Below are 55,978 nucleotides of genomic sequence, written 5' to 3' on the forward strand. Positions count from 1 at the left end.
AGACGCTCTTCATGCGCCGCGACGAAGTCGAGGCCGCATGGCGCTGGGTGGACCCGATCCTGAAGGCCTGGGAAGCGACCGGCCAGCAGGTGCAGGGCTACACGGCCGGCACCTGGGGCCCGAGCCAGGCCATCGCCCTCATCGAGCGCGACGGCCGCACCTGGCATGAATCGTAAGGAAGCCTGATGAGCGCGACAGTGCATGAATTTTCCGACGGCACCGCCTTGGCGGAAGGGCTTGCGGACCGGGTTTCCGGTGCGCTGGCCGAGGCTGTCACTTCCCGGGGCCGCGCCAGCATCGCGGTCTCCGGCGGCTCGACGCCGAAAGCCTTCTTCAAGGCCCTGTCGAGCCGCGACATCGACTGGGCAAAGGTGACGATCACGCTCGTCGACGAGCGCTTCGTGCGCGCCGACAACCCGCGCTCGAACCACCTGCTCGTCGCCGACAACCTGCTTCAGGGCAAGGCGAAGGCGGCGCAGTTCCTGCCGCTCTACCGGGACGCCGGCAGCGCGGAAGCGGCGGCGGAGATCGTCACGGCGGATGCCGCGGCGCTCGGCCATCCCTTCGACGTCGTCATCCTCGGCATGGGCGCGGACGGCCACACGGCCTCGTTCTTCCCGGGCGGCAGCCGCCTTGCCGAGGCGATCTCGCCGGAGACCCCGCGCGGCATCATCACCATGGAGGCAGAAGGTGCCGGCGAACCCCGCCTCACCTTCACCTTCGCCAGCCTTCAGGATGCTCGCCTTCTGGTGCTGCATATCGAGGGCCAGGGCAAGAAGGACGTTCTGGCCGCTGCCGAAGGCGACGGCCCGGAAACCGACATGCCGATCCGCGCCGTGCTCCGGCGTGCAGCGACCCCGGTCGACATCTACTGGGCGCCTTGAGGCACCCTGCCGGCTAACCCCGGCTCCACCCGGCGCAAGACGCCGATGATTAGCGGACTGCGCAGCGCCCCCGCTCGCTTTGCCGCGCGAAAATGCAATCGAGAACAGTCAGGATAGCTCCCATGTCCGCCGACAAACGCATTGAAGCCATCACCGCCCGCATCGTCGAACGCTCGAAGCCGTACCGCCAGCCCTATCTCGACCGCGTGCGCGCCGCCGCCTCGCAGGGCGTGCACCGCGCCGTGCTGTCCTGCGGCAACCTCGCGCATGGCTTTGCCGTCTGTTCCCCCGCCGAGAAGGACGCGCTCGCCGGCGACCGCGTCCCGAACCTCGGCATCATTACCTCCTACAACGACATGCTCTCGGCCCACCAGCCGTTCGAGACCTATCCGGCGCTGATCCGCGAGGCCGCGCGCGAAGCCGGCGGCGTGGCGCAGGTTGCCGGCGGCGTGCCCGCCATGTGCGACGGCGTCACCCAGGGCCAGCCGGGCATGGAGCTCTCGCTGTTCTCGCGCGACCTCATCGCCATGTCGGCCGGCATCGGGCTGTCGCACAACATGTTCGATTCCGTTGTCTATCTCGGCGTCTGCGACAAGATCGTGCCCGGCCTGACGATCGCGGCCCTGACCTTCGGCCACCTGCCCGCCATCTTCATTCCGGCCGGCCCAATGACCACGGGCCTGCCGAACGACGAGAAGGCCCGCGTGCGCCAGCTCTATGCCGAGGGCAAGGCCGGCCGGGCGGAGCTGTTGGAAGCCGAGTCCAAGTCCTATCACGGCCCCGGCACCTGTACCTTCTACGGCACCGCCAATTCCAACCAGATGCTGATGGAGATCATGGGCTTCCACATGCCCGGCGCCTCCTTCATCAATCCCGGCACGCCGCTGCGCGACGCGCTGACCAAGGAAGCCACCAAACGTGCGCTTGCCATCACCGCGCAGGGCAACGAGTTCACCCCGGCCGGCGAGATGATCGACGAACGCTCGATCGTCAACGGCGTGGTCGGCCTGCATGCCACCGGCGGCTCGACCAACCACACGTTGCATCTGCTCGCCATGGCGCGCGCCGCGGGCATCCTGCTCACCTGGAAGGATATTTCCGAGCTGTCCGACACGGTGCCGCTGCTTGCCCGCGTCTATCCGAATGGCCTTTCGGACGTGAACCATTTCCACGCGGCCGGCGGCATGGGCTTCCTCATCCAGGAGCTCCTGAAGCACGGCATGCTGCACGATGACGTGCGCACGGTCTTCGGCCAGGGCCTGCAAGCCTATACGATCGATCCGAAGCTCAGCGAGACCGGCACGGTGCTGCGCGAACCGGCGCCGAAGGTCAGCCACGACCCGAAGATCCTCGCGAATATCGAGACGCCGTTCCAGGCGACGGGCGGCCTGAAAATGCTGACCGGGAATATCGGCAGCGCGGTCATCAAGATTTCGGCGGTGAAGCCGGAGCGCCATGTCATCGAGGCGCCGGCAAAAGTGTTCCACGACCAGCAGGAACTCAACGTCGCCTTCAAGGCCGGCGAACTGACGGGCGACTTCATCGCCGTCGTGCGCTTCCAGGGACCGAAGGCCAACGGCATGCCGGAACTGCACAAGCTGACCACCGTGCTCGGCATTCTTCAGGACCGCGGCCAGCGCGTCGCCCTCCTCACCGACGGCCGCATGTCCGGCGCCTCCGGCAAGGTGCCGGCCGCCATCCATGTGACGCCGGAAGCGGTCGACAACGGCCCGATCGGCCGCATCCGCACCGGCGATATCATCCGGCTGGATGCCGCTCACGGCACGATCGAGGTTCTGGTGGATGCCGCCGAGTTCGCCGCCCGCCCGCAGGCGACGGCCGATCTCTCCGGCAACGAATTCGGCATGGGCCGCGAACTTTTCGCGCCCTTCCGCGCGATCGCGGGACCGGCGGACCACGGGGCGAGCGTGTTGTTCGCTTGAGATCGGAGGCGTTCCCGATTTGCTCCAGAACGTCGTGAATGCAACTTTTATTGATGGTTGATCGTTTCCCTGCGGAACGAAAAGCGATTGGTGAAAGGAGCATTTCATGAAGAAGATGATAATCGCCGCTGTGGCCATTGTTATGGCATCGACAGTGCCCGGCCTTGCGCAGACCTATCGCAGTGAAGCCCGCGAACATCGCCAGGACCACCGCATTTTACGCGGTGTCACACAGGGTGAAATTACCGCGCGTGAGTATCGCAACATCCAGCGGCAGCAGAATCGGATCGACCGAGCACAACGCCGCGCCACGCGGGACGGCTATGTAACCCAGTCGGAGCGCCGACGGATCGAGCGCATGCAGGATCGTGCTTCGCGCAACATCTATCGCAAATCCAACAACGGCCGTTACGTTTACTAGAAAAACTGCTTAACGTAAGCGCATCAAGCCCGCCTGTGAGACACGCAGGCGGGTTTTTGTTGCTTACCTGGAACCGCTACACAGATATCAGCTATAGATATCCAGCGTGCGGCCCTGGTGGTTGCGGTGCGTCGAATAGACGAAGATGCGTTGCAGGTCCTTGTCGGAGAGCATGCGCAGGAAGCGGGCTTCGACGACGTCGTTCGTGTAGACGCGCTGCGTGAGGCAGCCGATCATCGGCAGGCGGGCGCTGACGATGTCGAGGTAGAAATTGCGCGGCAGCTGGAACTTCGTCGTCATGGTGACGATGGCGCCGCTGCGCGACAATTTGGTGATCAGGCACCGGCGCGAGACGAGATTGACGAGGCCGCCATTCTCGGTGAACTCGATGCGCGCCTCGTTGCAGGTGTCCTCCATCGGGAAACTTTTTTCCCGGTCGTACATGAAGGACTCTTCCTTGCTGAGATAGTTGTTACGCGGTTCGGATCCCCGGATACTCATCTGCCTGTTGCCCCTGGCACTGTCTGCTTTCGAGAAAAGTTAGGGGAGCAACGCTTAACATCGGGTTGAGCGGCAGGGCTAAATCCTGCCGCCCCGCCGGTTTCGTGTCAGGTTTCAGGGCGCGCGATAGCTTTTGCCGGCTGTATCGAAAAGATGCAGCTTCGCCCTGTCCGCCGTGAAGCGGATCCGGTCGCCGCGCTTGACGGCGAGGATGCCCGGAATCTTGGCGATGATCGGCTCGCCCTGCACGAGACCCTCGATGTAGAGCAGCGTCACCTCGCCGAGCGCCTCGACGATCGCCACCGTGCCTTCGAAGAGGAAATCATCGCCTGTGGAAATCTGGAGATCTTCCGGACGCACGCCGAAGCTTGCCGCCTTGCCGACTTCGGATGAAGCCGTCGCGATATCGACGGCGGAGGTGCGTCCGCCGGTCAGTTCCAGCACGGTCGCGGCGCCGGTAGACGTGATCTTCGCCGGGATGATGTTCATGGCCGGCGAGCCGATGAAGCGGGCGACGAAGAGGTTTGCCGGGCGCTCGTAGAGTTCCAGCGGAGGACCGACCTGCTCGATATGGCCGGCCGACAGCACGACGATGCGGTCGGCGAGCGTCATCGCCTCGACCTGGTCATGCGTCACGTAGATCATCGTCGTGTCGGCCATCTGCTCGGAAAGCTTGGCGATCTCGATGCGGGTGGCGACGCGCAGCGCGGCGTCGAGGTTCGACAGCGGCTCGTCAAACAGGAAGACCTTCGGGTCGCGGCAGATGGCGCGGCCGATGGCGACGCGCTGGCGCTGGCCGCCGGAGAGCGCCTTCGGCAGGCGGTCGAGATATTTGGTGAGCTGGAGGATATCGGCGGCCGCGCGCACGCGCCGGTCGATCTCCTCCTTGCTTTCGCCGGCAATGCGCATGCCGAAGGCCATGTTGTCGAACACGGTCATGTGGGGGTAGAGCGCGTAGGACTGGAACACCATGGCGATGCCGCGCTTGGAGGGCGGCACGTCGTTGACGCGCTCGCCGTCGATCATCATCTCGCCGCCGCTGATCTCCTCCAGACCCGCGATCATGCGCAGCAACGTCGACTTGCCGCAACCGGACGGGCCGACGAAGACGATGAACTCGCCCTGCTTGATATCGAGATCGATGCCGTGGATCACGTCCACCGCGCCGTAGGACTTGCGGATATCCTTGAGAACCAGCCCTGTCATGTTCCTACCTCCCCTTTGGTCCGTTACGCGAAGCGGGCGAAAAACCCGCTCCAGGCCGGAAGTTCGATGTTTTCGTCATGCATCATGCTGTCGAAGCCGTGGCCTTCCAGAACGTCCAGCGTGCCGGAAGGCAGGTCGGCGAGGCGTGCGACCGGGCTCATGTTGAAGGCGCAGAAGACCTTCTCGTTGCCGTGCGTGCGCACAAAGGAGAGGATCGCGCCTTCGGCCGAATGGAACTCGATCTCGCCCTTTACGAGCGCGACGTGCTCCTTGCGGAAGGCGAGGAAGCGGCGGTAATGCGCGAGCACCGAGGCCTCGTCGCCCTCCTGCACATTAACCGCGCGCTCCAGATGCACCTCCGGAACCGGAAGCCAGGGCTTGCCCTGGCTGAAGCCGCCGGATTGCTCGCGGCTGTCCCAGACCATCGGCGTGCGGCAACCGTCTCGGCCCTTGAAATCCGGCCAGAACTGGATGCCGTAGGGGTCCTGCAAGTCCTCATAGGCGAGATCGGCTTCCGGCAAGGCAAGCTCCTCGCCCTGATAGATGCAGACCGAGCCGCGCAGCGACATCAGCAAGCTCGCCAAAAGCTTGGCATGGGCGTCGTGATCGGTGACGGCGCTGCCCCAGCGGCTGATATGGCGCATCACGTCATGGTTCGAGAAGGCCCAGCAGACCCAGCCCTCGGGGGCCGCCTTTTCCAGCGCGCGCTGCGTTTCGGCGACGAAGGCCGGCGTCAGCGGCTCGGGTGCCAGGAATTCGAAGGCGTAGCACATGTGCATCTTGTCGCCGCCGGACGTATATTCGCCTGCGATTTCGAGGCCGCGCTGGCTGTCGCCCACCTCGCCGACGGCGGCGATGGCAGGGAACTCCTCCATGACCGCGCGGAAGCGCTTCAGGAACTCCAGGTTCTCCGGCTGGTTCTTGTCGTAGAGATGTTCCTGGTAATTGTAGGGGTTCACGGCCGGCGCCGTCTGGGCGTTGCGGCGCTCGGGGGCGAGCGACGGGTTGTCGCGCAGTTCCTTGTCGTGGAAGTAGAAGTTGATCGTGTCGAGCCGGAAGCCATCGACGCCGCGCTCCAGCCAGAAGCGGGCGACCGAGAGCAGCGCGTCCTGCACTTCCGGGCTGTGCAGGTTGAGATCCGGCTGCGAGGTCAGGAAGTTGTGCATGTAATATTGCAGGCGCGTCGGATCCCACTGCCAGGCGGAGCCGCCGAAGATCGACAGCCAATTGTTGGGCGGCGTGCCGTCCGGCTTGGAATCCGCCCAGACATACCAGTCCGCCCGCGGATTGGTGCGCCGGGAACGGCTTTCGACGAACCAGGGATGCTTGTCAGAGGTGTGCGAAAGCACGAGGTCGATCATCACACGGATGTTGAGGCGATGGGCCTCGGCGATCAGCGCGTCGAAATCGGCGAGCACGCCGAAGATCGGGTCGACGTCGAGATAATCCGAAACGTCATAGCCGAAATCCCGCATCGGCGAGGTGAAGAAGGGCGAGACCCAGATCGCGTCTGCCCCGAGGGAGGCGACATGGGCGAGGCGCTCGGTGATGCCCCTGATATCGCCGATCCCGTCGCCAGTGGTGTCCTGATAGGAGCGCGGATAGATCTGGTAGATCACCGCGCCACGCCACCAGTCCTTGTCCGGGGTCAGAAGCGTTGAACTCGACGTCGTCATTCTGGTCAGTCCTGTACTTTTCTTGTTTCTCACGCAATTGCGGACGCAAAACCGCTTAACACTTTTGCTGGAATTGCTTTTGTCAGCCGCCCTTGACCGAGCCCGCCAGCAGGCCGCGCACGAGATAACGCTGCAGGCTGAAGAACACGACGAGTGGCACGATGATGGTGATGAAGGCCGAGGCCGTGAGGATTTCCCAGTTGCCGCCACGCGAGCCGAGCAGGTTCACGAGACGTCCCGTCAGCACCAGTTCCTCATTGCCCGCACCCAGGAAGACCATGGCGACGAGCAGGTCGTTCCAGGTCCACAGGAACTGGAAGATGGCGAAGGAGGCAAGTGCCGGGAAGGATAGCGGCAGGATGATCTTCACGAAGATGTCGAAGTCGGACGCGCCGTCGACGCGGGCGGATTCCAGGATCTCGCGCGGCAGGCCGGCCATGTAGTTGCGCAGCAGATAGACCGCGAGCGGCAGGCCGAAGCCCATATGGGCGAGCCAGATGCCGACATAGGTTTTTGCCGGCACGCCGAAGAAGGCGCCCACGCCGTTATAGAGCCGCAGCAGCGGGATCAGCGACATCTGGAGCGGCACGACGAGCAGGCCGACGATGACGGCGATCAGGATTGCCCGGCCCGGAAAGGGCATCCAGGCGAGCGCATAGGCGCAGAAGGCGGCGACGAGGATGGGGATGATGGTGGCGGGGATCGCCACCGTCAGCGAGTTGATGAAAGAGGCGCCGATGCCTTCGGCATTCAGCACTTCGCGGTAGTTGTCGAGCGTGAAGCGCGAGGGCACTGCTGCCGTGTAGAAGATGCGCTGGCCGCGCGTGCCTTCCATGCGGGTCGGCGAGACGATCTCGTAGCTGCCGTCCTCCTTGACGGTCAGCGTCTGGCCGTCGCCGATATCGGCCGCAGTGCCGGCCTCGAAGGCGGTCGGCTGCAAGGGGCGGAAGCCGAAGGCGGAGACCTTTGCGTCGTCGCCTTCCAGCAGGTTGCCGGAAATGACGAACTTGCCGTCACGCTCGACCTGCGCTTCCGGGGCTGCGGCACGGCCGGTCAGGTTCTGCGAGGAGGTGGAGAGCGCCGTCCACCAGCCGGAGACGGCGAGCTGGTCCTTGTCACGCAGCGACGAGATCAACAGGCCCGCGGTCGGCAGCGTCCAGAGTGCGACGAGCAGCAGGACGGAGAGATGGACGACGAAAATGAGCGGCGAACGGGACGTGGCGATCATCTCAGTGGCCCTCCATTTCCTTGGTGGCGTTGCGGATGTTCCAGATCATGATCGGGATGACGAGGATCATGATGACGACGGCGATGGCCGCGCCGCGCCCGAAATCCCCGCCGCCGCGGAACATCCAGTCGAACATCAGGTTCGCCAGAACCTGCGTCTGCCATTGCCCGTTCGTCATGGCGAGCACGATGTCGAAGACCTTCAGCACCAGGATGGTGATCGTCGTCCAGACGACCGCGATCGTGCCCCAGATCTGCGGCACCATGATCTTGAAGAAGATCTGGAAGCCGTTCGCGCCGTCGATGACCGCCGCCTCGATGGTTTCCTCGGGAATGCCGCGTAGCGCGGCGGAGAGGATGACCATGGCGAAACCGGTCTGGATCCAGATCAGGATGACCATGAGGAAGAAGTTGTTCCAGAAGGGAATGGTCATCCAGGCTTCCGGCGAGCCGCCCATGGCGACGACGATCGCATTGAGGATGCCGATCTGTTCGGAGCCTTCCGCGCGGTAGTCGTAGACGAATTTCCAGATGACGGCGGCGCCGACGAAGGAGATCGCCATCGGCATGAAGATCAGCGTTTTCGCGATGTTGCCCCACCAGATGCGGTCGGTCAGCGCGGCGACGATCAGGCCGAAGAAGGTGGCGAGCGCCGGCACCACGAGCAGCCAGAGGAAATTGTTGAAGATCGACTGGCGGAATTCGCCGTCGTTGATCATCCAGGCGAAATTGCTGAAGCCGACGAACTGCTGGCCGGTGCGGTCATGGAAGGCGAGCCGGACGGATTCGAAGACGGGATAGACGAGGTAGACCGACAGCGCGATGAGCGCCGGCGCCATGAACAGCCAGGGCCGGATCGCATTGGTGATGCGCAGGTTCTTCGAGGCCTGCGCCCCCGTCAGCCCCTTGGAGGGGAAGATCCTGTCGAGCAGGAAGTTCGTTCCGAAGAAATAGACGACGCAGGCGAGAACGCCCCCGACCATCGTGAAGATGGCGAATAACAATTGCTGCATGGCGATCCCTCCCCTGGAAACTTCCCCGCAATGTATTTTTACGGTCACGTCGAGCGCTCACGCGGAGCGCCCGCATGGTCCGGCTGCACTTCGGCATGCTTTGGGAAAACCGGCGGGCGGCCGCCCGCCGGTTCACCGGGATGTTATTTGATGGCGTCCCAGGCCTTCTGGGCACCGTCGGCGACATCGGCCGCGGACTTGCCGCCGACGAAATCGACCATGCCGGTCCAGAACGCGCCCGCGCCGATCTTGCCGGGCATCAGGTCTGAACCGTCGAAGCGGAAGGTCGTCGAGTTGAGCAGGATTTCGCCCTGCTTCTTCATCGGCGCGTTGGCATAGGCTTCCTTGTTGGCGCTCTTGTAGGGCGTCAGGAAGCTCGTCTGCGCCATCCACAGCTCATGCGCGATCGGCGTCTTCAGGAATTCGATGAAGGCGCGGGCGGGCGGCGTGTCCTTGGTGATCATGGCGAGCGTGCCCGCACCGAGGACCGGGTTGCCGAGCTCCGGCTTGCTGGCATAGGGCGGCATGTAGAAGAAGTCCGCATCCTCGCCGACGACCGTGCCCTCCGGGAAGAAGGACGGGATGAACGACGCCTGGTGGTGCAGGTAGCACTTCGGCGGCGAGGCGAAGAGGCCCTTCGGGCTGTCGCGGAAGTCGGTGGAGGCAACCGCCGCCGCACCGCCATCGACGAACTTGTCGTTCTTGGCGAACCAGCCGAATTCGTCGATCGCGCCGACCACGGCGGCATCGGTGAACGGGATCTGATTGGTGACCCACTTGTCGTAGGTTTCCGGCGAGGCGGTGCGCAGCATCAGGTCTTCGACCCAGTCGGTCGCCGGCCAGCCGGTGGCGCCGCCGGAACCGAGGCCAATGCACCAGGGCGTGCCGCCGTCGGCGACGATCTGCTCGGTCAGAGCCTTCAGGTCTTCCATGGTCTTCGGCACTTCATAGCCGGCGTCTTCAAAATTTTCCGGCACGTACCAGACGAGCGACTTCACGTCGATCTTATAGGGGAAGGCGAAGAGTGCGGCATTGCCGTCCTTGCCCTTGTAGGTCGAAAGATCGACCCAGGACTGGCCGGCGGCGTAATTGTCGAGCAGCCATTGCTTGGTCTCGTCGCCGAGCGGGCTCAGGTAGCCCTTGGACGCGAGGTCGGCAATGAGGCCCGGCTGCGGCAGGATGGCGACATCTGGCGGGCTGCCGGCCTGGGTGTCGATGACGATCTGCTGCTCGTAGTTTTCGGAAGAGGAATATTTGATCTCGACGCCCGTCGCCTCGGTGAAATAGGCGTAGACGATCTTGAAGAGCGCCTCGTCCTCACCGCGCCAGGGGCCGAAGATGGTCAGCGTCTGGCCCTTGAGGTCGTGACCCTTCTTGAAATCCTCAAAACTCTGCCAGTTGAACTTGGAATCTTCGCCGGGCTTGAATTTCAGCTCGGCCGCGGCGCTGCCCGCCATAAAAAGCGCGAGCGCAGCCGTCATCAGCAACGTCTTTTTCACGAGATTTGCCTCCCATAGCAATCCCGCCCTCTCCCGGGGCAGGCATCTTCTAAAATACCCCAAAATTCAAAGCGCTTTGGATTTCCTTTCATCCCATTTCCCCCCAAGCTTCGTCAAGTACCCCTCAACAATTTGAACGTGAAATCGCCGTATCTAACGCAGTGCAGCGTAGTTTTGCGGCGCAAAATAGCCAAAACAGCTTTTCCTGTTTGATTTGCTGATGTTAGATGCCAAAACGCTTTGAGATAAATTCAGGGACAGAAAAGTCAAATATTCAAAGCGCTTCGATTATTTCAAGAAAGCTAAGCATGTGAATCTCAAGCAGTTATCGCAATTGCTGGGCCTCTCTCAGACAACCGTGAGCAGAGCGCTGAACGGCTATCCGGAGGTCAATGCCGAGACGCGCCAGCGTGTTCTCGATGCCGTACGGGAGACGGGATATCGCCCGAACCGGGCCGCCCAGCGCCTCGCAACCGGCCGCGCGGGCTCGATCGGCCTCGTCATGCCGACCGCCGATGGCATCGAGTCCGACGTGCATTTCGGCGAATTCCTCGCCGGTCTCGGCGACGAGGCGGTCAAGCACGACTTTCATTTCGTCATCAATCCCAGCCACCCCGACGAAGAGGTCGCAACCTGCCGGCGGCTGGTGGCGAGCGGCAATGTCGATGCGCTGTTCCTCGCCTATATGCGCGTGAAGGACCCGCGCATCGCCATGATGAAGACGCTGAAGACGCCCTTCGTCGTGCATGGCCGCTCGATCGGCGTGCCGAACGACTACCCCTTCCTCGACATCGACAATACCGGCGCCTTCTACGATGCCGCGCGCCTGCTCGCGCAGCTCGGCCACCGGCATTTCGCGCTGCTCAACGGTCCCGACTATCTCGCCTATTCGATCCGCCGCAAGAAGGGCACGGTCCGCGCGCTCGCCGAATACGGCCTGGTGTTGCGCGACGACTGCGTGGAACATTCGCAGATGACGGACGAACACGGTTTTCGCGCCATGGAGCGTTTCCTCCGCCTCGAAACACCGCCGACCGCCGTGCTCTGCTCCAGCACCGTGCTGGCGCTCGGCGCCGTGCGGGCGATCAGCCAGGCGGGGCTGAAGCTCGGCGTCGACATCTCCCTCATCGCCCATGACGACGTGCTGCCGATGCTGAAGCCGGAGAATTTCATGGTGCCGCTGACGACGACGCGCTCGTCGCTGCGCGCCGCCGGCCAGCGCATCGCCCGCCGCCTGATCGCCAGCATCCTCGATCTCGAAACCCTGCCGCAGCAGGAGCTCTGGAAAACGGATTTGATCGTGCGCGCCTCGACGGGACCGGCGCCGGCGGGGAAATGAAAAGGCGCCCCGCGGGGCGCCTTACATCGTTGGACAAATCAGAACTTCGGCGGCGTCCTGCCGGCCTTGCGGTAGGCGGCGATGACGGTGTTGGCCATCAGCATGGCGATGGTCATCGGGCCGACGCCGCCGGGGACCGGCGTAATGGCGCCGGCGACCTTGGCGCATTCCTCGAAGGCGACGTCGCCGACCATGCGCGACTTGCCCTCGCCCTTCTCCGGTGCGGCAATGCGGTTGATGCCGACGTCGATGACGGTGGCGCCCGGTTTCACCCAGTCGGCCTTCACCATTTCCGGACGGCCGACGGCAGCCACCAGGATATCGGCATTGCGGCAGACCGCAGCGAGGTCCTTGGTGCGCGAATGGGCGGTGGTCACCGTCGCGTTGGCGGCGAGCAGCAGGGCGGACATCGGCTTGCCGAACAGGTTGGAACGGCCGATCACCACGGCGTTGAGGCCGGAGAGGTCGTTGCCGTGCGTGCGACGCACGAAGACCATGGCGCCGGCCGGCGTGCAGGAAACGAGACCGCCATCGAGATCGCCGGTCGCGAGCTTGCCGGCATTGACGACATGCAGGCCGTCGACGTCCTTCTCCGGCCTGATCGACTGGATGATCGGCTCGGAATTCAGGTGCTTGGGCAAGGGAAGCTGCACGAGGATGCCGTGAACGCTTTCGTCGGCGTTCAGCGTCTCGACGAGGCGGGCGAGTTCTTCCTGCGTCGTCTCCTCCGGCAGCGTGTGCTGGATGGAGGTGAAGCCGCATTCCTTGGCCATGCGGCTCTTGGAGGAGACATAGGCGTGGCTGGCCGGGTCGTTGCCGACGATGACGACGGCGAGGCCGGGTTTTACGCCCGCATCCGTCTCCAGCGCAGCGGTCGCGGATTTTACGGCGTCAATCACGGAAGCGGCAACCTGCTTCCCATCGATAATGGTGGTCACATTTCTCTCCCTGAATGATGTGCCCCACTCTAGTGGGGCGGCCGCGCGGCGGGATGGCCTCTTAACGCCCTATGCTGTCCAAAACACATAATTTCAAGCGCGCGTTGCGGGAAACCGTCGGTGCGGTGGATTTTCCTGTCAGCGATGCGAGAGCCATGCCTGCCGCATGACGGAGCCCGCATAGCAGGCGAAAAGTCCTTTTTTGACGCAACCGCAAGGTTTCTTCCGATGGAAAGCCGCGGAGGTTCGCGAAAAATATCTCTTCATTTCAGCAGCTTATACCGACGGTCGACGACATGGTTAGGAAAGCGTGAACGCCACCCATAGGCTTTTCCCGAAAACCTTAAATGGCCCTTCAGGCGAAGTTGTTAAACCCGACGTAGAACAGAACGCGCATTGCGGGATCGGCCAAGACCGTCCCGGAAGGAAGCTTGTCATGAACCTTATGTCGGGCAATATCGTCGCCTCGCAACGGGATATTCTCGGCCTGCCGGTCTGCGATCTCGGCTGGGCGGAGGCCTTCGCCTTTGCCGAAGAGGTGGCGACTATGCCCTTCGGGCAGAGCGTCATCGCCTTCATCAATGCCGGCAATGCCAACCTGATGATCCGTGACCCGGAATACCGCGCCGTGCTGGAACGCCAGATCGTGCTACCGGACGGCCACGGCGTCGACATCGCCTCCATGCTGTTCCACGGCCGCAAGTTCCCGGCAAATCTGACGGGCACGGATTTCGTCCCGGCCTTGCTCACCTATCTTGCCCGGCCGATGCGCGTGGCGATGATCGGCGCGCAGCAGACGACGCTGATGCAGGCGGCGGAGAATTTTCGCCGGCATGCGCCCTGGCACGATTTCCTGCCGATTTCCGACGGTTTCTTCGACCGGGCGGCCTCCGACGCGGTCATGGAGCGGGTGCGCGAGGCGAATGCCGATATCCTGCTCGTCGCCATGGGCAGCCCGGCGCAGGAAAAATGGATCGACCGCCATGTCGGCCCCGGCCATGCCCGGCTCGTACTCAGCGTCGGCAACCTGTTCGATGTGGTCGCCGATGCGCCGCACGCGGCGCCGGGCGGCATCCGCCGGCTGCGGCTCGAATGGCTCTACCGCCTGGTGAAGGCGCCATCGCGCCTCAGCCGCGCCGACTTTTCCTTCCTCTACCATGTGCTGCGCTACAAGTTTTCCGGCACGGGCGAGGCGCATGACAGGAACGATACGGCAAAAGCCGGCTCGCTCTGAGGCGGCCGGCTCTTATCGATCGATAAAGATGTGTTCAGGCGGTGGGTCTCAATGCCCGCCGCTTTTTTCCGCGGGCTTGCCGGCCGGAACCTCGCCCTTGACGAGCGTCTGGCCCTTCTTCGGCGCCGGGTCCTGTACGGAGGCGGTGGTAATATAGTCGATCTGCTCGACATAGACCTCCGCGATCACCTCCGCACCAAAACGGCGGTTCAGCCCCTCCTTGACGATGCCGCGAAAGGCATCGACGTCGAAGCTGCCGACCGTCGCCACGTCGATCATCTTCTTGCCGACGAGCAGCGTATAGAGCTCGTCGGTGATCATCTGCGGCAGGGGCACGGTCTGTTTGGCGGCAAGCTCCTTGTTCGCCTTGTAGGCGAGCTTGGTGAGGAGGTAGCCGCTGACGCCGCCCTCCCCGATCACCGGCACGGTCGTCGTATAGCCGCTGACGAACTCCATGGCCGCCTCGCGTTCCGCGGCCGTCGTATCGACCTTGGGGGCCGAGGCCATCTTCAGCGAAAAATAGACCGAGGCGAGCGTGATCGCGAGGATCCAGACGCCGGTGCCGATGAGCTTGATCATGTGCCGTAACTCACGCGGAACTGTTCCTGCGAATAGGTGCCGTCGGCTTCGAGGTCCTGCACGGCATTCTTCAGGATGCTGACGACCTCACGCACCGCATCGAGATGGGCGGAGACGCGCTGGGCGTTGGTCGCGAGCTTTTCACGAACGCGGCCGAGCTGCGTCGAAAACGTCCGCGGCACCTCGTCCGGGCGCACATCGCGCGTCAGCATTGCCAGCTCGTAGAGGCAGCGGCTCTTGTGGGCGTTCGAGGTCGGCAGGTCGAATTCGGGATCGCTGCCGATATTGTCGTTCTCGTTGTCGATGATGGTCTCAAGCCGGCCGAGGACGGTGCGGATCCGGAGTTCGTTGGTCGCCTGTTCCATTTTGTTATGCTCCGCTTACGCTTTTCTTGTCATGTTCCTTGATGCCCGGCGTCAGGTCGGCAAAGGCCTCCCGCTGCAGGGCCTGCACCATGCCGGATGCGACACGGTCGGTATTCTTGTCTTTTTCCGGGGACGCGGCGCCGATGCCGCTGCTCTTGGCCAGGCTTTCGGCAATGCCGATGCCGCCGCCCTTGGCGATCGCCGTGCCGAGCTGGTCGGCCATCATGCCGCGCCACATCTCGCCGGCCGTGCCCTTGCCGTACATTTCTTCGCTGTCTGCCGGCAGCATGGATTTCACGAAATTCTGCAACACCATGGCTTCGAACTTGCGCAGGTGCTCCGGCACGGACTTGCCGCCGACGGCGGAAACACCCTGACTCGACGCATGCGCACCAGCCGAATCCCTGTTGAGGATGCTGCCGACGGTGGCCTGGAAACCGGCGCCCGCTTCCGCGAGGCTCGTCGCCTCGAAGGCGGCGCGGTTCGATTTCAGCTTGGCTTGCGCTTCCTGAACCTGGGCCGGGTCGGCGGCGCGCACGACATCAAGCACCAGATCGCTGGGGGGAGAAATTGCCACGTCCTAAAGCCTTTCAGGTGTTTCCTGCAAGCCGGACCCGTCCTCATGGCGGTCCGCCGGCCTTTGACTGTTTGGGACATCGGGATCGTCCGCGCCGCATCTGCGGCTGCTTCGACAAACCTCGTCATCGTCCTGATGCGACTATCGCTGCTCAACCTTACGGGAGGCTGGTGGCGGATGACGAAGTCGTGACGGCATCGACTGCCGAATCCACTCTGACGCAAGCTTCCATGAGACGGCGTTAAATCGCGTTTCATTACAAAAGCTTGGCGGAAGAGTGCCTAGTCGTCGCTCTTCTTGTAGGCGATGTGCTGGTCGATGAGGTCGTAGATGGAATTGTCGGCGGCCTCGCGGTCCTCGGCGCTGCGCGCTTCCTTGCGGTGCTCTTCCATGCGGTCGCCCTTGGTGCGCTCGCGCACCACGCGCATCTCGTGCATCTGCTGAACGTTCGCCAGCATGTGGTCCTGCTGCTGGAGCTTGCTGTACTGGCCGGAATAGTGCCGCGAAAAGCTGCGATGCACCGGATCGAGCGAGTTGATCGCGCCGATGACGGCATCCATCGTCTCCGCCACTTCCTGGCGCTGCTGCGTGGTGTTGGCGAGGTCGATCTCGGCCATCTTTTCCAGGTGACGCTGCACGGAGACCAGGCGTTTCAGCTTGTCCGAACGGTTCTGCGCCATCGTCATCGCCCCTGGAAGACGGGAATGAAGCCGGCCGCGAAAATTTCAAGCAGCGAGGAAATGCCGAAATACATTAGCACCAGGCCGCCCAGGATGATGAAGGGCAGCGAGACGAAGTAGATCGGGATCTGCGGCGCCAGCTTGTTGACGAGGCCGATGGAGACGTTGAACACCAGGCCGTAGAGGATGAAGGGGCTCGCGAGCCGCAGCATGATCATGAAGGTCTGGCTCAGCGTATCGGTGAGCGAGATGAGCGCGCTCTGCGGATTGAAGCCTTCGCCGAGCGGCATGACATTGTAGGATTCGATCAGCGCCCGCATGACGACATGGTGGAAATCCAGCATGAAAAGCACGAGCAGGCCGGCAAACGAGAGCAGGTTCGTCAGCTGGTTTTCGGCGGTGTCTTCGAGCACGTCCGGCGTCGGCGGCGCGTTGAAGCCCATCATCATGGTGAGCACCGTGCCCGCGAATTGCAGGCCGAGCACGTAATAGCGCGCGATCAGGCCGATGACGGCGCCGGTCAGCGTTTCGAAGACGATGAGCTTGAGATAGCCGTCGAGCGAGCCGGAGGTGCGCGGGTAGATGACATCCCACATGATGGGCAGCACCGCCATGGAGATCGCCACCGCCAGGAACAGGCGGATCTGCATGGAGAGGCGCGCGGAGGAAAAACCCGGCAGCAGCATGAAACACCCGCCGACACGGCAAAAGGCGGCGAACAGCGCCAGCACCGTGCCCTGCGGGTCCGTTATCATGAAATGGAGCCGAGAATCTTGATCTCGATGCCCTTGGCGAGCTCGACATGCGAGAGAACCGGCAATGTGGCGAACAGGCGCTCGATGATCATGCGCACATAAGTGCGCGATTCGGGCGACGTGACCAGTACGAAAGGCGTGCCGCGGTCCAAAAACTCGCGGATAACCCGGGTTGCCTGCTCGGAAAACTCTTCGAGCTGGCGCGGATCGATGTCGAACTCGACGATTTCGCCCTTGGTGTCGCGCTTCAAGGCCTGGTGGAAGACCATGTCCCACTTGTTGCCGAGGCGCAGCACCGGTAGCACGCCGTTTTCGGCGAGATCGCCGCAGATCTGCTGAGACATGCGGATGCGGACATGCTCGACGATTTGCTCGGTCTTGCGGACATGCGGCGCGAGTTCGGCGACCGCTTCGAGGATGAGGTGCAGGTTGCGGATCGAGACGCGCTCGGCAAGCAACAGCTTCAGGACGGCCTGGAGGCCGGAATAGGACATGTGCGACGAGCAGATTTCGTCGGCGAGCTTGCGGTATTCCGGGTCGAGGCGCTCGATCAGCACCTTGACGTCCTTGTAGGACAGGAGCTGCGGCAGGTTGTTGCGGATGACTTCGGAGAGGTGCGTGAGAACCACCGAGACGTTATCGATCGGGTGGAAGCCTTCGCGGCGCAGGTCGTCTGCGAAGGTTTCGAGGATCGAGACCGCCGGCATGCCGAAGGCGGGTTCGCGGATATCGTCGCCCGGCACGCTCGGCTTGCGCCCGCCGCCGGTGACGACCAGCACTTCGCCGACGCGCACGATGTTGGACGCGATCGTCGTGCCGTGGATGCGGATTTGGTAGGATTTGTCGGGGATCGAGATGTCGTCGGAAACCTTGATTTCCGGCACGACGAAGCCGTATTGCCCGGCGAATTTCTTGCGCATCTTGCCGACGCGGAAGGCCAGTTCCTGGTGCGCGCCGAGCAGACGCGTGGAGACCTGCTTGCCGAGCAGAAGCTCGATTTCGGCGGTCTTCAGCACCGACTTAACCGAATCCTTCTCCTGGTCGCGCGTCTGTTGGACCTGTTTGGCCTCGTCGTCCCGGCGCGCCTTGTTCTCCGCTTCAATGCGGCGCGGGATCATCCACGCCCCGAAGGCCATGAGACCACCGAGCATCATGAACGGGAAGAACGGCAGGCCCGGAATAACCGCGAGCATCATCATCAGGCCGGACGCGACGAAGAGCGCACGTGGATAGCCGGAGAGCTGGTTGACGACCGCCTGATCCGTCGAGCCTGCCGTGCCGCCGCGCGATACGATGAGACCCGCGGCGAGCGACACGATAAGGGCCGGGATTTGCGAGACCAGGCCGTCGCCGACCGAAAGCTTGACGAAGACATCGGCCGCTTCCGACAGTTCCATACCGTGGCGGAAATACCCGATGATGATGCCACCGAAGACGTTGATGGCGGTGATGAGCAGGCCGGCGATCGCGTCGCCGCGCACGAATTTCGACGCACCGTCCATCGAGCCGAAGAAGGAGCTTTCCTCTTCCAGTTCGCGGCGACGCAGCTGCGCCTGTTTCTCGTCGATCAGGCCCGCCGAAAGGTCGGCGTCGATCGACATCTGCTTGCCGGGGATGGCGTCGAGGGTGAAACGCGCGCCGACTTCGGCGATACGCGTCGCGCCCTTGGTGATGACGATGAAGTTCACCACGATGAGGATCATGAAGACGATGAGACCGATGACGAAATCGCCGGACATGACGAGGCTGGCAAAGCCTGCGATCACGCCGCCCGCCGCATCATGGCCCTCGTTGCCGTGCGAGAGGATGACGCGGGTCGTGGCGATGTTGAGCGCCAGCCGGATCATCGTCGCGATCAGCAGAACGGTCGGGAAGGACGAGAAATCGAGCGGGCGCTGGATCCACAGCGCCACCATCAGGATCAGGACCGAGAAGGCGATGGAGAAAGCCAGCCCCATGTCGATCATGAAGGCCGGAATCGGCAGGAAGAGGATCGACAGGATCGTCAGGATGCCAACGGCGAACGCGATATCGCGGCCGTTTGGGCTCACCTTCGGAATGCTGATTGCCGGTACTTGCGCCATCGAAAGAGTTCCCGTCTCGTCATGAGAGGCGGCGGCGCGTCACACGCGCCGCCCATTTTCACCCCATGACCTACAGGCCGAAGCTTGCGCAAACCTCTCCTGTGTCATGGTCGGGCCTGACCCGACCATCCACGCAACGGCTGTGGATCCTCGGGTCAAGCCCGAGGATGACGTCCCGCAGGTGGGATACTCTTGCGACAGAAACCGGCTAGAAGCCGCTTTCTATTCGGGAAAAGACGATATTGGTAAAAATGGAGATCTGGGCGCCGATGAAGGGGGCCGAGATGGCGATCGTCACGAAGATCGCGAGGATTTTCGGCACGAAGGTGAGGGTCATTTCCTGCACCTGGGTCAATGCCTGGATAAAAGCGATGGCGACGCCAACGATCATGGCGGCAAGCACGGCCGGTCCGGAGGCCACGACGACCGTCCAGATGGCTGCCTGCGCTATGTCGAGGGCGTCTGCCTCATTCACGTTTCGGGTTCACTCGCCGTGGTTTCGCTGACCTTCACGCCGGGACCGATGACAAGGGTCTTGCCCGAATCAAGCGTCGCAACGATGCCGTCGTTGTATAGCGTGACTTCCTTGACGACGCCAGAAATCTTGCCGTCCTCGCTGGTGACGGTGCGGCCGATGACCGAGTTCGCTTCCTGCAGCGAGGTGCGCTGCAGCAGGCTTTCCAGGTTCTTGTTGGTCTTGATAGTCTGCTCGACCTGCGAGAAGGTCGCAAGCTGCGCCATCTGCTGGGTCGCGTCCATCGGCTCGGTCGGATCCTGGTTCTTCATCTGCGCCACGAGCAGCTTCAGGAAGCTTTCGTAGTTGATGGTCGCCGACTTCTCGTCCGTGCCGGATTCAGCGCCGGTAACGGTCGGAACATAAGGCTTGTCTGCCGCCGATGCGGCGCCGACGGGGGTTACCATGGTGCGATCTCCCTGCGGATCTGTTCGATGGTGGCCGGCGGGATCTCCTGATTGTTGAGGATGCGATCCTCGATCGGGTAGAGCGCGCGGATGGCTTTCAGCGCCTCGAAGACGCGGTCCTGGGTGACGAGGGCGTCGACGCGCTTGAGCTCGGCGAGCACTTCCTCGTTCTTGAAGCAGGAAAGCAGCATGATGACCGATTTGCGGAACATGGCGATCGACTGTTCGGCCCCTTCCGGATTGATCAGCGCCATCTGGGCGATGAAGTAGAGCTGGCGAAGCGGCGTGGTGGCCTGCTCGGGCTGAAGAACGTGGTTTTCCAGGAGGAAGGTGACATCGTTGAGGAATTCGATCGCGACCTTGCGGTCGACCCTCAAAACTGCGCCGTTGACGAAAATGCGCTCACCGGACTTCAGCGATATACGCAGTGTACTTTTCATTTGATGCCATCCTTGATGATGGTGGTGATGTCGATGATGCCCTGGAAATTGTTGGATTCGCGTTTGCGGATCTTTTCGACTTCCTTGAGTATCCAGATGGCGATCGAGATGAGGTTGGCCCGAAGCTCGTCTTCGAGCTGGTTTTCCGGATTTCCGAGATCTTCGATAAAGCGTATCCAGACGCGGCGGGTAAAGTAGATCGCCTCCACCGCTTCCCTGCCGTAGGTGCCGCCATCGGAGGCCATTGCCGCTGTCAGAAGCGCAATCGACCGGTCGAGGACCTGCCGCTCTCGATCTTTCGAGACGGCAACGCCTTCCTCCATGATCTCGGCATATGAAAACTGGTACATTCAGACATCCTTCATGTGTGTCCGTACCCTCTGGTTCATCAGAGGTAATTCAGCAGGCTCAGGTTCTGGATCCTCGACGTCAGCGTGTAAGCGAGCGAAAGTTGCGATTCGAGCGTGGTGACGCGCGTCGCCGCCTCGTAGGTATCGATGCCTTCCATATCCTTGATGCTGGTGCTCAGGATGGTGATCTGGGCATTGAGCGAGGTATTGGCCTGGGTCACGCGCGCCTCGGAAATGCCGAGCTTGGAGCGCTCGCCATCAATGCCGGAGATCGCGCGGCCCGTATAGTCGATCGCCGCGTCGCTGACCGTCTTGCGGGTCTGTTCTGAAATGCCGAGTGCCAGCAGCTCCTGACCGAGCACGAGGCCGAGCGCCATGTAGCGCATGCCCTCGACATTGGTGTTGGTCGAGCTCTGTACCGTCTCGGCCGTGCTGATGCGGCTCTGCATGTTCTCGTCGGACGCGTTCGACCAGTCCGTCTCCCAGCCCGGCCCCATGAAACTCGTTTCGAGGTTGTCGATGAAGTCCTGCATGTCGGTCGGCGTGATGCCGGCGACGGCGACTTCATTGCTCTGCGGGAAGCCGAAATGCGTGGCGAATGCGGCGTCGAACGCTGCCTTCGCGTCGGAAACCGGCGTTTCCTGCAAATAGTCCTTGAGCGGCGTCACGTCGGTGTTGATGCCGGCAAAGAGGAATTCACCGCTAAAAGAACTGTTGGCGGCGGCGGTGAAGGTCGACATCGCGTTGCCGATGTTCTCCTTGGCGAGCGCCAGCTGGTCGGCGGACGTGATGCCGGAAAGCGCGATGAACACTTCCAGCGCATCGTTTGCCGCCGTCGACATCTGGCCGAGCGCTTCCTGCGAAGCGGCAAGGCGCTGCGTCGTCAGCGCGTTGGTGCTCTTCAGCGATTCCATGCGCTGGAGGTCGCGGTGCAGGTTCAGCGTGCGCGCGGTCTTGGCGCCGAGCACGGCGCCGACATCGGCATGACGGCCGGTGACCGTCTCCTCCTGAAGCTGCAACATCTCCTTCTGCGCGCTGGCGACGGTAAGCCGCATCGCGTTCTGAAGGGACATGTTCGAAACGAAAGAAGTCTTCATAACTTACCCCGCCGCCTGTAGAAGCGCGGCAATCATCTCATCGACCGCCGCCACGAGTTTCGCCGACGCCTTGTAGGATTGCTCGAGGTCGAGAAGCAGGGCCAGTTCCTCGTCGAGGCTGACGGCCGTCACATTGAGAAGCGCTTCCTGGGTGCGGCCGAGCAGCGCTGTCTTGTCGTCGCCTGCCGTCGTCGCCGCGCTGCGGATCTGTTCCAGCCAGCCAACCGAGCCGGTCGAGAAGGCGAGGATCGTGCCGGTCGTGTCGATCGCCGCATCCGGGTCGAAGGTCCTGGTCGTCTCGAAACCCGTCGCGTAGCCGTTCAACAGCTCCGAGAAGCTGGCATCGTCATTCAGGTTGAAGGTCGCGTTGATGCCGTCGCGCAGCAGCATGGCATTGCCGCCCTGCGCGGTGATCACGTCCGGATTGACCTTGATGACCGCGCCGAGACCTGGCGAATTGACCGTCGGGATGCCGCTCCAGGTGAAGAGGCCGTCGGTCGCCACGAAGGTGCCGGAGCCCGGCGGCGTCTCGACGCTCTCGGAGAACATCGAGATGAGGGCGACGGACATTTCGTCGAGCTGGTTCTGGAAGGTCGGCGCGACGTTGTCACGGATCTGCAAGAGAGCTGCGATCGAGCCTTGTGCGCTGGTGTTGCCGCCGGCACCCGGCTGGATCGGCACGCCGTCCACATAGACCGGGAAGCCGTCGACGGCCGCGGTGTAGGTGGTCTGCGGCTCGAAGGTCACCGTGCGCGCCACCGTCTCGAACAGCACCGTGCCGTCGCTCGTGTAGAGCGCCAGGTCGTTGTTCGTGCGGTTGACGGCGGTGACGCCGACGATCGCGGAGATTTCGGTGAGCAGCTTGTCGCGCTGGTCGAGCGCATCGTTGACGTCGGTGCCCGACGCCGTGCCCTGCTTGACCTTGTCGTTCTGGGTCTTGAATTCGCTGAGCAGGCGGTTGAGTTCCTTCACCGCCCCGTCGATGTCCGCATCCGCTTCGGACCGAAGCTTCTGCAGGGCATGCGAGGTGCCGTTCAGGGAATTTGCGACATCGATCGCATCCGACACGACCGTCTCGGCGAGCGAGACTTCGTTCGGCTTGTCGGCGAAGGTCTGGAGATTGTCGCGCAGCTTTGCGAGATAGGTGGAGGGGGCGAGTTCATAGTCCTCGCCGCCCATCATCATCTTCATCTGCGTGAGACCGGACAGGAGCGTGTCCTGGCCGGCGGACTTGGAGATCGACAGCAGGTTCTGCTTCAGCAGTGCTTCGTTCTGTGCACGCTGCGTTTCGACCACCGTTGCACCGGAGGTCGCCGTAGCGAGGATCGCCGCGCGGCGGGCGTAGGCCGGGTTGCTTGCATTGGCAATGTTCTTCGACGCGACGGCCGATTGAAGGCCTACGTTGGAGAAGCTGGACTGAGCAGTCTTCATTGCTGCTGAAAGCGACATCGGTTCTACCTAACTCTCGAATGCACGCGCGGCGTCATGCCGGCTTATCTCTTGAGATTGACGAGGACTTCCATCAGTTCGGAACCGGTCTGGAAGACCTTCGAGTTGGCAGTGTAATTGCGCTGCGACTCGATCATGCTGGTCAGTTCTTCGGCGATGTCGACGTTGGAGTCTTCCAGCGCGCCGGAGATGATGGTGCCGTAGCCGCCGTTGCCGGCATAACCCATGACGACCACACCGGAATCGCTGCTCTGCGCGTAGACGTTGCCCGGCAGAGGCTTGAGGTTGTCCGGGCTCTGCACGTTCGCCATGGCGATACGGTATTTCGGAGCGAGGTCGCCGTTCTCGTATTTGAGATAGACGATACCGTCGTCGCTGATTTCATAGCCGGCAACGCCGCTCGGGCCGATGCCGTCGATGTCGCCCTTGGCTGCGAAGTCGGCCGCAAGCTGCGTGCTGCCGCCGCTGGTGCCGCCGATGGAGATTTCCAGCGGGTTGAGCACACCGCCGCCGATGGTCGTCGGGCCCGCCAGCGTGATGTCCGTCGGCGAAACGAGCTTGCCGTCCGTGTCGAAGGTCAGGGTCGTCGCGGCAAGAAGCGGCGTGACCGTGCCGGAGACCGGGTCCGTATAGTTGACTTCCAGCGACCACTCGTTCGGGGTGCCCGTCGTCGAATATTTGAAGTCGAGCTTGCGGGTGTTGCCGAGGCTGTCATAGGCGACCAGCGAGGTCGTCTTGGAGAACGGGTCTTCGGCATTCGACGGCAGGTTGACGTGCAGGTAGCCGCTTTCGGAGGCCTTCACGTTCAGCTCGCCGGCTGCAAGGTTGATCTCTTCGAGGCCCGCGAAACCGTTGATGACGATCGTCGGGTCTTCGGTCGAGGAATAGGGATAACCCATCAGCTTGAAGCCGGACGAGTTCTGCAGCGAGCCGTCGCTCATCGGCGTGAAGGCGCCGGCGCGGGTCATGTATTCGACACCGTCGGAACCCTGGACGATGAAGAAGCCCTTGCCGTTGATGGCGAGGTCCGTCGCAGAGGTGGTGTAGGTGAAGGTACCCTGCGAGGAGATGGAGTAGCGCACATCCGTGTTGACGCCGCCGGAATTGTAGGCGCCGCCGGTGGTGGGCAGGATAAGGGAGGAGAACTGGGTCGAGGCCTTCTTGTAGCCTGTCGTATTCGCGTTTGCGATGTTGTCGGCCACCGTGCTCAGGCGGTTCGCCTGTGCATTCATGCCGGAAACACCCGTTCTCATCGTACCGTAGAGGCTCATGTCATTTCCCCGTTCGTCTCGTCACTACGACCCTATGAAACGGGCCTTGCGTGAAGCTGGCTGCCAAGGTCGTCTGGCAGGGTCCGCCTTCCCTGCCAGCCGGCAATCTCTTTTCAGCCCTGCCAGTCGATGCAGTAGCCAAGGAAGCGCTTGGAATCGATCGGGTCGAAACCGAGCTTCTTGCGCAGCTTCTTGCGCAGTTTGCTGATGTGGCTTTCGACGACGTTTTCTTCGACGTCCTCGTCGAAGATGCCGTAGATCGCGTTGAAGATCTGGGTCTTGGAAAGCCGGCGGCCGCGGTTGGCGACCAAATATTCCAGGATGCGGCGCTCGCGGCGCGGCAGCGGGAAGACTTCGTCGTTGATTTCCGGGTCGCGACCGTCGGAAAACACACGGATCGGGCCGATTTCGGTGAAGTTGGTCAGCGCCTTCAGGCGCCGCCGGATGGCCGCCGCACGGGCCAGGATTTCCCGGGGATGCACCGGCTTGCGCACGACGTCATCGACGCCGCTGTCGAACAGCGCAAGCGTGTTTTCCAGGGAGGGTGTGTCGCTGACCGCGATCACCGGGGCCTGGGAGCGGTCCCGGATCGCGCGCGGCAGTTCCATGCCGAGCTGGCCCTGGCCAATCAGGAAGGCCTCGACCGCATCGATGTCCGAATCGGCAGCGGTGTTGACCCACTCGCCGAATTCACGGGGATCGAACCCCGTCGAGGGCACGCCCTCGCGTCCAAATAGAGAAGTATAACCATCTTTCACGAGCTCTCGCTCATCAACCACTACGATCATTCGTCCGCCTCCGAATCAGTGTGGTGCCACGTTGAGGCAGTGGTACGAATCGGGCGAATCACCGGCAATTAGAGAAAGTGACTGAGTGGAATTAACAGTTGATTAAGATTTGCGTGCCGATTTGATCTACATATAGTAGGTCGCCTCGACTTTCGCCACAACTATGTAGTGGAAAAGTTAACAAAGGTTAACGACGCGCCTTGTCATCCCAATTCAGGGCGCATTCCTGCCACATTACGGCACAGGTCGTTCGGGGTGTGAAATTTCAACTTTTAGTCGAATTATTGGCAGAACTGTTTCGCGTTCGCCGTCCAGCTTCCGTAGCCCGTCGCGACCAGATTTGCGATCACCCGGCAGACATAACGCTTCTGCGCGGGGTCGTTGTTCGGCCCCGCATGATAGCGCGCGACGGCCATCGTCCAGGTCTCATGCCTGGCGTGAAGCCGCGAAAGAAACGCCGCCGCATACTCGACGTTCTTGCGCGGGTCAAACATTTCCGCCGTCGAGGCAAACTGGTCGCGGTGGAAGTGGTGGTTGATCTGCATGCAGCCGAGGTCGATCAGCTTCGCGCCGCTGGCGCGCGCCTTCTCGAAAGCCTGCAACGCATCCTGCCGGTCGCGGCCGAAAAAGGCCTTGCCCTCGATGTTCATGGCATAGGGCTGCAACGATCCCTTCCGGCCGGTCTCGGTGAGACCGACGGAATAGAGGATGCCGGCCGGTATGTCATATTTCGCGGCCGCGGCGAGGATTTCACGCTCGCAGGCCCCGACGGAGGCGTTAGCGTCAGAGATAGACGCCGCCAGTGCGCTGAGGCTGACCGCCAGCGAGGCCAGGAGCGTTTTCCGACGTGTTGCCTTCATGGGACATTCCCTCGCGTGCAAAATTGCGTGCCTGCTGCTCTCCGCCGCCCTGGCGGCCATTGCCGCCTTCACGCGCCTGTGGGTTGGAGAACTGCTGCTGTTGCTGCTGGTTCTGGCTGTCGCCCTGCTGGCCGTTCGCGCTCTTGTCGGCCGGCGAAAGCTGCACGGTGACCTGGTCGACGGCAAAACCCTGGCCGCGCAGCGCACGCACGATGGCGTCCTGATCGTCGGTAAGCTGCCGATAGGCTTCGCCCGTCTCCACCTGCAACGAGACGACGAGCGCGTCGCCGTGCAGGCGCAGCGTGGCGGTGACGAGGCCGAGCTCGATCGGGTGCATCTGGATCTTCAGCGTGTTGACGACCTTGCCGGTCGCAGCCGCTTCGGAATGGCTGAGCCCGCCGGTGGCACTGAGCGAGGCCGCCCATTGCGGGTCCTGCGTGATCGCGGAGGTCACGGCGCCCGCATTGCCGGTCTGCGCGAGGCCGATATAACGGCGCGCATCGACCACGGTCACCGTCTCGCCCTTCACGCCGGTCGGATTAGCGTCGCGGAAGGTGGCGCGCTCGCCGGCGTCGGAAAGTTTCATGTCGAGATCGCGCCCCTTGCCGTCGGCGCGGATCAGGCGGAAGAGTTGGTCGGTATCGGACTGCGGCACCTCGCCGGCATCCGCACCATCGACCGCCGCCGTGGCATCGGCCTTCACCGCCGTGGCATCGGCGCGTGCTTCGGCCTTGGCCTGGCCCTTGCCGCCGGTCTGCGTCTTGACGTCCTGTACGGCGCCCGCGACACCAGCCTTCGCCGCCGCGCCATTGGTCACGGCGTTCGGGGCGGCCAGCATTTCCAGGAGATTGCCGACATCCGTGTTCGCCGGTGCCGCCTCTGCCGTGTCGGTCGTCGCCTCGGCGTCGTCCGCGGCCGGCTCGTCAGTATTGCGTGCACTGACCTTGTCGGTGTTGCGCCCCTCGCCCTGCGTCTTGCGACCGTGGCGACCAGCGGTTTCGAGCAGGGCTGCCGCCTTTTCCTCGAAGGGCACCGCGTCCTCTTCGGGCACGTCCGCCCCGGCCTTGTTGCGCAAGGCTTCGTTGAGCGCCGCTCCGTCGCGACGGCCGAGCTTGACGCGCGTCTCGTCGGTCTTCTCCCCTTCGGGTTCACCCGCGCCGATCGAGAGCGACAGGCGCGCGCCCTTGCGGCCCGAATCGCCCTCTCGTCCGGAGATGCTCGCAACGGCACTGGCGAAACCGCCCTCTTCCGAAGCGCCGGCGGAAAGGCCGTGAGCGGCCTTGCCCTTGGTTGGCGCATGCCCCTGCACGACGCCCAAAACCCCGCTACCGATGGTGCTCAACTGCCTTCTCCTTTCAAGAGCGCGTCGATTTCGTCGAGCTTGGACCGGCCGCCCGATACGAATGTATCGAAAGCCGGATCGATGCCCGCCGTTTCGCCCTGCTCTTTCGTTTCCTCTTTCGGCTCGATAGCCGATGCGACCGGCGTTTCTTCGCCGCCGGCGCGCGGGTCCATTGCCCGGTCCGCCATTTCCGCTTCGCTCAGCCCCTCGTAGGAGGCGTCTTCCACGTCGGCGGTCGGCACGGCGGCTTTCGCCTCCGTCGGCACCGTCTCCGGCACGCGCAGCACTTCCTCGGCCACCGCACGGGCCGCCGCCTTCAGGGCGCGGTCCTTGGCCGAAAGCTTGTCGTCGGGAATGGCGATGATCGATTCCATCGCCTGCGCCACGTCGCCTGACGGCACCGAGGCGAGGCCCGAATAGAGATCCGCCAGGACCTTCGGCACGCTTTCGCCGTCGCCCGACAGCGCCTGTGCGCGTTCGGCCGCAAGCGAGGCCAGCTTGTTCTTGCCCGAGATCGCGGCAAGCCGCGCCATGCGCAGGTAGACCTCACGCTGGCGGGGCACGTCCATGAAGGAGAGGATTTCAAGGATATCGTCTTCCTTGATCGCCTCGAAATGGTCCACCGCCAGCTTCACGAAAAGATCGGCGAACTGGCTGGCATAGGGCGAGCGCAGGTAGCGGCGCGCATAGCGGTTGGCATAGGCCATGCTCTTGTCGATCCAGCCCGCTTCGCTGGCGATATAGATCGAGCGGCGCAGGGCCGCCTCCTCGACGATCGTGCCGGGCGCGACAAGGCGGCCCCAGTCGAAATAGGTCAGCGCCAGCGCCGGGTCCTTGCGCATGACGGAATTGGCCGAGACGAGCGCCAGATAGGCGCCGACGCGCGAGCGCTTGTATTCCGGGAAGATTTCCGCGAGCGACTTGACGCTCTGCGTGCCGCGGCCGCTGAGATAGCTGCGCAGCGCATCCGTGAGGCGGGAATCGAAATGCCCGTCCACATCCTTGGTGATCAGGAATTCCAGCGTCTCGGGATTGCCGCCGCTCATGGCATAAACGAGGGCCGCATCGACATTGCGCGGATCATCGAAGATCGACGAATCCGCCGTGCGCAGCCGCTCGTCGATCGTGCTCAGCAGGAAGCGCTGCATTTCCATCGCCGAATGGTCGCCGAGCGCAACCGTGTCCTGCACATATTGCAGCGACCGGATCATCTTGTAGGGCGCGAGGTCGTCGAGATTTTCGGCACGCGCGGAGGCGGTACCGCAAACCGCAGTGCAGAGGACCGTACCCGTCAGGAGGAGGCGCCGCAACAAGCCCATGGCGTCAGGTGCCCTCGGCCTGGATGAGGATTTCGATGCGTCGGTTGGCGTCGGCCATCGGATCGTCCGGCACCTTCAGGCGACGATCGGCAAAGCCGGTCACCTGGCTCACGCGCTTCTCTTCAAGCCCGCCGCGCACCAGCATGTAATAGGCGCTCTCGGCACGCTCCATGGACAGGCGCCAGTTGTCGTTCTTGCCGCCGGCGAAGGGGCGGGCGTCCGTATGGCCGCGGATCGCGATCGCGCCGGGCCGGGCTTCGAGAATCTTGCCGATCTTCTCCATGGCCAGCACCATCTCGCGCTTGGGCAGCGCCGAGCCGATGTTGAACATGGGCGTGTCGAGCTGGTCGGTGAGGCTGACGAGCAGGCCGCCCTCGGCCGGGATCACGGTCAGGCCTTCCGCCAGTTTGCCGAGCGTGCCGATCTGTTCGGTGATCTGCTTCTTCAGCTCGTCCGCCTTCTTTTCCTCGGCGGACTTGGCCTCGTCTTCGTTGGCCTTGGTTTCCTCGGCAATGGCCTTTTCCGCTTTGGCCTTGGCGGCCGCAGCCTTTTCGGCCTCTTCCTTTTCGAGCGCTTCCTTCACCGTGTCGTCGCTGGCGGCCGCTATCTGCTGGGCGGTCTTGCCTTCGCTGCCGGCATCGGTCGCCTGCGAGACCTCGACCTGCTGCGTCCAGAAATCCGGATCGAACGGGTCACGATAGGCTTCGCCGCCATTGGCGCCGGTGGCGGGACCGGAGGTCGCCGCACCGCCCTCACCCTTGGCGCTGACATTGGCCTGCTGGCCGACTTCCTGCGCGATCTCGGAAAGCACGGAATAGGGGTTCTCGAAGAAATTGGCCTCGGAATATTGCGATTCCTCGCCGGCCGTCGTCTTCTCGTCCTTGCCGCTTTCGGCACCGTTGCCGCTTGCCTGCTGCTGGCCCTGCTCCTTGGACTTGTCCTGGGTGGCCTCGCCTTCGGCGCTGTTGGCCGGCTTCTTCACCGATTTGTCGGCCGGCTTGTCGTCGGTCAGCTTGATCGGGTTGAAATAGGACGCGACCGAGGCCTGCGTCTTCTCGTTGGCGGCATTGACGAGCCACATGACGAGGAAGAACGCCATCATCGCGGTCATGAAGTCGGCATAGGCGATCTTCCAGGCGGCCGAATGGTGGTCGCCTTCATGATCGCCATGGCGTTTGACGATGATGATCTCGTTCTTTCCGTGGTGGTGATTTTCGCCTTCGCTCATGCAAGCACCTTGCGTACGGTATCAGCCCAGGCTGCCATCCGCGTTACGAGGACGGTTTCGCCGAACTCCACCGTCAGATCGACATCCTGCATCTCGACATGCCGGAAGACCGGCGCGGGCTCGTCGAAATGCGATTGCAATTGTTCGAAGAGGTTGAACGGCCCCTTCACCGTGATCGCCATGCCCTCGTCGGCCTTGAGGCCTTCGGCGATCATGCGGGCGAGGTCGGCGACGGCACCCGTCGTCAGGATCTCGCTCATGACCGGCGCCAGAACCTCGGCCGTCTGGGCGGCGACGCGATCGGCAACTTCGCCGGTCAGCGTGGAAAACCGCTCGGCCAGCGCCCTGGCATAGTCCAGCTCGTAGCGCATCTTCAGCGCGTCGAGTTCGGCCTCGTGCTCTGCCTTCAAGGCGGCGATATCCGCCTCGTGTTTTGCGACAAGCTCCGCCTCGGCTTCCGCCCGGCCTTCCGCAAAAGCTTCGGCGCGTTCGGCGGCAAGGTCGACCGGCGGTTCCGGCGGCGGCATCGCGAAGGCCGGAACGGCAGCGCCACCCTCGGCCTCACCCATGGAAGGCGACGAAAAGGCGGGCGCCCTGGCGCGCGGCGGTGCGCCAAAATCCTTGAGGTAACGGGCGAGTTGCACACTCATGCCGCGCCCTCCCGCCCTGCCGCGTGCCGGACGAACGAAGAGAGGACCCGACGGGAACCCCGTGGGCCGTTTCGACGCTCGCTCTCGAAAACACTGGAACCTGACACCACCGCTGACCTGTCTCCTCGGACAACAAGCACCTTTCGGGTCGCGAAAGGCGCACAATCTTCCTGATCGTGCCATTGAGCCTAGGGGTTCAAACTTGTGCGAGGATGAAGATGAAAGGGTGTTGGGCCGCGCCAGGGCAAATAGCGCGGCCCAACCGCCCGCCTCGGCCGATGACCAGCGGCCGGGCGGATGAGAAAACCTGCCTGCTCTTACTGACGGAAGAGCTGGAGGATGTTTTCGGCACTCGAATTGGCGATCGACAGCGACTGGATGCCGAGCTGCTGCTGGGTCTGCAACGCCTTGAGGCGGGTCGATTCCTCGTTCATGTCGGCATCGACGAGACGGCCGATGCCCTTGTCGATCACGTCGTTGAGGCTGGCGACGAAGCTCTCCTGCATGCCGATGCGCTTGGTAATCGCGCCGAGCGTGGAAGCGGAGTTCGTCAGGTCCTTGATGATCTTGTCGACGACACTGATCATGTCGTCGAGTTCTTCGTAGGTGGTCGTCAACGTTCCGTCCGGATCGTCCTGGATCGAGATCGCCGTGTCGGCTGGCGATGCACCACCCATATCGATGAGATAGTAGTAGCGCGGGGGGCCTGCCCCGTCGTCCGTCAGTTCGCTGGCGTCGATCGACCTGGTGAGAAAGCCACGCTCGGGGTCCTCGATGTCGATCAGCACGGACGTCTCCGTGTCGAAGTCGAGCGTGGTGACCTTGACGTTGCCGCTGGCGGTGCGCACGAAGGAGGCGACGACGGATTTGATGCCGAGCGCGTCGGTACCAGTATTATAGAGCCAGTTCTCGCCCGAGAAGGATGCCGACTGGGCAGCCGAGACGAGCTGGTTCTTCAGTTCGGTGATTTCGTCGTTGATCTTGTTCTTGTCGACGCCCGGTTCGCGCGCGGCCACCAGCTTCGCCTTGATCTCGCTCATCACCTCGATGACGTTTTCAAGCGAGGTATAGGCGGTGTCGACCTTGGCGGCGCCGAGGCCGAGTGCGTCGGCGACGGTCGAAAGCGCGCGGTTGTCGGAGCGCATCGTAGTGGCGATCGACCAGTAGGCGGCGTTGTCGGCGGCGGTCTCGACGCGCAGGCCCGACGAAACGCGTGCCTGGGTCGTCTCGAGACCCGTATCGATGGAACGGAGGGTTTGCAGCGCCGCCATGGCGGCGGAGTTGGTCAATATGCTGGTCATTGGCATTTGCCCTGATAAAGGATTGTCGGGGACATGCCGGAGTGGGCGGGGACCGGTAACGACGAAGGGGCTTCATGCATCCGGCGCCGCTGTTTTGCCCTGGGCGCCAGTTCATCGTTCTTAATGAAGAGTTAACGGCGAATGGTTAACAAATGGTTAACGCCGTTAAGACTTCATAAAGGAAGGTGAAAAAAGCGTAAGTGGGCGATGGCTATTTCTAGCCAGGATACGACGCCACTCAACCATAAGACGCAGAGGAAGAAGGCAACCTTCGCCCCAGTATGGTACGGCCCTGTACCGATCCGGCAAAATTTGCACCGTTTTCAGGCGCTCCGCGCTTGTATTGCGTGGAACTGTTGCAACCTGTTAACGCATTGTTAGAACTTCCTGCTTAGAACTTTCCCTAGTTGCGAGAGTTCTACCCATTATCGGTACTTGCAACAACTGGCGTGGGGATCGGAGCCGCCATTAGGCTCCGGAAGCATGATGCCCTTCCGATACGCTGGCTCGTTCGAGTCATGTTCCATGAAAACAAAGTTATCGTCCGACAGGACACCCGAATTGCGAAGTCAATGGCGGGTCCGCGGACGTCCAACGCTGCAGCAAGCGCAGGACGTGCTGAGCGTGCCTTAAGGGATCGTGCCGATCCTTTCCAGGCCGTTCGCAGGGCAATGACGTTTGTGGACAGCCAACCATCAAGGGCGCGCGTTCATGACTTCAATCGTTACAAATCTTACCGTCACCCAGATCCGAAACCTTTCCTCCGCGGCAATCCAGCTCCTCAACTCCGAAGACGTACAGGCGTTGAACAGCACGCAGATCGCGGCACTCAGCTCCTCGCAGGTCAACGCATTTTCGAGCGACAGCCTTCTGGCCTTCAATTCGGACCAGATCGGCGCGATCGCCGTCAGCGCACTCGCAGGCCTCAGCGCATCGCAGCTCGCAGCACTCGAATCCGGCCATATCAGCGGCCTCAACTCCAAGCAGATCAGCGCACTCAGCAGCGCCCAGGTCGACAGCTTCACGACCGACCAGATCGACGTGCTGAGCAGCGCGCAGATTGCCGCTCTCGGCTATGACGCCTTCACCACCATCAACTCTGACGAGCTCGCAACCTTCACCACCGACGAAATTGCCGCCATCAGCGTCAAGGCTCTCGCAGGCCTGACGACCGACGCGCTGGCCGGCCTCGACACCGACAAGATCACCGCGCTGAACAGCAAGCAGATCGCCGCTCTCAGCAGCGACCAGCTCGCAGCCCTCTCCTCCGATCAGGTTGCAGCGCTCACCACCGATCAGGTTGTCGCCCTGACGGCAAAGCAGCTCTCCGGCCTCACCACCGACACCGTCGCAGCACTCAGCACCGACCAGGTGGCCGTCCTCGGCAGCAAGCAGATCGTCGCCTTCTCCAGCGCCCAGGTCGAAGCCCTGACGTCGGAACAGATCGAAGCCCTGAACAGCTCGCAGATCGCAGCCCTCGGCTCGGCAGCACTTGCCACGATCAGCTCGGACGAACTGGCAACCTTCACCACCGACGAACTGGCCGCCATCAGCGTCAAGGCTCTGTCGGGTCTCTCCTCCGCCGCTCTCGCCGGCATCACCACCGACAACATCACTGCCCTGAACAGCAAGCAGATCGCCGCTCTCTCCACGAGCCAGATCTCGGGCCTCTCGTCCGACCAGGTTGCTGCTCTCAGCACCGACCAGGTCGTCGCCCTGACGGCAAAGCAGCTCGCTGGCCTCTCCACCGACACGGTCGCCGCTCTCAGCACCGACCAGGTGGCCGTTCTCGGCAGCAAGCAGATCGTCGCCTTCTCCAGCGCCCAGATGGCCGCCCTCACCTCCGAACAGGTCGAAGCTCTCACCAGCACGCAGATCTCGGTTCTCAGCTCGTCGGCACTCTCCACCATCAGCTCGGACGAACTGGCTACCTTCACCACGGATGAACTGGCCGCCATCAGCGTCAAGGCTCTGTCGGGTCTCTCCTCCGATGCCCTCGCCGGCATCTCGACCGACGACATCACTGCCCTGAACAGCAAGCAGATCGCCGCTCTCTCCACGAGCCAGATCTCGGGCCTCTCGTCCGACCAGGTTGCCGCTCTCAGCACCGACCAGGTTGTCGCCCTGACGGCAAAGCAGCTCGCTGGCCTCTCTACCGACACGGTCGCCGCTCTGAGCACCGACCAGGTCGCCGTCCTCACCAGCAAGCAGATCGTCGCCTTCACGAGCGCCCAGGTCGAAGCCCTCACCTCCGAACAGGTGGAAGCTCTCACCAGCTCGCAGATCGCAGCGCTCGGCTCGTCGGCACTCTCCACCATCAGCTCGGACGAACTGGCTTCCTTCACCACCGATGAACTGGCCGCCATCAGCGTCAAGGCTCTGTCCGGTCTCTCCTCTGCCGCTCTTGCCGGTATCACCACCGACAACATCACGGCCCTGAACAGCAAGCAGATCGCCGCTCTCAGCAGCGACCAGCTCGCAGCCCTCTCGTCGGACCAGGTTGCCGCACTCTCCACCGACCAGATCGTCGCCCTGACGGTGAAGCAGCTCTCCGGTCTCTCCACTGACTCGGTCGCCGCTCTCAGCACCGACCAGGTCGCCGCCCTCACCAGCAAGCAGATCATCGCCTTCAACTCCGGGCAGGTAGAGGCTCTCTCCTCCGAACAGATCGAAGCGCTGAACAGCTCGCAGATCGCAGCCCTCGGCTCCTCGGCACTGTCCACCATCAGCTCCGACGAACTGGCAACCTTCACCACGGATGAGCTGGCCGCCATCAACGTCAAGGCCCTCTCGGGTCTCTCCTCCGCCGCTCTTGCCGGTATCACCACCGACAATATCACGGCCCTGGACAGCAAGCAGATCGCGGTTCTCTCCACCAGCCAGATCTCGGGTCTCTCCTCCGATCAGGTTGCAGCTCTGAGCACCACCCAGATCTCGGCTCTGACGGCAAAGCAGCTCTCGGGCCTCGCTACCGACACCGTCGCAGCCCTCAGCACCGATCAGGTTGCCGCCCTCAGCAGCAAGCAGATCGTTGCCTTCTCCAGCGGTCAGGTAGAGGCGTTCTCCTCCGAACAGATCGAAGCGCTGACCAGCTCGCAGATCGCAGCTCTCGGCTCCTCGGCACTGTCCACGATCAGCTCGGACGAACTGGCTACCTTCACCACGGATGAGCTGGCCGCCATCAGCGTCAAGGCTCTGACCGGTCTCTCCTCGGGTGCTCTTGCCGGTATCACCACCGACAACATCACTGCTCTGAACAGCAAGCAGATCGCCGCCCTGAGCAGCGCCCAGATCTCCGGTCTCTCGACCGACCAGGTCGCAGCACTGAGCACGAGCCAGATCAACGCCCTGACCGCCAAGCAGCTCTCCGGCCTGTCCACCGACACGGTCGCAGCGCTGAGCACCGACCAGGTCGCGGCTCTCAACAGCAAGCAGATCGTTGCCTTCACCAGCAGCCAGATTGCGACCCTGACGAGCGAACAGGTCGAAGCCCTGACGCCCGGCCAGATCGCGGCCCTGAGCTCCTCGGCAATCGCAGCGATGGACGCAGACGAGATCGCCACCTTCTCGACGGCTGATATCGCAGCCATCGGCGTCAAGGCTCTCTCGGGTCTGTCCACCGACGACATCGCAGGCCTCACCTCCGACCAGGCCCGCGCCTTCACCAGCCAGCAGATCGGCGCCCTGAACAGCGCGCAGGTCGAAGCGGTCATCGCGGCTTACAACGACGTCTAAGCCGAACATCTCGGCCTGACATGAGGCGGCGCGGTTCACACCGCGCCGCTTTTTTTGCGTCCGTTTTTCGGAGTTGCGGACCGCCGGAAACGACCAGCCCGACGCAAGTCTGTTCCTGTAGCAAGGCGAACGAGCTCTTTTGCGAACCGTTCAACAGCCGTTGCCGCAGGATGTCCATGACCGTCAGCACCCCCATTCACGCAGATCCGAATGCACCCCTCCTCCACCTGATGGGTCGGGCCCGCAACCAGCAGCTTTCGCTTTCGGAGCTCTTCCAGAGCGCGGAAAGCCTCAGCGCGGGCGGGCACAGGGCGCATGCGGTGGAGCTCTACAAGACCTGGATCGCCTTCAACGACACCAACCCGCTGCTGCATCTGGCTTATTTCAACTACGCGGTTTCCCTTTCGGGCGCCGGCGACGCGGCGGGAACCATTCACGCGCTTCGCGCGGCCATCCGCATCAACCCGCAATTCGGCCAAGCCCATATCAATCTCGGCCGGACGCTGGAGGATTGCGGGCTGGTCGGGCAGGCCGTGCAGCAATGGCGCGGCTTCGTCGACACGACGGCGGACGTGACGCCGGACCGGATCAACAACCGGCTGCTCAGCCTGCAGCATATCGGCCGCGTTCTCGAAGGCACTGGCCATCTGGAAGAAGCCGAGGCAGCCCTGTGGCAGGCCATGGAACTGTTGCCGACGCGCACGGAAGCCGCGCAGCACTGGATTTCGCTGCGGATGCGCCAGTGCAAGTGGCCGATCGTCTCCTCGTCGCTGCACATTACGCCGCGGCAGTTCATGGATGCCATGTCGTCCATGACCATCGCCTGCTACACCGACGACCCGTTCTTCCACATGGCGAAAGCCTATCGCTACTCGCAGACGGCCGTCGGCCGGCCGGCCGATCTCAAGGCCTTCGTGCGCAAGCCGGTGCGCCAGAAATCGGGCACCGGAGAGCGGCTGCGCGTCGGTTACGTCTCCTCGGACCTGCGCCAGCACGCCGTCGGCTTCGCGCTCAGCGAAGTGCTCGAACTGCACGACAAGTCGTCGGTCGAGATCTTCGCCTATTATTGCGGCGAGCCGGCGCCGATCGACAAGACGCAGGCGCGAATCAAGCAGGCGGTCGACCATTGGCGCGATATCAGCCCGCTCAGCGATCTGGACGCCGCGCGCCTGATCGCGACCGACCAGATCGACGTGCTCGTCGACGTCAACGGCTATACCAAACACGCGCGCACGAAGATTTTCGCCTACCGGCCGGCGCCCGTCATTGTCAACTTCTGCGGGTATCCGGGCACAGTTGCGAGCCCCTATCACCAGTACATGATCGCCGACGAGCACATCGTGCCGCCGGAAAACGAGATCTATTACACCGAGAAGGTCCTGCGCATTCCCTGCAACCAGCCGGTGGACCGCAAACGCCTGGTCTCGCCGCGCCCGATGCGCTCGGCCGTCGGCCTGCCGGAAAACGCTTTCGTCTTCGCCAGCTTCAACGGCATGCAGAAGATCACCGCCCCCTGCTTCCAGCGCTGGATGAGCATCCTCACCGCCACGCCGGGCAGCGTGCTGTGGCTGCTGGCCGGTGACGACAGCGTCAACGAGCGGCTCAAGCAGCTCGCGACGCAGAGCGGCATCGCGCCGGAACGAATCATCTTCGCCGGCAAGGCGCAGAACCCGGACCATCTGGCCCGAATCGGCCTCGCCGACCTCTTCCTCGACACGTTCCCCTACGGCGCGCATTCCACGGCTGCCGACGCCATCACCCAGGGCCTGCCGGTGCTGACCGTGTCCGGCAAGAGCTTTGCGTCGCGCTTCTGCGGCAGCATCGTCACGGCGGCCGGCATTCCCGAACTGGTCTGCGCCGACCCGGACGCCTATGTGCAGAAGGCCATCGCCTTCGCCCGGAATCCGGCGAGCCTCGCGGCGGTCCGGCAATCGCTCCAGGCCCAGCGCGAGACCTGTGCGCTGCGCGACATGGACCGCCTCGCGCGCCGACTCGAAGAACTGTACTGGCAGATGCAGGGCGATGCGGAACGCGGCGAACTGCCGGTGCCGGACCTGCGCAACCTCGACGTCTATTACGAGGTCGGGGCCGAGCTTGCGGCTGCGGGCATCGAATTCGAGACCGACGAGGCCTACCGTCAGCGCTACCGGGCCGAACTCGTTGCGCTCAACGAGCATGCTCCCCTCTATCCGGACGCGCGCCTCTGGCAGACGGCCGGTTAACCTCCGGCCGCGAGCGCGCCAAACGTGAGAACGCAGGACGGGATGCATGCGCGTAAAAGAAAAAATCCTCATCGTCGGCGCCGGACTGTCCGGCGCCGTCATCGGCCGGGAACTCGCCGATGCGGGCTACCGGGTCGAGATCATCGATCAGCGCAATCATATCGGCGGCAACTGCCACACGGTGCGCGACGAAGCGACCGGCGTGATGGTGCATATCTACGGGCCGCATATCTTCCACACCGACGATACCGAGGTGTGGGACTATGTGAACGGCTTCCAGACCTTCATGCCCTACAAGAACCGCGTGAAGACGACGAGCGGCGGCCAGGTCTATTCGCTGCCGATCAACCTGCACACGATCAACCAGTTCTTCGGCAAGACGTTCAGGCCCGACGAGGCGCGCGCCTTCCTGGAAGACCAGGGGGACAAGACGATCACCGATCCGCAGAGCTTCGAGGAACAGGCGCTGCGATTCGTCGGCCGCGATCTCTACGAGGCCTTTTTCAAGGGCTATACCCAAAAGCAGTGGGGCTGTTCGCCGACCGAGCTTCCAGCCTCGATCCTGAAGCGGCTGCCGGTGCGCTTCAACTACGAAGACAACTATTTCTTCCACAAATACCAGGGCATGCCGGAGACCGGCTATACCGAAATGATCGAGCGCATCCTCGACCATCCGAATATCGGGGTGACGCTGGAAACCAGCTTCCGGCGCGACCAGACGGAGGGTTTCGCCCACGTCTTCTATTCCGGCCCCCTCGACGGCTATTTCGACTACGAACTCGGCCGGCTCGGCTACCGCACACTGGATTTCGAGCGCTTCACCTATGACGGCGACTACCAGGGTTGCGCGGTGATGAACTATGGCGACGTGTCGGTGCCCTATACGCGCATCACCGAGCACAAACATTTCTCGCCCTGGGAAGAGCATGCGGGCTCCGTCTGCTACCGCGAATTCTCGCGGGCCTGCGAGGCCGACGACATCCCCTACTATCCCATCCGCCTCGTCGAGGAGAAGGCGCAGCTTGCCGACTATGTCGCACGCGCGGAACAGGAAGCGGGCATCACCTTCGTCGGGCGGCTCGGCACCTACCGCTATCTCGACATGGATGTGACGATCCGCGAGGCGCTCGATACGGCCCGGCTCTATCTCGCCCGCAGGGCGGAGGACGCCGCCATGTCGAACTTCCTGCGGTCGCCGCTTTAGGACAAAGAAAAAGGCCCCGGAAAACCGGGGCCTTCTGATGGACTTGAAGGATTAAGCCTCGCTTTCCGATTAACGGAAGAGCTGGAGGATACCTTCGGAAGAGGAGTTGGCGATCGACAGCGACTGGATGGCGAGCTGCTGCTGGGTCTGCAGGGCCTTCAGGCGGGTCGATTCTTCGTTCATGTCGGCGTCGACGAGGCGGCCTACACCGCTGTCGATCGAGTCCGTGAGCTTGGAAACGAAGTCTTCCTGCAGGCCGATACGCATCGAGATCGAGCCAAGCTCGGCGGCTGCGCTGGTCATTGCCGAGAGCGACGTTTCGACGTCGGAGAGGAACTCGCCGATATCGGCCGGGGTCATCGTGTCGTCGAGTTCGATGTCGATGACGGCGGTGCCGGAAACGGCGCCGGCCGTACCGAGGATACCGGCGGCGAAGTCGATGTCGGTGCCATCATGGCCGAAGAGGACGTTGCCGTCGGCGGCGGAGTTGAAGGTGTAGGTGGTCGTCTTGACCGAGACGGTGTCGTCAGCGGCGCGGACGAAGCCCGAAACGACGGACTTTTCGACGGCATCTTCGCCGGCAACCCAGTTTTCGCCCGAGAAGGAAGCCGATTCTGCAATGCTGCGCAGCTGATCCTGAAGCTGGGTGAGTTCTTCCTGGATCTTCGCCTTGTCGATGCCTTCTTCCGTGGCGGCAACAAGCTTGGACTTGATTTCCTTGACGACTTCGATCGCCGAGTCCATCGCCGCATAAGCGGTGTCTACCTTGGCGGCGCCGAGGCCGAGGGCGTCCTGAACAGCGGAAAGCGCCATGTTGTCGGAACGCATCGTGGTCGCGATCGACCAATAGGCGGCGTTGTCGGCTGCACCAGCGACGCGCAGGCCAGACGAAACGCGGGCCTGGGTTTCTTCCATGTTGCTGCCGATGGAACGCAGGGTCTGGAGTGCGGTCATTGCCGCAATGTTCGTCAGAATGCTCGTCATGTCTAAGGTGCCCCTTGAGTGGCTGAAACTGGGAGAAGGGACATTCCGGGGTCGCCGGGTAACGGTGGTCAGCATCATGCCTGCTAACCGGTTAAGTTTCTTGGTTAACCCACCGTTTCGATGAGCACAGAAAACCGCATTAAGGTTAAGGAAGTCTTTAGCGCGGAATAAAAAGCAAAAAACCGCACCCGTTGCCGGGTGCGGTTCTTTGTAGGGATGGGGTGCGGTCAGCCTCCGCGCCTTCCCCCGATGGTCGATTAACGGAAGAGCGACAGGATGTTCTGCGATTCGCCGTTGGAGATCGAAAGCGCCTGGATGGCCAGCTGCTGCTGGGTCTGGAGCGCCTTGAGGCGGGTCGACTCTTCGTTCATGTCGGCGTCGACAAGGCGGCTAACGCCCTGGTCGATCGTGTCGGAGAGCTTCGAAAGGAAGTCGTCCTGCAGGTTGATGCGCATGGAGATCGAGCCGAGCGTACCAGCTGCGTCCGTCATTGCGCTGAGCGCGTCTTCAACGTCGGAGAGTGCGCCCGCGAGGGCGTCGCCGTCCATGGCGCTGATGTCGAGCGTGTAGACTTCGTTGCCTTCGGTGCCTGCGGTGCCGAGGATACCAGCGCTGGTGTCGACGTCGGTGCCATCGTGACCGAACAGCACGTTGCCGGTCGCACCGGTGTCGAGCGTGTAGGTCGTCGTCTTGACGGAGACGCCATCGTCAGCCGAGCGAACGAAGCCGGAAACGACCGTCTTGTCGCCAGCAGCGCCGGCAATCCAGTTTTCGCCGTTGAACGATGCGGATTCCGCGATGTTCAGGAGCTGTTCCTGGAGCTGGGTGATTTCCTTCTGGACCTTCGCCTTGTCAACGCCTTCTTCGGAAGCGGCAACGAGCTTGGTCTTGATCGTCTTTACGACCTCGATAGCGGCGTCCATACCGGCATAGGCGGTATCGACCTTGGCGGCACCCATGCCGAGCGCATCGGATACGGCCGAAAGAGCCATGTTGTCGGAGCGCATGGTGGTCGCGATCGACCAGTAAGCGGCGTTGTCCGAGGCGCTGCCAACGCGCAGGCCGGACGAAATGCGGCCCTGCGTCGTTTCCATGTCGTTGCCGATAGAACGCAGCGTCTGGAGAGCTGCCATTGCAGACGTGTTGGTGAGAATGCTCGCCATTCTAGTTGTCCCTTTTTTTACAAAATACTGGTGGGGACATACCGGACTGAAAACTTACCGGTTACGGCGGTTCGGCATCATGCCAACTCGGTTTCTTCAGGGCTCTGAAGGGATACCAAACCCGTCGTGTGAGCCCCAACCTCGCAGCCAATCCTTGCCAACTTCTTAAATCGAGCAAGCGGCCGCAACCCGTTGAAAAACAGGGTAAACAGCGGGTAAAATGATATGGTTAATGAGCTCTAACTGAAGGAGCGGACGAGGCTTCCGACGAGCAGATTCCAGCCGTCGATCAGCACGAAGAACAGGATCTTGAAGGGCAGCGAAATCGAGGTCGGCGGCAGCATCATCATGCCCATGGCCATGGTGATGGTGGCGACGATCATGTCGATGACGAGGAAGGGCAGCACGACCAGGAAGCCGATTTCGAAGCCGCGTCGGATTTCCGAGATCATGAAGGCCGGGATGACGACGCGCAGGTCCGCGATGTTGTTCTGGACGACCGTCTGGCCACGCTCTTCGGCAAGCGAGATGAAGAGCTCGAGGTCCTTGTCGCGGGTGTTGGCCACCATGAATTCGCGGAACGGTTCCGCAATGCGCCGCATCGCTTCGGTCTCGTCGATCTGGTTGGCGATCATCGGCTCGACGCCGTTCTGCCAGGCGCGGTCGAAGGTCGGCGCCATGACGTAGAAGGTCATGAACAGCGCGAGCGACACGAGAATCATGTTGGACGGCGTGGTGGCAAGCCCCATGCCGGAGCGCAGGATCGAAAACGCGATGACGAAACGCGGAAAGCTCGTCACCATGATGAGAATGCCGGGGGCGACCGAAAGGACGGTCAAAAGCCCGAAGGTGCGGATGATCCAGGACGCGACCGAGCCATCGATGGGCGCGTTAAGGAGATCGCCCGGCAGCTGCAACTGCTGCTGGGCGTAGGCCGCACCGGTCATCGCCATCATGGCGACGAAGGTCAGAAGGGCTCGAATCATTCGATCACAAAACTTCGGAACATGACGTTGGTTACGCGCCCTTCGGACCGAAGGTCAACCCGCTCCTGCAGGTCTTCCCGGAGATATTGGAAACCGCGGGGTCCCTGCACCTGCTGGAGCGAGACCGTGCGCATGTAGGCCATGATGTCCTGGTGGATTTCTTCGGCCAGAACCACGTCCGGAACGCCCTTGAACATCAGCGCGACTTCGAGGCGCACGCGGTTGTCGGAGGGATAGGCGAGATTGCTGGTGATCGGGTCGAGCAGCACGACTCCGTTCGCCGGAGTGGAGATATGCGGCACGGCCTCCGCCGCATCGCCTTCCGCACCGCCGCCATGGCCGTCTCCGCCAGCGGCGGCCTCGGCTGCCGCGACCTCTTCCGCCGGCTTATCGGTGGGCGGCGGGGCCAGCATGTTGCCGACGAGCCAGCCGCCGCCGAGCGCCAGGACCGTCAGCACCGCGATTGCCGCGATGGTGATGACCAGCGAGGGCTTCTTCTTCTCCTCGACGACTTCCGCTTCGTCCGCCATGCTTTTCTTTCCGGGTTGCTAGGGTTTGGCGTCAGATCGGCGAGAGCAGGTCGACGGCCTGTTGGCCCCATGGCGGCTGCTGCACTTCGGTCAGGCGGCCGCGGCCCCCGTAAGAGATGCGGGCTTCCGCGATGCGCTCGTAGGCGATCTGGTTGTCGGAATCGACGTCCTGCGGGCGCACGATGCCGGCAACGTTCAGGATGCGGAGCTCGTGGTTGACGCGCACTTCCTGCGAACCGCTGATCAGGAGATTGCCGTTCTCGATCACGCCCGTCACGACCGCGGCGACGAGCAGGTTCAACCGTTCGGACCGCTCCGTCGTGCCATCGCCCTTGGTGCTGGTCGACGAGCCGTAGTTCAGGTCGGCTTCCGTATCAGTCTTGAAATTGTTCCCCGAGCCGCCGAAACCGAGATTCATGCCGCTCTTGTTGGTGCGCGAGCGGTCAGTCTTGTTGTCGAAGGTCGCCCGGTCGTTGACGCGGATGTTGACGGTCAGGATGTCGCCGATCTTGAAGGCGCGCGAATCCTTGAAGAGCGCCGACTGCTGGTCGCTCCAGATCGAATAGCCGGACACCGCCGTGCGCGGCTGCTTCGGATACATGGCAAGCTGCGGGGTTTCCGCATAGTTCAGCCCGCTGCCGATCGGGCTCATCGCCGGCGCCTTGCCGATCTCGTTCAAGGCCTGGCTGGAGCAACTCGACAAAGCCAGCGCGACGGCGAGTGCTGAGGCGGTCTTCTTCATGACGGGTCCTTTGACGTGTTCGGGTCGCCCGCAATCGCAATAAGGCGGGTAAGCAGCGCGGCCTTATCGGCCGGCATTTCGGCAAGGATGGTGCTCGACTGGCGCGGCGGCAGCTTCATGATGATCGCCGAGGCGATCTCCGGGTTGATCTCGGCGAGCTGGCCGGCAGCCGCATCCGGCTTCATCTTGCGGTAGATCTCGACGAGGCCGCCCTCTGCCATCTTGAGGAAGTCATTGCGGCGTTTCAACCAGTCCTCATATTCCGCCCGTCGGGCCTCTAGCGTCTTGATGCGCTCGTCGACGCCCTTCTGGAGGTTTTCCAGCTCCTGCTTCTGGAGGAGATAGCGCTGGTCGCGCGCCGCATCCGCGATGTTGGTGCAGAATTCGCGGATCTCGTCGGCGGTCGCCTTGGTCGTCATGATGACCGGGCGCTCTTCGGCGAAGGCGCCGGGTATGGCCATCAGGACGAAACCCGCCATCGGTAGCGCGAGCTTGCGCGCCAGCGTCTTCACGGCGGTAAGGGTCGATATGGTGGTCATTGCAACACCAGTTCTGCCTGGAGGGCGCCTGCGGTCTTGATGCTCTGGAGGATCGAGATGATGCCGTCCGGCTTGACGCCGATGCTGTTCAGTCCGGAGACGAGCGAGCGCAGGCTGGAGCCGTCGAGCAGCGCGACCGTACCGCCGTCCTGCTGGACGAGGATATCCGTGTTCGGCTCGACCGCCGTCTCGCCCCTGGAGAAGGGTTCCGGCTGTACGACCTTCGGCATCTCGTTGATCTGCACGGTCAGCGTGCCGTAACTGACGGCGACGGGCGAGATGCGCACATCCTGGCCGATGACGATCGTTCCCGTGCGTTCGTTGACGACGACGCGCGCCGGCACGTCCGTCTCCACGACGAGGTTTTCGATATCGGCCATCAGGCGCGCGAGGTCGGCCATTTTCGGCTTTGCGATGTAGACGGACTGCGAATCGCGCGATTCGGCGATCGGCGAACCGTATTGCGCGGCCGCGTAGCGGTTGATCGCGTCAGCCATGCCGACGGCGGTGGAAAAGTCGGGGTTGCGCAATTGCAGGACGAGATCGGACGAATCCTTGAAGCGCGAGGGAAGCTCGCGTTCGATGATCGCGCCGTTCGGCACACGGCCGGCGGTGGTGACGCCCTGCTGCACAGTCGCGGCCTCGCCGCCGGCGCTGATGCCGGTGACGACGATCGAGCCTTGCGCGACCGCATAGATCTGGCCGTCGGCGCCCGACAGCGAGGTCATGACCAGCGTGCCGCCGCGCAGCGACGACGCATCGCCGAGCGAGCCGACGGTCACGTCAATGCGGCTGCCGGGGCTGGCGAAGGGCGGCAGCGTCGCGGTGACGAGCACAGCGGCGATGTTTTTCGCCCGCGTCTGCGTACCGACCATGGAGATGCCGAGGTTCTGCAGCATGGCCCGCATGGACTGTTCGGTAAACGGCGACGAACGCATGCTGTCGCCGGTGCCCTGGAGGCCGACGACGAGGCCGTAGCCGATAAGCTGGTTGTCGCGGCCGGCCTGGAGCGAGGCGACATCCTTGATGCGAGCGGCCGGCAGCGCCGGGCCTGCCGCGAGCAGCAGGCAGGCGATCATGGCAAGGGCGTGGGAGAAGAGGTTACGCATCATTTCGCCACCACATGCACGGTTCCGTCCGCCATGACCGTGCCGGAGACGGTCACGCCCGAATCCTTGTTGCGGATGCGGATCAGTTCGCCGGCGGCACCATCCTGCAAGGGGGTGCCGGACGCCCGGATGACGAGCGAGCCGTTGTCGAAGACCATCTGCACGGTCGTGCCGCGTGACACGAGGAAGGGTTCGCGCAGCGCCGAGACGAGGATGACGCGACCCGGCAGCAGCGTGCGCTTGGTCACGAGCCCGCTGACCTCGTCGACATTCTGGGCAAAGCCCTTGACGATGTTCGGGTTGGTCACCTCGACCACTTCGAGCTGTCCCGCCTGGATCTCCTCGCCGGGATAGATGATGCGCTTGGGCACGACCGCGGTGCGCGTGTCGGCAAGGGCCGCATCGGCCACGAGAAGACCGACGAGCGCGGCGGGCGCGACGAGGGCCGCGCGCCACCGGATCGACCGGGTCTTTTCTTTCCGAAGAGCTGCTATCAGGCGAAACATCATGTTCCCCGCATGTCCGGTTGTTATCTCAGGTTCTTGCTGACCACGGCCGCCATTTCGTCCGCCGCCTGGATGATCTTGGAGTTCATCTCATAGGCGCGCTGGGCGGAGATCAGGTCGGTGATTTCCTTGACCGGATCGACGTTCGAGGCTTCCAGGTAGTTCTGCTGGATATAGGCGAAGCCCGCTTCGTCCGGGGCGCCGACATTGGCCGGGCCGGAGGCTGCGGTTTCGCGGAAGAGGTTTTCGCCGAGCGGCTCAAGGCCGGCCTCGTTGACGAAGTTCGCCAGCGTGATCTGGCCGAGTTCCTGCTGGTCACCGGCGACGGTGGCATAGACCTGGCCGGACTTGCTGACGGTGACTTCCGTCGCGTCGGCCGGAACGTTGATGCCCGGCACGACCGTGTAGCCGTCCAGCGTCACGAGCTGGCCGTCGGCATTGGTGTTGAAGGCGCCGGCGCGGGTGTAGAGCGTGGTGCCGTCCGCCGCCTCGATCTGGAACCAGCCGCGGCCGATCAGCGCGAGGTCGAAGGAGTTGCCGGTGCTGGTAAGGCCGCCCTGGAGGTGCAGGTTGCGCACCGCAGCGGTCTTGACGCCGAGGCCGACGATGGCGCCTTCCGGCACCACCGACTGGTTGGCGCGGTTCGGCACGCCGGCGGCGCGCTCCGTCTGGTAGAGAAGGTCGGAGAACTCGGCGCGGGCGCGCTTGAAGCCCGTCGTGTTGATGTTCGCGATGTTGTTCGCGATCACTTCGAGATTGGTCTGCTGCGCGTTCATGCCGGTGGCGGCAATGGCAAGGGCTTTCATGTCCGGTCCTCAGATCTGCATTCTAGCGACTTCGAGATAGGCGGTGACGACCTTGTCGCGGATGGCGATGGCGGTCTGCAGCGACTGCTCGGCGTTCATGACGGCATCGACCACTTCGCGGGTCGAGGCCTTGCCCTGGATGGCTTCGAAGGACTTGGTTTCGCTGAGCTTCAGCGAATTGGCCGCGTCGGTCGCCATGTCGCCCATCACCTGGGCGAAGCTCATTCCGGTTGCGGTTCCCTGCGCGGCGGCAGCGGAAACGGGGTTCGACGTTTCCGTCACGCCCGAAAGGGGATTGGCGGAGAAGAGCGAATTGACGCCCTTGATGCTCTCGATCATTGCGATGCCCTCAGGAGGTCGATGGTCGCGCTGATCAGGTCGCGCGATTGTTTGATGCTCTGCAGGTTGGCTTCATAGGAGCGGTTGGCTTCCCGCATGTCGGCCATTTCGACCAGCATGTTGACGTTCGGCATCTTGACGATGCCCTGTTCGTTGGCCGCCGGATTGCCGGGATCGTATTCGGTCGAGAATTCGCCTTCGTCCACGCCCAGACGCTCGACCTCTACGAGCGCCGCGCCGGTCGCCCGGTCGAGCTCGGCCGCGAAGGTCACGGTCTTGCGACGGAAGGGGTCGGCACCCGGCGTATCGCCTGTGGAGCGGGCGTTGGCGAGGTTTTCCGAGACGATACGGATGCGGGTGGATTGCGCCTCAAGTCCCGAGGCCGCGACTTTCAGTGAAGCTATGAGCGGATCCATTTTTTACCTTCTGACTGTCATCAGCATCATGCGATGAAAGGCCTTGACGAGGCCGGCATTCAACTCGAAATCACGCTTGACCTGGCCCTCTTTCATGAGTTCCTCGGCAAGGCCGACGGTGTTGCCGGACTCCTGCACGCCGATCTCTTCGGTGGGCTTGGTGTCGATGACGCGGCTTGCCATTTCGGTTTCGGTGAAATGGCCCGGCTGCGTCGCCGCCATGCGGATGCCCGTGGTTTCGAGCACCGACTGGAAGGGGGTCACGTCCTTCGCCTTGAAGGCGGGCGTGTTCGCGTTGGCGATGTTGCCTGCAACCACGCTCTGGCGGACAGAAAGCCATTCGGCTTGTTTCGATGCCAGTTCAAACAGTTGTATCGGTTGCATGACAAGCTCCATCCTTGTTCGAGGCGAACCTACGGAGCCAATCTTGCGTGGGACTTGCACCGGGTGAGCTTCACCGCCAAGTCCCTGAATTCCCCGGAAATAAAGTGCTCAAGCTGCTCTTGCCACAGCGAGCGGGCGGCCGGCATCCCTCATCGGACGGGCCGAATCGAAGGCGGGCGAAGGCCCGCCGTCGCGTCAGTTGCGTTTGACGATGTCGCCGTTCGAGGTGACGATGACCCAGGCGCCGTCGCGCTGTTCCAGCGTCGCCAGGCGGCTGTTGTCCGGCAGGATCGAGCCGACACGCACGATATACATGCCGCTCGCATCCTCGATCAGCGCCCGGCCGTTCGCCACATGCATCAGCCGGAAGCCGGACGAGGCGGGCAGCGGCTGGTCGAGACCGGTTTCCACCGGAGCGCCGAGCGTCGTCTTATCCTTTTCACTGCCGCCAGCGGTGGTCGCGGTCGAGACGGGATCGACGCTTTCCAGGCTCGGATCGTCGTCGTTATCGACCATCGCGGCAGGCGAGACACTCATCACTTCCTTGGGCTTCGTTTCCGGCAGGTCGCGGGTGTTGCCTTCCCAAAGTGCGGGAACCGAAAACTGATCCGGGTTGAGGAAAACGTACCACGGAAAGAAAGCGGCCATGGCGGCCAGCAGCACGCCGGTGCCCACCAGCATCTTGTCGCCGGTGCTGTAACGCCCCTTCGTCATGCGCTTGATCGGCGGAACACTCTGGTCCGCATCGAAATCCGTCACTGTCATCCCCTTCTCGTTGCTGGCGCGCCGCCCTGCCCGGCCGCGTTCTTCAGCGCGACCGCAAGGTCGGAGAACGCGTCACCGGCGGGCCTTTCGCCCGGCGTCTGTTTCAAAACCTCATAGATGATCGGCACCTGCTTGATCGCCATGTCGAGATCCGCATCGGCACCCGGGCGATAACCGCCGATGAGGCGCAGGTCCCGTGTCTCCTCGAACCGGTGGATCAGCGCCTTCAGCCGCGACACCAGCTTCTCCTGGTCCGGCGTCCAGGCCTTGCGGGCGAGGCGCGAGATGGAGGCGAGCGGATTGATCGGCGGATAGCGGCCCTCTTCCGCAAGGCTGCGCTCAAGCACGATATGGCCGTCGAGAATGCCGCGCGTCGAGTCGGCGATCGGGTCGTTGTGGTTGTCACCGTCGACGAGGATCGAGATGATCGCGGTGATCGTGCCAGCACCCTCGGCGCCCGGCCCGGCGCGCTCCAGAAGGCGCGGCAGCTCGGTGAAAACGGAGGCGGGATAGCCGCGGGCGATCGGCGGCTCGCCGGAGGCGGTCGCCACTTCGCGGATCGCATGTGCAAAGCGCGTGACGCTGTCGATGATCAGCAGGACGTTGTCGCCCTGGTCGCGGTAATGTTCGGCGATGGTTACGGCGGTCAGCGGCGCCATCTTGCGCAGCATCGGGCTCTCGTCGCTGGTCGCGACGACGGCGACCGATTTCGCGAGATTGTCGCCGAGCGTATCTTCAATGAATTCACGCACTTCACGGCCACGTTCGCCGACCAGCGCGATGACGACCTTGTCAAACGCTTCCGCGCGGGCAAGCATCGATAGAAGCGTCGACTTACCAACGCCGGAGCCGGCGAAGATGCCGAGGCGCTGGCCGAGGCAGAGCGGCGCGAAGATATCGATGGCGCGCACGCCGGTATGGAACCCTTTTTCGACGCGCTTGCGGGTCATCGAGGGCGGGGCGGAATTGGAGATCGAGCGACGCACGTCGCCCTGGACCAGCGGGCCGAGCCCATCGATCGGCTCGCCAAGCGCATTGATCGTGCGGCCACACCACGAGGATGCCGGTGCGACGCGGAAGGCGCCCTTGCGGATGACGGTGTCGTGGATACCGATCGGCTCGCCCGGCTCGATGGGGCAGACGACGACCGTTTCCGGCTCGACGCGCACGACTTCGCCCAGATGGATGCCGGTCGGGCTTCGATGCGCGACGAATTCGCCGAGGCGCACATGGCGCGACAGGCCGCTCACCGTATAGTTGCCGGACGCGATTGTCTGGACATGGCCGCCATGCACGACGGAAAATTCCGGCGAGGAATAGCGCCGCACCAGGCCCGCCATCGCGCTCAACATGCGGCCGCCATCGGGGATACGGGTGTCGCTGGTCGTCCTCTTCTCTGCCGCCATGATCGTTTACCGGTTTCCGCCGAAGGTGCGGATGGCTTCCTTCAGCGATTCCTCGCTGTCGCGCATCAGCGATGCGATGCTTTCGAAGGCGCGCGTGACCTGGATGAGCTGCGTCATCTCGCCGATGGCGTTGACGTTGGATTCCTCGACATAACCCTGCACCACGCCGGCATCCATGCGGTCGACGACCGGTTCGGGCGGAATGGTGGTGATGATGCCGCTGTTGCCGGCGCGCACGAAGCCGCCGGAGAGATCGGCGTCGAACAGGCCGAGGGCCGCGACGGGCTGGCCGTTCTGGTTGAGCTGGCCGTCGGCGCTGAGCAGGATCGGTCCGTTGGCGAGATCGAGCTGGATCGGCCCGCCGCCGGCGTCGAGCACCGCATAGCCGTTGAGCGTCACCAGTTCGCCGGCATCGGTCACCGTGAAGCGGCCATCGCGGGTGAGCGTGGGGCCGGAAGGCGTCTCCACCTGGAACCAGGCGTCGCCCTTGATGGCGAAGTCGAGCGTGCCGCCGGTCTCCGTCATGCCGCCGCTGCGGGTGGACAGGAATTCGTTGCCCTGCGAGACGAAGGCGACGTCGGCGACCTTCTGATCGCTGACGACCTGGTTGAATTTCACTTCCGTGGCGCGGAAGCCGACGGTCGTCGAATTCGCGACGTTGTCTGCAAGTGTCGTCAGGCGGCGATCAAGCGCAAGCTGGGACGAAAGCGATACATAGAGCCCGGTCTGCATGATCAGCGACCTCCGAGTTTCAGGTTGTTGATGGAAATCAGCAGGTCCGTCGAAATGCCGGTGAGGCTCGACGACTGGAAGACGGTCAGCGGATCGTAGCTGCCGGACGGGTTTTCCAGCTCCCACATGGCGGTGAAGCGTTCGAGGAACTTGCCGACCTTGCTGGTGTCCTTGAAGTCTTCGAGGTTCAGCGCCTCTTCGTAATAGGCGGCCTGCCGGTCGATATCGGTGCCGGCAAATTCCGCCGGCAGCTGGAGCGCGGTGCGCACGACCTGGGCCAGCGCATCGTCGGCGATAATGGAATAGCCGGACGTGATGGACGAGGCCATGCGCTCGAAATAGAGCGCCAGGCGCACGCCGGTATTGTCCTCGCCGGCGCTGACTTCCAACGTCTGGCGGGCATATTTGTCGACGACGCCCTTCTGGGCGCGTTCGAAGCCGGTGGCGAACTCGCCGTGCTTGGCGAAGTTCAGCGATTCGGCCAGCTCCTTGTAGCGGGTGTCGCTGAGCTGGTTGGCGAAGGCGGCCTCGTCCTCGGTGCCTTCCGTCAGCACCTTGCGCATGAAGGCCTTGGCGTAGGCCATGTCCTCCAGCCCGTGGGCCTTCATCACGTAGTTATAGAGCCGGCTGTCGGCGAAGAATTCATCGACCGACTTTATGCTGCCGATCTTGGAGAGGTAATATTCCGTTTCGCGCTTGACGTCCGGCTGCTCCTGAACGCGCGACAGCGACGTCTGGAGATCCGCGGTAATCAACTTGTAGCTCGTATAGGTGGTCGTCACGATTGGCCGCCGATCAAGGTGCAAGAAGGCACGATTGCCCGTTATGAGCCATGATCCTGCGGGTTTTTGCTTGCGCGAACCTGATCCGTAAACCTGCCGTTAGGTACAGCCTCACGCAAGGCTGGAACCGTATCTCCACAAGGGTCAGAATTGTGTCGGGACACCTGCGCTCATGAACATTATCATCGGTCTAATCGTTACCTTCGGCTGCGTCCTTGGCGGCTATATGGCCATGGGCGGGCACCTGGAGGTGCTGAACCAGCCCTTCGAGCTCCTGATCATCGGCGGCGCCGGCGTCGGCGGCTTTATCGTGGCGAACACGATGAAGGTGATCAAAGGGACCGGAACCGCGCTCGTCGAAGCCTTCAAGCACAAGGTTCCCAAGGAGCGCCATTATCTCGATACGCTCGGCGTGCTCTACAGCCTGATGCGCGACCTGCGCACGAAATCGCGCAACGAGATCGAGGCGCATATCGACAATCCGGACGAGTCGCCGATCTTCCAGTCCGCGCCGACGGTTCTCGCCAACAAGGAACTGACCGCCTTCATCTGCGACTATGTCCGCCTCATCATCATCGGCAATGCCCGCAGCCACGAGATCGAGGCGCTGATGGACGAGGAAATCCAGACGATCACCCGCGACAAGATGAAGCCCTACCACGCGCTCAGCACGATGGGCGACGCCTTCCCGGCCATCGGCATCGTCGCGGCCGTTCTCGGCGTTATCAAGGCCATGGGCGCCATCAACGAAAGCCCGGAAGTGCTTGGCGGCAAGATCGCGGCGGCCCTCGTCGGCACGCTGCTGGGCGTGTTCCTGTCCTATTCGATCGTCACCCCGATCATCACCAACATCAAAGTCGTGCGCGAAAAGCAGAACCGCCTCTACGTCATCGTCAAGCAGACGCTGCTCGCCTACATGAACGGCTCCGTGCCGCAGGTGGCGCTGGAATACGGCCGCAAGACCATCTCTTCCTACGAGCGCCCGTCGATCGACGCGGTGGAGCAGGAAATGATGAATCCGGGCGGCAGTTCGAAGGCGGCCTAAGACATGAAAGAAGCGAGCGTGAGCGAAACCCCTACCCTAGACCCGATCGTACTGGCCCGGCTCACCGGCCGGCTCGGCGACCAGGCGACGATCTCCAAGCTCTGCGCCAGCCTCGGCGACGTCTTCGCCGAGTTCCTGCCGGACATGCTGGAGAGCGAACTCGGTTTCGAGGTCGCGGTCTCCTATGCGGGTTTCGAGACGGGCAAATACGGCCCGCTGGTGGAAGGCCTCGGCGGCGCGATGGCGTTCTGCGACGCGTCGCTGCGCGACTGGTGCGATCGCTTCACGCTGATCTGCGACAGCCCGATGATCATCACGCTCGTCGAGAACATGCTCGGCGCCGTCAGCGATTCCATCGAGGATCCCGAGCCGCGGCCGCTCTCCAAGATCGAGCTCGACCTTGCCGCCATGATGTTCGACCGCATCTCCGGCGTGGTGAAGACCGCCGTCAACGGCGCGAACGGCTTCGAGCCCTTCCTCGGCCCGGCGCACAATGCGGAGACGCGCAAGCCTGCCGACGACGGCTCGGACGACACCTTCGTCGCCATGGTCAACATGGCCGTCGGTATCGGCCCGGTGCTCTCGACCTTCCACATCGTCGTCCCGCAGAGCGTTCTCCTGAAATCCAACATCGCCGCGCCGAAGCCGGCGAATGTGGCGAAGACCCGCGTCGAGTGGAGCGAACAGCTCGGCGAGCAGGTCCGCCGCTCCAAGGTGACGCTGGAGGCGCGCATTCGTCTCGAAGCCCAGACGCTCGACACGATCAGCCGGCTGCAGGCGGGCGACATCATCCCTTTCAACGAGACGGGCGACGTTCGCGTCGACGTGAACGCCAACGGCCGCAACCTCTATGTCTGCGAGTTCGGCCGCTCCGGCGCCCGCTACACGGTTCGCGTCAAGGATACCTACGGTTCGGAGGACGAGCTTCTCCAGCACATCATTGGATAGTTTAGGCATGAAGCCTGACGAGTGGCACGCCTCAGGCAAGTTTCGAATGGAATAGTGGTCTTATGGCACCGAAGAAAACACCCATCGCTGACGACATGACGTCTTCCCTCAACGCGGGCGACCAGGAACTGGAGCAGGCGATCGACGACCTGCGCGGCGTTCTTCAGAAGGATGCTACCGGCAGTTTCGGCTCGGATCTTCCCGCGACCATCGACAACGACCCGCTCGCCGCTTTCGGCGGCGATTTCGGCAGCTCGGACTTCGGCGGCGGCGCGGCCACGTCGGATTTCGGCGGCGGCACGAGCTTCGGCGGATCCGATTTCGGCGGCGGCACCGATTTTGGCGCCGATCTCGGCGAAGCGGCCCGGCCGGGCAGCGCGCTCCAGTCCAACATGGACCTCATCATGGACATCCCGATCGATCTTCAGATCGTTCTGGGCTCGTCGCAGATGCAGGTCTCCAGCCTCATGAACCTCTCGGAGGGCGCCACGATCGCGCTCGACCGCCGCATCGGCGAGCCCGTCGAGGTCATGGTCAACGGCCGTGTCATCGGCCGCGGCGAAATCACCGTTCTTGAAAATGACGACACCCGCTTCGGGGTCAAGCTCATCGAAGTGAAGAGTACACGCAAGGTCTGATACCGGTTCAGGTCTCAGGGGGATAATCCATGATGGATTTCGAAAATTTCGGCACCTCCACAGCGGTCGGCGCACCGCTATCGCAGGTCGAGAAGGCGGCAGCCGTGCTTCTGGCCATGGGCAAGGGTGTTGCCGGCAAGCTCTTGAAGTATTTTACCCAGAGCGAGCTCCAGGCGATCATCGCCTCCGCGCAGAACTTGCGCGCCATCCCGCCGCATGAATTGCTGGACCTCGTCAACGAGTTCGAAGACCTCTTCACCGAGGGCGCCGGCCTCATGGACAATGCCAAGATGATGGAAGGCATTCTCGAAGAGGGCCTGACGCCGGACGAAGTCGACGGCCTGCTCGGCCGCCGCGCCACCTTCCAGGGCTACGAGACGACGATCTGGGACCGTCTGCAGGACGCCGATCCGGTCTTCGTCGCAAAGTTCCTGCTCAACGAGCACCCGCAGACCATCGCCTATATCCTCTCCATGATGCCCTCGGCCTTCGGCGCCAAGGTGCTGCTGGAGATACCGGAAGATCACCGCGCCGACATCATCAACCGTACCGTCAACCTCAAGGATGCGAGCCCGAAGGCGACCGTCATCGTCGAAGCACGCGTCATCGAGATGATCAATGCACTCGATGCCGAACGCAACTCGATGGGTTCGAACAAGGTTGCGGACCTCATGAACGAGCTCGAAAAGTCGCAGGTCGACGAAATGCTCGCTTCGCTCGAAACGGTCTCCACCGAATCGGTCAAGAAGGTTCGTCCGAAGATCTTCCTCTTCGAAGACGTGCTCTACATGCCGCAGAGAAGCCGCGTGTCGCTGTTCAACGACGTCTCCGGCGACATCATCACGGCGGCCCTGCGCGGCTCGACGATGGAACTGCGCGAATCGATCCTCTCCTCGATCGGCGCACGCCAACGCCGCATGATCGAATCCGATCTCGCTGCCGGCGACCAGGGCGTCAACCCGCGCGAAGTGGCGATCGCCCGCCGCTCGATCACGCAGGAAGCCATCCGCCTGGCGGCGGCCGGACAAATCCAGTTGAAGGAGAAGGAACAGGCGCGCGAAGCGGCCTGATCCCGCTTGACACCGTAACGCCACAGGCGGAGCGTACTTCCGGCCCGAATCTCCTGAATGGGGATTCGGGCCGTTTCTTTTAGGGAGCGCGACGTGTCGGACGACGACAAAGACAGCAAAACAGAACTCCCGACCGAGAAGAAGATTCGTGATGCCATGGAGAAGGGCAACACGCCCTTCTCGCGTGAAATCACCATCTTCGCCTCGACGCTCGCGATCTATCTCTTCCTCGTCTTCTTCATGCCGGGCGGCATCGCGCGCATGAACGAGACGCTGCGCGACTTCTTCGAGCAGCCGGAGGCCTGGAACCTCAAGACCGGCACCGACGTGATCGCGATCTTCCGCCATCTCGGCTGGGAGGCCGCAACGCTTCTGACGCCCATTCTCATCATGATGATGGTGTTCGGCATCGCCTCCTCCGTGTTGCAGAACCTGCCGAGCCCGGTGCTCGAGCGCGTGCGGCCGCAGATCTCCCGCCTCAACCCGGTGAAGGGCCTCGGACGCCTTTTCGGCAAGCAGGGCCTCGTCGAATTCGCCAAGTCGCTGATCAAGATCCTGCTGGTCTCGCTCGTCGTGGCGCTCGCCATGCGCGGCAATTATTTCGCCTCGCTCGACACGATGTTCTCCGAGCCGGCGGCGTTGATCATGATGATGACCGCCGACATCAACAAGGTGCTGCTGATCATCCTGTTTGCCACCGCGCTCATTGCCGGCATCGACTTCGCCTGGACGCGCCATCACTGGTTCTCCGAACTGATGATGACGAAGCAGGAGGTGAAGGAGGAAATGAAGCAGTCGCAGGGTGACCCGATCGTGCGCGCCCGCATGCGCTCGATCCAGCGCGACCGCGCCCGCCGGCGCATGATGACGGCCGTGCCGCGCGCGACCCTCGTCATCGCCAACCCGACCCACTTCGCCGTCGCCCTGCGTTACGTGCGCGAAGAAGGCGACGCGCCGGTGGTCGTCGCCAAGGGCCAGGACCTCGTCGCG

Annotated in this window: 57 protein-coding genes (2 of these 57 only partly in view); 14 read left to right on the forward strand and 43 right to left on the reverse strand. The window is 63.0% G+C overall.

The window, feature by feature from the left end; all coding sequences use genetic code 11:
* The 4 genes from zwf to GB927_RS29005 all read left to right on the forward strand — a co-directional run.
* On the forward strand, window positions 1-176 hold the 3' end of the coding sequence (zwf, locus tag GB927_RS28990) for a glucose-6-phosphate dehydrogenase (RefSeq protein ID WP_256120698.1). Its footprint begins 1,297 nt before the window's first position; 176 of the gene's 1,473 nt are visible here — the last part of the coding sequence; its start codon lies beyond the left edge, outside the window; its stop codon occupies window positions 174-176.
* A gap of 9 nt (window positions 177-185) precedes the next feature.
* On the forward strand, window positions 186-884 hold the full coding sequence (gene pgl / locus GB927_RS28995; protein WP_256120699.1) for a 6-phosphogluconolactonase: 699 nt from the start codon (window positions 186-188) through the stop codon (window positions 882-884).
* Between the two features lie 122 nt (window positions 885-1,006).
* Window positions 1,007-2,827 (forward strand): phosphogluconate dehydratase, encoded by a 1,821-nt coding sequence (edd, locus tag GB927_RS29000; protein ID WP_256120700.1) that lies wholly within the window; start codon window positions 1,007-1,009, stop codon window positions 2,825-2,827.
* 106 nt (window positions 2,828-2,933) lie between these two features.
* A complete protein-coding gene (locus GB927_RS29005) occupies window positions 2,934-3,248 on the forward strand; it encodes a hypothetical protein (protein ID WP_256120701.1) in 315 nt (104 codons plus the stop codon).
* An 87-nt stretch (window positions 3,249-3,335) separates the two neighbouring features.
* On the opposite strand, the gene GB927_RS29010 is transcribed toward GB927_RS29005, so the two are convergent.
* The 6 genes from GB927_RS29010 to GB927_RS29035 all read right to left on the reverse strand — a co-directional run bounded on the left by GB927_RS29010 (window position 3,336) and on the right by GB927_RS29035 (window position 10,352).
* Window positions 3,336-3,749, reverse strand: coding sequence for a hypothetical protein (locus GB927_RS29010; protein ID WP_256120702.1), 414 nt, complete (start codon window positions 3,747-3,749; stop codon window positions 3,336-3,338).
* 114 nt (window positions 3,750-3,863) lie between these two features.
* A complete protein-coding gene (locus GB927_RS29015) occupies window positions 3,864-4,955 on the reverse strand; it encodes an ABC transporter ATP-binding protein (RefSeq protein WP_256120703.1) in 1,092 nt (363 codons plus the stop codon).
* Window positions 4,956-4,978: 23 nt separating this feature from the next.
* On the reverse strand, window positions 4,979-6,631 hold the full coding sequence (gene bglA / locus GB927_RS29020; RefSeq protein ID WP_256120704.1) for a beta-galactosidase BglA: 1,653 nt from the start codon (window positions 6,629-6,631) through the stop codon (window positions 4,979-4,981).
* A gap of 82 nt (window positions 6,632-6,713) precedes the next feature.
* A complete protein-coding gene (locus GB927_RS29025; RefSeq protein WP_256120705.1) occupies window positions 6,714-7,859 on the reverse strand; it encodes a carbohydrate ABC transporter permease in 1,146 nt (381 codons plus the stop codon).
* Window position 7,860: 1 nt separating this feature from the next.
* Window positions 7,861-8,871, reverse strand: a complete 1,011-nt coding sequence (locus tag GB927_RS29030) for a carbohydrate ABC transporter permease (RefSeq protein WP_256120706.1) — start codon at window positions 8,869-8,871, stop codon at window positions 7,861-7,863.
* A gap of 143 nt (window positions 8,872-9,014) precedes the next feature.
* The gene (locus GB927_RS29035) at window positions 9,015-10,352 is read right to left on the reverse strand and encodes an ABC transporter substrate-binding protein (protein WP_305112863.1); all 1,338 of its coding nucleotides are present in this window, start codon (window positions 10,350-10,352) and stop codon (window positions 9,015-9,017) included.
* Window positions 10,353-10,680: 328 nt separating this feature from the next.
* Between GB927_RS29035 and GB927_RS29040 the strand changes: the two genes are divergently transcribed.
* Window positions 10,681-11,709 carry a substrate-binding domain-containing protein gene (locus GB927_RS29040; RefSeq protein WP_256120708.1) on the forward strand — a complete coding sequence of 343 codons (1,029 nt, stop codon included), beginning with the start codon at window positions 10,681-10,683 and terminating at the stop codon, window positions 11,707-11,709.
* 38 nt (window positions 11,710-11,747) lie between these two features.
* Here GB927_RS29040 and folD read toward each other — a convergent pair whose 3' ends face one another.
* Complete coding sequence (gene folD, locus GB927_RS29045; protein ID WP_256120709.1) at window positions 11,748-12,647, reverse strand: bifunctional methylenetetrahydrofolate dehydrogenase/methenyltetrahydrofolate cyclohydrolase FolD; 900 nt, start codon at window positions 12,645-12,647, stop codon at window positions 11,748-11,750.
* A 436-nt stretch (window positions 12,648-13,083) separates the two neighbouring features.
* Between folD and GB927_RS29050 the strand changes: the two genes are divergently transcribed.
* Complete coding sequence (locus GB927_RS29050) at window positions 13,084-13,881, forward strand: WecB/TagA/CpsF family glycosyltransferase (protein WP_256120710.1); 798 nt, start codon at window positions 13,084-13,086, stop codon at window positions 13,879-13,881.
* Window positions 13,882-13,929: 48 nt separating this feature from the next.
* Here GB927_RS29050 and GB927_RS29055 read toward each other — a convergent pair whose 3' ends face one another.
* The 20 genes from GB927_RS29055 to GB927_RS29150 all read right to left on the reverse strand — a co-directional run bounded on the left by GB927_RS29055 (window position 13,930) and on the right by GB927_RS29150 (window position 31,937).
* On the reverse strand, window positions 13,930-14,460 hold the full coding sequence (locus tag GB927_RS29055; protein ID WP_256120711.1) for a hypothetical protein: 531 nt from the start codon (window positions 14,458-14,460) through the stop codon (window positions 13,930-13,932).
* A complete protein-coding gene (locus GB927_RS29060; RefSeq protein ID WP_256120712.1) occupies window positions 14,457-14,825 on the reverse strand; it encodes a hypothetical protein in 369 nt (122 codons plus the stop codon). The genes GB927_RS29055 and GB927_RS29060 overlap by 4 nt, the downstream gene beginning before the upstream one ends.
* Window positions 14,826-14,829: 4 nt before the next feature.
* A complete protein-coding gene (locus GB927_RS29065; RefSeq protein ID WP_256120713.1) occupies window positions 14,830-15,402 on the reverse strand; it encodes a rod-binding protein in 573 nt (190 codons plus the stop codon).
* A 281-nt stretch (window positions 15,403-15,683) separates the two neighbouring features.
* Window positions 15,684-16,082, reverse strand: a complete 399-nt coding sequence (locus GB927_RS29070; RefSeq protein ID WP_256120714.1) for a hypothetical protein — start codon at window positions 16,080-16,082, stop codon at window positions 15,684-15,686.
* A 2-nt stretch (window positions 16,083-16,084) separates the two neighbouring features.
* A complete protein-coding gene (gene fliR, locus GB927_RS29075) occupies window positions 16,085-16,837 on the reverse strand; it encodes a flagellar biosynthetic protein FliR (RefSeq protein WP_256120715.1) in 753 nt (250 codons plus the stop codon).
* On the reverse strand, window positions 16,834-18,921 hold the full coding sequence (gene flhA / locus GB927_RS29080; protein WP_256120716.1) for a flagellar biosynthesis protein FlhA: 2,088 nt from the start codon (window positions 18,919-18,921) through the stop codon (window positions 16,834-16,836). The genes fliR and flhA overlap by 4 nt, the downstream gene beginning before the upstream one ends.
* A 208-nt stretch (window positions 18,922-19,129) precedes the next feature.
* Window positions 19,130-19,396 carry a flagellar biosynthesis protein FliQ gene (gene fliQ, locus GB927_RS29085; protein ID WP_256120717.1) on the reverse strand — a complete coding sequence of 89 codons (267 nt, stop codon included), beginning with the start codon at window positions 19,394-19,396 and terminating at the stop codon, window positions 19,130-19,132.
* On the reverse strand, window positions 19,393-19,842 hold the full coding sequence (flgD, locus tag GB927_RS29090; RefSeq protein ID WP_256120718.1) for a flagellar hook assembly protein FlgD: 450 nt from the start codon (window positions 19,840-19,842) through the stop codon (window positions 19,393-19,395). The genes fliQ and flgD overlap by 4 nt, the downstream gene beginning before the upstream one ends.
* Window positions 19,836-20,282 (reverse strand): flagellar biosynthesis repressor FlbT, encoded by a 447-nt coding sequence (gene flbT, locus GB927_RS29095; protein WP_256120719.1) that lies wholly within the window; start codon window positions 20,280-20,282, stop codon window positions 19,836-19,838. The genes flgD and flbT overlap by 7 nt, the downstream gene beginning before the upstream one ends.
* The gene (flaF, locus tag GB927_RS29100; RefSeq protein ID WP_256120720.1) at window positions 20,279-20,632 is read right to left on the reverse strand and encodes a flagellar biosynthesis regulator FlaF; all 354 of its coding nucleotides are present in this window, start codon (window positions 20,630-20,632) and stop codon (window positions 20,279-20,281) included. Before flaF ends, flbT begins: the two co-directional genes overlap by 4 nt.
* Before the next feature lie 38 nt (window positions 20,633-20,670).
* On the reverse strand, window positions 20,671-21,729 hold the full coding sequence (locus GB927_RS29105) for a flagellar hook-associated family protein (protein ID WP_256120721.1): 1,059 nt from the start codon (window positions 21,727-21,729) through the stop codon (window positions 20,671-20,673).
* Window positions 21,730-21,732: 3 nt separating this feature from the next.
* Window positions 21,733-23,178, reverse strand: a complete 1,446-nt coding sequence (flgK, locus tag GB927_RS29110) for a flagellar hook-associated protein FlgK (protein ID WP_256120722.1) — start codon at window positions 23,176-23,178, stop codon at window positions 21,733-21,735.
* A 44-nt stretch (window positions 23,179-23,222) separates the two neighbouring features.
* Window positions 23,223-24,449 (reverse strand): flagellar hook protein FlgE, encoded by a 1,227-nt coding sequence (locus tag GB927_RS29115; RefSeq protein ID WP_256120723.1) that lies wholly within the window; start codon window positions 24,447-24,449, stop codon window positions 23,223-23,225.
* 113 nt (window positions 24,450-24,562) lie between these two features.
* Complete coding sequence (gene rem / locus GB927_RS29120) at window positions 24,563-25,237, reverse strand: transcriptional activator Rem (RefSeq protein WP_256120724.1); 675 nt, start codon at window positions 25,235-25,237, stop codon at window positions 24,563-24,565.
* 281 nt (window positions 25,238-25,518) lie between these two features.
* Window positions 25,519-26,097, reverse strand: a complete 579-nt coding sequence (locus GB927_RS29125) for a transglycosylase SLT domain-containing protein (RefSeq protein ID WP_256120725.1) — start codon at window positions 26,095-26,097, stop codon at window positions 25,519-25,521.
* The gene (fliK, locus tag GB927_RS29130) at window positions 26,021-27,439 is read right to left on the reverse strand and encodes a flagellar hook-length control protein FliK (protein WP_256120726.1); all 1,419 of its coding nucleotides are present in this window, start codon (window positions 27,437-27,439) and stop codon (window positions 26,021-26,023) included. Before fliK ends, GB927_RS29125 begins: the two co-directional genes overlap by 77 nt.
* Entirely contained in the window at window positions 27,436-28,752 is a 1,317-nt protein-coding gene (gene motC / locus GB927_RS29135; protein ID WP_439655544.1) for a chemotaxis protein MotC, read from the reverse strand. The genes fliK and motC overlap by 4 nt, the downstream gene beginning before the upstream one ends.
* A gap of 10 nt (window positions 28,753-28,762) precedes the next feature.
* The gene (locus GB927_RS29140) at window positions 28,763-29,986 is read right to left on the reverse strand and encodes a MotB family protein (protein ID WP_256120728.1); all 1,224 of its coding nucleotides are present in this window, start codon (window positions 29,984-29,986) and stop codon (window positions 28,763-28,765) included.
* The gene (locus tag GB927_RS29145) at window positions 29,983-30,636 is read right to left on the reverse strand and encodes a hypothetical protein (RefSeq protein ID WP_256120729.1); all 654 of its coding nucleotides are present in this window, start codon (window positions 30,634-30,636) and stop codon (window positions 29,983-29,985) included. Before GB927_RS29145 ends, GB927_RS29140 begins: the two co-directional genes overlap by 4 nt.
* Window positions 30,637-30,953: 317 nt before the next feature.
* Window positions 30,954-31,937, reverse strand: coding sequence for a flagellin N-terminal helical domain-containing protein (locus GB927_RS29150; RefSeq protein ID WP_256120730.1), 984 nt, complete (start codon window positions 31,935-31,937; stop codon window positions 30,954-30,956).
* Between the two features lie 711 nt (window positions 31,938-32,648).
* Between GB927_RS29150 and GB927_RS29155 the strand changes: the two genes are divergently transcribed.
* The 3 genes from GB927_RS29155 to glf all read left to right on the forward strand — a co-directional run bounded on the left by GB927_RS29155 (window position 32,649) and on the right by glf (window position 39,098).
* Window positions 32,649-35,672: a beta strand repeat-containing protein gene (locus tag GB927_RS29155; RefSeq protein ID WP_256120731.1), complete on the forward strand. Its 3,024-nt coding sequence runs from the start codon at window positions 32,649-32,651 to the stop codon at window positions 35,670-35,672.
* A 176-nt stretch (window positions 35,673-35,848) separates the two neighbouring features.
* On the forward strand, window positions 35,849-37,894 hold the full coding sequence (locus GB927_RS29160) for an O-linked N-acetylglucosamine transferase, SPINDLY family protein (protein ID WP_256120732.1): 2,046 nt from the start codon (window positions 35,849-35,851) through the stop codon (window positions 37,892-37,894).
* A 46-nt stretch (window positions 37,895-37,940) separates the two neighbouring features.
* Window positions 37,941-39,098 (forward strand): UDP-galactopyranose mutase, encoded by a 1,158-nt coding sequence (glf, locus tag GB927_RS29165; RefSeq protein WP_256120733.1) that lies wholly within the window; start codon window positions 37,941-37,943, stop codon window positions 39,096-39,098.
* Between the two features lie 69 nt (window positions 39,099-39,167).
* Here the strand turns inward: glf and GB927_RS29170 are convergent, their stop codons facing one another.
* From GB927_RS29170 to GB927_RS29245, 16 genes are all read right to left on the reverse strand, one after another.
* On the reverse strand, window positions 39,168-40,082 hold the full coding sequence (locus tag GB927_RS29170; RefSeq protein ID WP_256120734.1) for a flagellin N-terminal helical domain-containing protein: 915 nt from the start codon (window positions 40,080-40,082) through the stop codon (window positions 39,168-39,170).
* A 257-nt stretch (window positions 40,083-40,339) separates the two neighbouring features.
* On the reverse strand, window positions 40,340-41,245 hold the full coding sequence (locus tag GB927_RS29175; RefSeq protein ID WP_256120735.1) for a flagellin N-terminal helical domain-containing protein: 906 nt from the start codon (window positions 41,243-41,245) through the stop codon (window positions 40,340-40,342).
* 239 nt (window positions 41,246-41,484) lie between these two features.
* Window positions 41,485-42,231, reverse strand: a complete 747-nt coding sequence (fliP, locus tag GB927_RS29180) for a flagellar type III secretion system pore protein FliP (protein WP_256120736.1) — start codon at window positions 42,229-42,231, stop codon at window positions 41,485-41,487.
* Window positions 42,228-42,761: a flagellar basal body-associated FliL family protein gene (locus GB927_RS29185; RefSeq protein WP_256120737.1), complete on the reverse strand. Its 534-nt coding sequence runs from the start codon at window positions 42,759-42,761 to the stop codon at window positions 42,228-42,230. The genes fliP and GB927_RS29185 overlap by 4 nt, the downstream gene beginning before the upstream one ends.
* A 31-nt stretch (window positions 42,762-42,792) precedes the next feature.
* The gene (flgH, locus tag GB927_RS29190) at window positions 42,793-43,503 is read right to left on the reverse strand and encodes a flagellar basal body L-ring protein FlgH (protein ID WP_256120738.1); all 711 of its coding nucleotides are present in this window, start codon (window positions 43,501-43,503) and stop codon (window positions 42,793-42,795) included.
* Entirely contained in the window at window positions 43,500-44,042 is a 543-nt protein-coding gene (locus GB927_RS29195) for a MotE family protein (RefSeq protein ID WP_256120739.1), read from the reverse strand. The genes flgH and GB927_RS29195 overlap by 4 nt, the downstream gene beginning before the upstream one ends.
* Window positions 44,039-45,151, reverse strand: coding sequence for a flagellar basal body P-ring protein FlgI (locus tag GB927_RS29200; protein WP_439615090.1), 1,113 nt, complete (start codon window positions 45,149-45,151; stop codon window positions 44,039-44,041). Before GB927_RS29200 ends, GB927_RS29195 begins: the two co-directional genes overlap by 4 nt.
* Entirely contained in the window at window positions 45,151-45,660 is a 510-nt protein-coding gene (flgA, locus tag GB927_RS29205) for a flagellar basal body P-ring formation chaperone FlgA (RefSeq protein ID WP_256120740.1), read from the reverse strand. Before flgA ends, GB927_RS29200 begins: the two co-directional genes overlap by 1 nt.
* Before the next feature lie 20 nt (window positions 45,661-45,680).
* The gene (gene flgG / locus GB927_RS29210; RefSeq protein WP_256120741.1) at window positions 45,681-46,463 is read right to left on the reverse strand and encodes a flagellar basal-body rod protein FlgG; all 783 of its coding nucleotides are present in this window, start codon (window positions 46,461-46,463) and stop codon (window positions 45,681-45,683) included.
* Between the two features lie 9 nt (window positions 46,464-46,472).
* The gene (gene fliE / locus GB927_RS29215; RefSeq protein WP_256120742.1) at window positions 46,473-46,802 is read right to left on the reverse strand and encodes a flagellar hook-basal body complex protein FliE; all 330 of its coding nucleotides are present in this window, start codon (window positions 46,800-46,802) and stop codon (window positions 46,473-46,475) included.
* On the reverse strand, window positions 46,799-47,218 hold the full coding sequence (gene flgC, locus GB927_RS29220) for a flagellar basal body rod protein FlgC (RefSeq protein WP_256120743.1): 420 nt from the start codon (window positions 47,216-47,218) through the stop codon (window positions 46,799-46,801). Before flgC ends, fliE begins: the two co-directional genes overlap by 4 nt.
* 3 nt (window positions 47,219-47,221) lie before the next feature.
* Complete coding sequence (flgB, locus tag GB927_RS29225) at window positions 47,222-47,602, reverse strand: flagellar basal body rod protein FlgB (protein ID WP_256120744.1); 381 nt, start codon at window positions 47,600-47,602, stop codon at window positions 47,222-47,224.
* 195 nt (window positions 47,603-47,797) lie between these two features.
* Entirely contained in the window at window positions 47,798-48,367 is a 570-nt protein-coding gene (locus GB927_RS29230; RefSeq protein WP_256120745.1) for a flagellar protein, read from the reverse strand.
* Window positions 48,364-49,773, reverse strand: a complete 1,410-nt coding sequence (gene fliI / locus GB927_RS29235; RefSeq protein WP_256120746.1) for a flagellar protein export ATPase FliI — start codon at window positions 49,771-49,773, stop codon at window positions 48,364-48,366. The genes GB927_RS29230 and fliI overlap by 4 nt, the downstream gene beginning before the upstream one ends.
* Window positions 49,774-49,779: 6 nt before the next feature.
* The gene (gene flgF / locus GB927_RS29240) at window positions 49,780-50,505 is read right to left on the reverse strand and encodes a flagellar basal-body rod protein FlgF (RefSeq protein ID WP_256120747.1); all 726 of its coding nucleotides are present in this window, start codon (window positions 50,503-50,505) and stop codon (window positions 49,780-49,782) included.
* Window positions 50,506-50,507: 2 nt separating this feature from the next.
* Window positions 50,508-51,287 (reverse strand): DUF1217 domain-containing protein, encoded by a 780-nt coding sequence (locus GB927_RS29245; protein WP_256120748.1) that lies wholly within the window; start codon window positions 51,285-51,287, stop codon window positions 50,508-50,510.
* A gap of 172 nt (window positions 51,288-51,459) precedes the next feature.
* On the opposite strand from GB927_RS29245, the gene motA reads away from it, so the two are divergent.
* The 5 genes from motA to flhB all read left to right on the forward strand — a co-directional run.
* Window positions 51,460-52,332: a flagellar motor stator protein MotA gene (motA, locus tag GB927_RS29250; protein WP_256120749.1), complete on the forward strand. Its 873-nt coding sequence runs from the start codon at window positions 51,460-51,462 to the stop codon at window positions 52,330-52,332.
* A gap of 3 nt (window positions 52,333-52,335) precedes the next feature.
* A complete protein-coding gene (locus tag GB927_RS29255; protein ID WP_439655543.1) occupies window positions 52,336-53,280 on the forward strand; it encodes a FliM/FliN family flagellar motor switch protein in 945 nt (314 codons plus the stop codon).
* A 62-nt stretch (window positions 53,281-53,342) separates the two neighbouring features.
* Window positions 53,343-53,918 carry a flagellar motor switch protein FliN gene (gene fliN, locus GB927_RS29260; protein ID WP_256120751.1) on the forward strand — a complete coding sequence of 192 codons (576 nt, stop codon included), beginning with the start codon at window positions 53,343-53,345 and terminating at the stop codon, window positions 53,916-53,918.
* A 29-nt stretch (window positions 53,919-53,947) separates the two neighbouring features.
* Window positions 53,948-54,988 (forward strand): flagellar motor switch protein FliG, encoded by a 1,041-nt coding sequence (gene fliG, locus GB927_RS29265; RefSeq protein WP_256120752.1) that lies wholly within the window; start codon window positions 53,948-53,950, stop codon window positions 54,986-54,988.
* 57 nt (window positions 54,989-55,045) lie between these two features.
* On the forward strand, window positions 55,046-55,978 hold the 5' portion of the coding sequence (gene flhB, locus GB927_RS29270; RefSeq protein ID WP_256120753.1) for a flagellar biosynthesis protein FlhB. Its footprint extends 183 nt past the window's final position; the window shows 933 of its 1,116 coding nt (coding positions 1-933); its start codon is at window positions 55,046-55,048; the stop codon falls past the right edge of the window.

The organism is Shinella lacus, assembly GCF_010994755.1.
Taxonomy (GTDB): Bacteria; Pseudomonadota; Alphaproteobacteria; order Rhizobiales; family Rhizobiaceae; genus Shinella; species Shinella lacus.

Excerpts from the sequence above, each read along its gene's own strand:
- flgK (WP_256120722.1), bottom strand. The coding sequence starts at position 23,178 with ATGTCGCTTTCAGCAGCAATGAAGACTGCTCAGTCCAGCTTCTCCAAC.
- pgl (WP_256120699.1), top strand. The coding sequence starts at position 186 with ATGAGCGCGACAGTGCATGAATTTTCCGACGGCACCGCCTTGGCGGAA.
- fliI (WP_256120746.1), bottom strand. The coding sequence starts at position 49,773 with ATGGCGGCAGAGAAGAGGACGACCAGCGACACCCGTATCCCCGATGGC.
- glf (WP_256120733.1), top strand. The coding sequence starts at position 37,941 with ATGCGCGTAAAAGAAAAAATCCTCATCGTCGGCGCCGGACTGTCCGGC.
- flgD (WP_256120718.1), bottom strand. The coding sequence starts at position 19,842 with ATGGTAACCCCCGTCGGCGCCGCATCGGCGGCAGACAAGCCTTATGTT.
- GB927_RS29025 (WP_256120705.1), bottom strand. The coding sequence starts at position 7,859 with ATGATCGCCACGTCCCGTTCGCCGCTCATTTTCGTCGTCCATCTCTCC.
- flgB (WP_256120744.1), bottom strand. The coding sequence starts at position 47,602 with ATGCAACCGATACAACTGTTTGAACTGGCATCGAAACAAGCCGAATGG.
- flgA (WP_256120740.1), bottom strand. The coding sequence starts at position 45,660 with ATGATGTTTCGCCTGATAGCAGCTCTTCGGAAAGAAAAGACCCGGTCG.
- GB927_RS29155 (WP_256120731.1), top strand. The coding sequence starts at position 32,649 with ATGACTTCAATCGTTACAAATCTTACCGTCACCCAGATCCGAAACCTT.
- flgF (WP_256120747.1), bottom strand. The coding sequence starts at position 50,505 with ATGCAGACCGGGCTCTATGTATCGCTTTCGTCCCAGCTTGCGCTTGAT.
- GB927_RS29015 (WP_256120703.1), bottom strand. The coding sequence starts at position 4,955 with ATGACAGGGCTGGTTCTCAAGGATATCCGCAAGTCCTACGGCGCGGTG.
- fliE (WP_256120742.1), bottom strand. The coding sequence starts at position 46,802 with ATGATCGAGAGCATCAAGGGCGTCAATTCGCTCTTCTCCGCCAATCCC.
- GB927_RS29170 (WP_256120734.1), bottom strand. The coding sequence starts at position 40,082 with ATGACGAGCATTCTGACGAACATTGCGGCAATGACCGCACTCCAGACC.
- GB927_RS29010 (WP_256120702.1), bottom strand. The coding sequence starts at position 3,749 with ATGAGTATCCGGGGATCCGAACCGCGTAACAACTATCTCAGCAAGGAA.
- flgC (WP_256120743.1), bottom strand. The coding sequence starts at position 47,218 with ATGGATCCGCTCATAGCTTCACTGAAAGTCGCGGCCTCGGGACTTGAG.
- flgH (WP_256120738.1), bottom strand. The coding sequence starts at position 43,503 with ATGAAGAAGACCGCCTCAGCACTCGCCGTCGCGCTGGCTTTGTCGAGT.
- fliR (WP_256120715.1), bottom strand. The coding sequence starts at position 16,837 with ATGATAACGGACCCGCAGGGCACGGTGCTGGCGCTGTTCGCCGCCTTT.
- rem (WP_256120724.1), bottom strand. The coding sequence starts at position 25,237 with ATGATCGTAGTGGTTGATGAGCGAGAGCTCGTGAAAGATGGTTATACT.
- GB927_RS29055 (WP_256120711.1), bottom strand. The coding sequence starts at position 14,460 with ATGATCAAGCTCATCGGCACCGGCGTCTGGATCCTCGCGATCACGCTC.
- fliP (WP_256120736.1), bottom strand. The coding sequence starts at position 42,231 with ATGATTCGAGCCCTTCTGACCTTCGTCGCCATGATGGCGATGACCGGT.
- GB927_RS29030 (WP_256120706.1), bottom strand. The coding sequence starts at position 8,871 with ATGCAGCAATTGTTATTCGCCATCTTCACGATGGTCGGGGGCGTTCTC.
- bglA (WP_256120704.1), bottom strand. The coding sequence starts at position 6,631 with ATGACGACGTCGAGTTCAACGCTTCTGACCCCGGACAAGGACTGGTGG.
- fliN (WP_256120751.1), top strand. The coding sequence starts at position 53,343 with ATGGCACCGAAGAAAACACCCATCGCTGACGACATGACGTCTTCCCTC.
- GB927_RS29105 (WP_256120721.1), bottom strand. The coding sequence starts at position 21,729 with ATGAAGACTTCTTTCGTTTCGAACATGTCCCTTCAGAACGCGATGCGG.
- motA (WP_256120749.1), top strand. The coding sequence starts at position 51,460 with ATGAACATTATCATCGGTCTAATCGTTACCTTCGGCTGCGTCCTTGGC.
- GB927_RS29195 (WP_256120739.1), bottom strand. The coding sequence starts at position 44,042 with ATGACCACCATATCGACCCTTACCGCCGTGAAGACGCTGGCGCGCAAG.
- GB927_RS29145 (WP_256120729.1), bottom strand. The coding sequence starts at position 30,636 with ATGAGTGTGCAACTCGCCCGTTACCTCAAGGATTTTGGCGCACCGCCG.
- flaF (WP_256120720.1), bottom strand. The coding sequence starts at position 20,632 with ATGTACCAGTTTTCATATGCCGAGATCATGGAGGAAGGCGTTGCCGTC.
- GB927_RS29060 (WP_256120712.1), bottom strand. The coding sequence starts at position 14,825 with ATGGAACAGGCGACCAACGAACTCCGGATCCGCACCGTCCTCGGCCGG.
- GB927_RS29070 (WP_256120714.1), bottom strand. The coding sequence starts at position 16,082 with ATGGCGCAGAACCGTTCGGACAAGCTGAAACGCCTGGTCTCCGTGCAG.
- GB927_RS29115 (WP_256120723.1), bottom strand. The coding sequence starts at position 24,449 with ATGAGCCTCTACGGTACGATGAGAACGGGTGTTTCCGGCATGAATGCA.
- GB927_RS29005 (WP_256120701.1), top strand. The coding sequence starts at position 2,934 with ATGAAGAAGATGATAATCGCCGCTGTGGCCATTGTTATGGCATCGACA.
- flhA (WP_256120716.1), bottom strand. The coding sequence starts at position 18,921 with ATGGCGCAAGTACCGGCAATCAGCATTCCGAAGGTGAGCCCAAACGGC.
- GB927_RS29185 (WP_256120737.1), bottom strand. The coding sequence starts at position 42,761 with ATGGCGGACGAAGCGGAAGTCGTCGAGGAGAAGAAGAAGCCCTCGCTG.
- GB927_RS29175 (WP_256120735.1), bottom strand. The coding sequence starts at position 41,245 with ATGGCGAGCATTCTCACCAACACGTCTGCAATGGCAGCTCTCCAGACG.
- fliG (WP_256120752.1), top strand. The coding sequence starts at position 53,948 with ATGATGGATTTCGAAAATTTCGGCACCTCCACAGCGGTCGGCGCACCG.
- flbT (WP_256120719.1), bottom strand. The coding sequence starts at position 20,282 with ATGAAAAGTACACTGCGTATATCGCTGAAGTCCGGTGAGCGCATTTTC.
- GB927_RS29050 (WP_256120710.1), top strand. The coding sequence starts at position 13,084 with ATGAACCTTATGTCGGGCAATATCGTCGCCTCGCAACGGGATATTCTC.
- GB927_RS29125 (WP_256120725.1), bottom strand. The coding sequence starts at position 26,097 with ATGAAGGCAACACGTCGGAAAACGCTCCTGGCCTCGCTGGCGGTCAGC.
- flgG (WP_256120741.1), bottom strand. The coding sequence starts at position 46,463 with ATGAAAGCCCTTGCCATTGCCGCCACCGGCATGAACGCGCAGCAGACC.
- GB927_RS29160 (WP_256120732.1), top strand. The coding sequence starts at position 35,849 with ATGACCGTCAGCACCCCCATTCACGCAGATCCGAATGCACCCCTCCTC.
- GB927_RS29255 (WP_439655543.1), top strand. The coding sequence starts at position 52,336 with ATGAAAGAAGCGAGCGTGAGCGAAACCCCTACCCTAGACCCGATCGTA.
- edd (WP_256120700.1), top strand. The coding sequence starts at position 1,007 with ATGTCCGCCGACAAACGCATTGAAGCCATCACCGCCCGCATCGTCGAA.
- GB927_RS29150 (WP_256120730.1), bottom strand. The coding sequence starts at position 31,937 with ATGACCAGCATATTGACCAACTCCGCCGCCATGGCGGCGCTGCAAACC.
- GB927_RS29230 (WP_256120745.1), bottom strand. The coding sequence starts at position 48,367 with ATGACAGTGACGGATTTCGATGCGGACCAGAGTGTTCCGCCGATCAAG.
- GB927_RS29140 (WP_256120728.1), bottom strand. The coding sequence starts at position 29,986 with ATGAGCGAAGGCGAAAATCACCACCACGGAAAGAACGAGATCATCATC.
- GB927_RS29200 (WP_439615090.1), bottom strand. The coding sequence starts at position 45,151 with ATGCGTAACCTCTTCTCCCACGCCCTTGCCATGATCGCCTGCCTGCTG.
- GB927_RS29035 (WP_305112863.1), bottom strand. The coding sequence starts at position 10,352 with ATGACGGCTGCGCTCGCGCTTTTTATGGCGGGCAGCGCCGCGGCCGAG.